51 protein-coding genes and 1 tRNA gene (2 of these 52 cut by a window edge) are annotated in these 56,897 nt (G+C 63.7%); 18 read left to right on the forward strand and 34 right to left on the reverse strand.

What is annotated here, in order from left to right:
- Positions 1-651 carry the 3' portion of a patatin-like phospholipase family protein gene (locus tag DQG18_RS04860; protein ID WP_116653104.1) on the forward strand. Its footprint begins 213 nt before the window's first position, so only the last 651 of its 864 coding nucleotides appear in the window; its start codon lies off the left edge, out of view; its stop codon occupies positions 649-651.
- Here DQG18_RS04860 and DQG18_RS04865 read toward each other — a convergent pair.
- The gene (locus tag DQG18_RS04865) at positions 623-1,069 is read right to left on the reverse strand and encodes a nucleoside deaminase (protein WP_116653105.1); all 447 of its coding nucleotides are present in this window, start codon (positions 1,067-1,069) and stop codon (positions 623-625) included. The two genes, DQG18_RS04860 and DQG18_RS04865, sit on opposite strands and share 29 nt — an antisense overlap.
- Positions 1,070-1,311: 242 nt before the next feature.
- Here DQG18_RS04865 and mutL point away from each other — a divergent pair, with 242 nt between their 5' ends.
- The 3 genes from mutL (at position 1,312) to DQG18_RS04885 (ending at position 4,626) form a co-directional block, all read left to right on the forward strand.
- Positions 1,312-3,111, forward strand: a complete 1,800-nt coding sequence (gene mutL / locus DQG18_RS04870; protein WP_116653106.1) for a DNA mismatch repair endonuclease MutL — start codon at positions 1,312-1,314, stop codon at positions 3,109-3,111.
- A 203-nt stretch (positions 3,112-3,314) separates the two neighbouring features.
- Positions 3,315-4,205 carry an NAD-dependent epimerase/dehydratase family protein gene (locus DQG18_RS04880; protein WP_116653107.1) on the forward strand — a complete coding sequence of 297 codons (891 nt, stop codon included), beginning with the start codon at positions 3,315-3,317 and terminating at the stop codon, positions 4,203-4,205.
- A 124-nt stretch (positions 4,206-4,329) separates the two neighbouring features.
- On the forward strand, positions 4,330-4,626 hold the full coding sequence (locus DQG18_RS04885; RefSeq protein WP_116653108.1) for a GIY-YIG nuclease family protein: 297 nt from the start codon (positions 4,330-4,332) through the stop codon (positions 4,624-4,626).
- 248 nt (positions 4,627-4,874) lie between these two features.
- Here DQG18_RS04885 and rsmD read toward each other — a convergent pair whose 3' ends face one another.
- From rsmD to DQG18_RS04930, 9 genes are all read right to left on the reverse strand, one after another.
- The gene (rsmD, locus tag DQG18_RS04890; protein ID WP_116653109.1) at positions 4,875-5,429 is read right to left on the reverse strand and encodes a 16S rRNA (guanine(966)-N(2))-methyltransferase RsmD; all 555 of its coding nucleotides are present in this window, start codon (positions 5,427-5,429) and stop codon (positions 4,875-4,877) included.
- Between the two features lie 3 nt (positions 5,430-5,432).
- Complete coding sequence (locus DQG18_RS04895) at positions 5,433-6,980, reverse strand: pseudouridine synthase (protein WP_116653110.1); 1,548 nt, start codon at positions 6,978-6,980, stop codon at positions 5,433-5,435.
- 215 nt (positions 6,981-7,195) lie between these two features.
- On the reverse strand, positions 7,196-7,810 hold the full coding sequence (locus tag DQG18_RS04900; RefSeq protein WP_157970003.1) for a hypothetical protein: 615 nt from the start codon (positions 7,808-7,810) through the stop codon (positions 7,196-7,198).
- 331 nt (positions 7,811-8,141) lie between these two features.
- A complete protein-coding gene (lspA, locus tag DQG18_RS04905) occupies positions 8,142-8,639 on the reverse strand; it encodes a signal peptidase II (protein WP_116653112.1) in 498 nt (165 codons plus the stop codon).
- The gene (ileS, locus tag DQG18_RS04910) at positions 8,636-11,572 is read right to left on the reverse strand and encodes an isoleucine--tRNA ligase (RefSeq protein ID WP_116653113.1); all 2,937 of its coding nucleotides are present in this window, start codon (positions 11,570-11,572) and stop codon (positions 8,636-8,638) included. Before ileS ends, lspA begins: the two co-directional genes overlap by 4 nt.
- Before the next feature lie 61 nt (positions 11,573-11,633).
- Positions 11,634-12,635, reverse strand: a complete 1,002-nt coding sequence (locus DQG18_RS04915; protein ID WP_116653114.1) for a bifunctional riboflavin kinase/FAD synthetase — start codon at positions 12,633-12,635, stop codon at positions 11,634-11,636.
- A gap of 274 nt (positions 12,636-12,909) precedes the next feature.
- Positions 12,910-13,533 carry a class I SAM-dependent methyltransferase gene (locus tag DQG18_RS04920; RefSeq protein WP_116653115.1) on the reverse strand — a complete coding sequence of 208 codons (624 nt, stop codon included), beginning with the start codon at positions 13,531-13,533 and terminating at the stop codon, positions 12,910-12,912.
- Positions 13,534-14,397 (reverse strand): TIGR01459 family HAD-type hydrolase, encoded by an 864-nt coding sequence (locus DQG18_RS04925; protein WP_157970004.1) that lies wholly within the window; start codon positions 14,395-14,397, stop codon positions 13,534-13,536.
- A gap of 20 nt (positions 14,398-14,417) precedes the next feature.
- Positions 14,418-15,638 carry an EAL domain-containing protein gene (locus tag DQG18_RS04930; RefSeq protein WP_116653117.1) on the reverse strand — a complete coding sequence of 407 codons (1,221 nt, stop codon included), beginning with the start codon at positions 15,636-15,638 and terminating at the stop codon, positions 14,418-14,420.
- 216 nt (positions 15,639-15,854) lie between these two features.
- Between DQG18_RS04930 and DQG18_RS04935 the strand changes: the two genes are divergently transcribed.
- Positions 15,855-17,240, forward strand: a complete 1,386-nt coding sequence (locus tag DQG18_RS04935) for a sigma-54-dependent transcriptional regulator (protein WP_116653118.1) — start codon at positions 15,855-15,857, stop codon at positions 17,238-17,240.
- 169 nt (positions 17,241-17,409) lie between these two features.
- On the opposite strand, the gene DQG18_RS04940 is transcribed toward DQG18_RS04935, so the two are convergent.
- Positions 17,410-18,933, reverse strand: coding sequence for an ArnT family glycosyltransferase (locus tag DQG18_RS04940; RefSeq protein ID WP_116653119.1), 1,524 nt, complete (start codon positions 18,931-18,933; stop codon positions 17,410-17,412).
- 304 nt (positions 18,934-19,237) lie between these two features.
- On the reverse strand, positions 19,238-20,380 hold the full coding sequence (locus tag DQG18_RS04945; protein ID WP_116653120.1) for a glycosyltransferase: 1,143 nt from the start codon (positions 20,378-20,380) through the stop codon (positions 19,238-19,240).
- Between the two features lie 193 nt (positions 20,381-20,573).
- Here DQG18_RS04945 and DQG18_RS04950 point away from each other — a divergent pair, with 193 nt between their 5' ends.
- Both DQG18_RS04950 and groL read left to right on the forward strand, forming a co-directional pair.
- Complete coding sequence (locus DQG18_RS04950) at positions 20,574-20,864, forward strand: co-chaperone GroES (protein ID WP_116653121.1); 291 nt, start codon at positions 20,574-20,576, stop codon at positions 20,862-20,864.
- A gap of 52 nt (positions 20,865-20,916) precedes the next feature.
- Entirely contained in the window at positions 20,917-22,557 is a 1,641-nt protein-coding gene (gene groL, locus DQG18_RS04955; protein ID WP_116653122.1) for a chaperonin GroEL, read from the forward strand.
- A gap of 250 nt (positions 22,558-22,807) precedes the next feature.
- Here the strand turns inward: groL and DQG18_RS04960 are convergent, their stop codons facing one another.
- The 4 genes from DQG18_RS04960 to hisS all read right to left on the reverse strand — a co-directional run bounded on the left by DQG18_RS04960 (position 22,808) and on the right by hisS (position 26,987).
- Positions 22,808-23,557, reverse strand: a complete 750-nt coding sequence (locus DQG18_RS04960) for a TSUP family transporter (protein WP_116653123.1) — start codon at positions 23,555-23,557, stop codon at positions 22,808-22,810.
- Positions 23,558-23,571: 14 nt separating this feature from the next.
- Complete coding sequence (hisG, locus tag DQG18_RS04965; protein WP_116653124.1) at positions 23,572-24,282, reverse strand: ATP phosphoribosyltransferase; 711 nt, start codon at positions 24,280-24,282, stop codon at positions 23,572-23,574.
- Positions 24,279-25,358 carry an ATP phosphoribosyltransferase regulatory subunit gene (locus tag DQG18_RS04970; RefSeq protein WP_116653125.1) on the reverse strand — a complete coding sequence of 360 codons (1,080 nt, stop codon included), beginning with the start codon at positions 25,356-25,358 and terminating at the stop codon, positions 24,279-24,281. Before DQG18_RS04970 ends, hisG begins: the two co-directional genes overlap by 4 nt.
- A 189-nt stretch (positions 25,359-25,547) precedes the next feature.
- Positions 25,548-26,987 (reverse strand): histidine--tRNA ligase, encoded by a 1,440-nt coding sequence (hisS, locus tag DQG18_RS04980; RefSeq protein WP_116653127.1) that lies wholly within the window; start codon positions 26,985-26,987, stop codon positions 25,548-25,550.
- Between the two features lie 462 nt (positions 26,988-27,449).
- On the opposite strand from hisS, the gene DQG18_RS04985 reads away from it, so the two are divergent.
- A complete protein-coding gene (locus tag DQG18_RS04985; RefSeq protein ID WP_116653128.1) occupies positions 27,450-27,683 on the forward strand; it encodes a hypothetical protein in 234 nt (77 codons plus the stop codon).
- Between the two features lie 169 nt (positions 27,684-27,852).
- Here the strand turns inward: DQG18_RS04985 and DQG18_RS04990 are convergent, their stop codons facing one another.
- Positions 27,853-28,458, reverse strand: a complete 606-nt coding sequence (locus tag DQG18_RS04990) for a DNA-3-methyladenine glycosylase I (protein WP_116653129.1) — start codon at positions 28,456-28,458, stop codon at positions 27,853-27,855.
- A gap of 166 nt (positions 28,459-28,624) precedes the next feature.
- On the opposite strand from DQG18_RS04990, the gene DQG18_RS04995 reads away from it, so the two are divergent.
- On the forward strand, positions 28,625-29,209 hold the full coding sequence (locus tag DQG18_RS04995; protein ID WP_425454214.1) for a L,D-transpeptidase: 585 nt from the start codon (positions 28,625-28,627) through the stop codon (positions 29,207-29,209).
- 20 nt (positions 29,210-29,229) lie between these two features.
- Here DQG18_RS04995 and DQG18_RS05000 read toward each other — a convergent pair.
- Positions 29,230-29,306, reverse strand: a tRNA-His gene (locus tag DQG18_RS05000).
- Positions 29,307-29,545: 239 nt separating this feature from the next.
- Here DQG18_RS05000 and DQG18_RS05005 point away from each other — a divergent pair.
- Positions 29,546-31,819, forward strand: a complete 2,274-nt coding sequence (locus DQG18_RS05005; RefSeq protein WP_157970005.1) for a sensor histidine kinase — start codon at positions 29,546-29,548, stop codon at positions 31,817-31,819.
- 67 nt (positions 31,820-31,886) lie between these two features.
- On the opposite strand, the gene DQG18_RS05010 is transcribed toward DQG18_RS05005, so the two are convergent.
- Complete coding sequence (locus DQG18_RS05010; protein WP_116653131.1) at positions 31,887-32,984, reverse strand: ABC transporter ATP-binding protein; 1,098 nt, start codon at positions 32,982-32,984, stop codon at positions 31,887-31,889.
- A gap of 93 nt (positions 32,985-33,077) precedes the next feature.
- Entirely contained in the window at positions 33,078-34,769 is a 1,692-nt protein-coding gene (gene bglA / locus DQG18_RS05015) for a beta-galactosidase BglA (RefSeq protein ID WP_116653132.1), read from the reverse strand.
- A gap of 467 nt (positions 34,770-35,236) precedes the next feature.
- On the opposite strand from bglA, the gene DQG18_RS05020 reads away from it, so the two are divergent.
- Positions 35,237-36,271, forward strand: coding sequence for a LacI family DNA-binding transcriptional regulator (locus DQG18_RS05020; RefSeq protein WP_198669662.1), 1,035 nt, complete (start codon positions 35,237-35,239; stop codon positions 36,269-36,271).
- Between the two features lie 120 nt (positions 36,272-36,391).
- On the opposite strand, the gene DQG18_RS05025 is transcribed toward DQG18_RS05020, so the two are convergent.
- The 8 genes from DQG18_RS05025 to DQG18_RS05060 form a co-directional block, all read right to left on the reverse strand.
- Positions 36,392-37,570: a carbohydrate ABC transporter permease gene (locus DQG18_RS05025; protein ID WP_116653380.1), complete on the reverse strand. Its 1,179-nt coding sequence runs from the start codon at positions 37,568-37,570 to the stop codon at positions 36,392-36,394.
- A 26-nt stretch (positions 37,571-37,596) separates the two neighbouring features.
- Positions 37,597-38,598 (reverse strand): carbohydrate ABC transporter permease, encoded by a 1,002-nt coding sequence (locus DQG18_RS05030; RefSeq protein ID WP_198669686.1) that lies wholly within the window; start codon positions 38,596-38,598, stop codon positions 37,597-37,599.
- 143 nt (positions 38,599-38,741) lie between these two features.
- Positions 38,742-40,106 carry an ABC transporter substrate-binding protein gene (locus DQG18_RS05035; RefSeq protein WP_116653135.1) on the reverse strand — a complete coding sequence of 455 codons (1,365 nt, stop codon included), beginning with the start codon at positions 40,104-40,106 and terminating at the stop codon, positions 38,742-38,744.
- A 367-nt stretch (positions 40,107-40,473) separates the two neighbouring features.
- Positions 40,474-41,805: a GH1 family beta-glucosidase gene (locus tag DQG18_RS05040; RefSeq protein WP_211199059.1), complete on the reverse strand. Its 1,332-nt coding sequence runs from the start codon at positions 41,803-41,805 to the stop codon at positions 40,474-40,476.
- Positions 41,806-41,896: 91 nt separating this feature from the next.
- Positions 41,897-42,973, reverse strand: coding sequence for an Mrp/NBP35 family ATP-binding protein (locus DQG18_RS05045; protein ID WP_116653136.1), 1,077 nt, complete (start codon positions 42,971-42,973; stop codon positions 41,897-41,899).
- 154 nt (positions 42,974-43,127) lie between these two features.
- The gene (fsa, locus tag DQG18_RS05050) at positions 43,128-43,784 is read right to left on the reverse strand and encodes a fructose-6-phosphate aldolase (RefSeq protein WP_116653137.1); all 657 of its coding nucleotides are present in this window, start codon (positions 43,782-43,784) and stop codon (positions 43,128-43,130) included.
- A gap of 96 nt (positions 43,785-43,880) precedes the next feature.
- Positions 43,881-45,065 (reverse strand): amino acid aminotransferase, encoded by a 1,185-nt coding sequence (locus DQG18_RS05055; protein WP_116653138.1) that lies wholly within the window; start codon positions 45,063-45,065, stop codon positions 43,881-43,883.
- A 153-nt stretch (positions 45,066-45,218) separates the two neighbouring features.
- A complete protein-coding gene (locus DQG18_RS05060) occupies positions 45,219-45,815 on the reverse strand; it encodes a class I SAM-dependent methyltransferase (protein ID WP_116653139.1) in 597 nt (198 codons plus the stop codon).
- 101 nt (positions 45,816-45,916) lie between these two features.
- Here DQG18_RS05060 and DQG18_RS05065 point away from each other — a divergent pair, with 101 nt between their 5' ends.
- Together DQG18_RS05065 and DQG18_RS05070 are read left to right on the forward strand one after the other, a co-directional pair.
- Entirely contained in the window at positions 45,917-47,086 is a 1,170-nt protein-coding gene (locus DQG18_RS05065) for a M20 aminoacylase family protein (protein ID WP_116653140.1), read from the forward strand.
- Positions 47,087-47,091: 5 nt separating this feature from the next.
- The gene (locus DQG18_RS05070; RefSeq protein ID WP_116653141.1) at positions 47,092-48,126 is read left to right on the forward strand and encodes an AbrB family transcriptional regulator; all 1,035 of its coding nucleotides are present in this window, start codon (positions 47,092-47,094) and stop codon (positions 48,124-48,126) included.
- Here the strand turns inward: DQG18_RS05070 and DQG18_RS05075 are convergent.
- The 4 genes from DQG18_RS05075 to DQG18_RS05090 all read right to left on the reverse strand — a co-directional run bounded on the left by DQG18_RS05075 (position 48,113) and on the right by DQG18_RS05090 (position 52,021).
- Entirely contained in the window at positions 48,113-49,765 is a 1,653-nt protein-coding gene (locus tag DQG18_RS05075; protein ID WP_116653142.1) for an alpha-glucosidase, read from the reverse strand. The genes DQG18_RS05070 and DQG18_RS05075 overlap by 14 nt on opposite strands.
- 64 nt (positions 49,766-49,829) lie before the next feature.
- Positions 49,830-50,762: an AEC family transporter gene (locus DQG18_RS05080; protein WP_116653143.1), complete on the reverse strand. Its 933-nt coding sequence runs from the start codon at positions 50,760-50,762 to the stop codon at positions 49,830-49,832.
- A gap of 68 nt (positions 50,763-50,830) precedes the next feature.
- Entirely contained in the window at positions 50,831-51,691 is an 861-nt protein-coding gene (locus DQG18_RS05085) for an aminoglycoside phosphotransferase family protein (RefSeq protein ID WP_157970007.1), read from the reverse strand.
- A gap of 120 nt (positions 51,692-51,811) precedes the next feature.
- Positions 51,812-52,021 (reverse strand): hypothetical protein, encoded by a 210-nt coding sequence (locus tag DQG18_RS05090; protein WP_116653145.1) that lies wholly within the window; start codon positions 52,019-52,021, stop codon positions 51,812-51,814.
- A 261-nt stretch (positions 52,022-52,282) separates the two neighbouring features.
- On the opposite strand from DQG18_RS05090, the gene DQG18_RS05095 reads away from it, so the two are divergent.
- From DQG18_RS05095 to DQG18_RS05115, 5 genes are all read left to right on the forward strand, one after another.
- Positions 52,283-52,660 (forward strand): response regulator, encoded by a 378-nt coding sequence (locus tag DQG18_RS05095; protein ID WP_157970008.1) that lies wholly within the window; start codon positions 52,283-52,285, stop codon positions 52,658-52,660.
- A 271-nt stretch (positions 52,661-52,931) separates the two neighbouring features.
- Positions 52,932-53,171, forward strand: coding sequence for a hypothetical protein (locus DQG18_RS05100; protein WP_116653147.1), 240 nt, complete (start codon positions 52,932-52,934; stop codon positions 53,169-53,171).
- A 79-nt stretch (positions 53,172-53,250) separates the two neighbouring features.
- A complete protein-coding gene (locus DQG18_RS05105) occupies positions 53,251-53,595 on the forward strand; it encodes a hypothetical protein (RefSeq protein WP_116653148.1) in 345 nt (114 codons plus the stop codon).
- A 105-nt stretch (positions 53,596-53,700) separates the two neighbouring features.
- Positions 53,701-54,045, forward strand: coding sequence for a hypothetical protein (locus DQG18_RS05110; protein ID WP_116653149.1), 345 nt, complete (start codon positions 53,701-53,703; stop codon positions 54,043-54,045).
- An 80-nt stretch (positions 54,046-54,125) separates the two neighbouring features.
- On the forward strand, positions 54,126-54,800 hold the full coding sequence (locus tag DQG18_RS05115) for a L,D-transpeptidase (protein WP_116653150.1): 675 nt from the start codon (positions 54,126-54,128) through the stop codon (positions 54,798-54,800).
- 33 nt (positions 54,801-54,833) lie between these two features.
- Here the strand turns inward: DQG18_RS05115 and DQG18_RS05120 are convergent, their stop codons facing one another.
- Together DQG18_RS05120 and DQG18_RS05125 are read right to left on the reverse strand one after the other, a co-directional pair.
- Complete coding sequence (locus tag DQG18_RS05120; RefSeq protein ID WP_198669663.1) at positions 54,834-56,453, reverse strand: EAL domain-containing protein; 1,620 nt, start codon at positions 56,451-56,453, stop codon at positions 54,834-54,836.
- Positions 56,454-56,833: 380 nt separating this feature from the next.
- Positions 56,834-56,897: the final stretch of a YiaD family glycine zipper/OmpA-like lipoprotein gene (locus DQG18_RS05125; protein ID WP_116653152.1), read on the reverse strand. Its footprint extends 605 nt past the window's final position; the window shows 64 of its 669 coding nt (coding positions 606-669); the start codon falls outside the window, past its right edge — the gene reads right to left on this strand; it ends in the stop codon at positions 56,834-56,836.

A 56,897-nucleotide genomic window follows, 5' to 3' on the forward strand; every position in this document is an offset into this window, starting at 1 on the left:
TCGGTCAACGGATTGTTCGGGCGGCTGTTTGCAACCCAGATGCGCTCGATCCGCCAAAGCCTGCGCACTGGGATTTCGATCCAGCTCGATCCTGAACAGATTTTCGACAGCTTCACCCCGCCCGACTTCCCGGCGAGTTTTTCCGCGCTCAAGATCCCCTTCACCTGCATCGCCACCGACTTCAACTCATGGCATCAGGTGGCATTCTATGAAGGGCCGCTGCGTCCCGCCGTTGCCGGTTCGCTCGCCGTGCCGAGCCTTTACCGTCCCGTACACCATCAGGACCGGCTGCTGGTCGATGGCGGGGTGACCAACCCCATGCCGCTCGATGCGGTCGCTTCGGACGCAGACATCCTCATCGGCATCGACGTCAATGGCGATCCGCAGGACTGGCCGGAAAACCGCATCCCCTCCCCGCTCGACATCGCGTTCGGCTCGGCCCAGATCATGGCCCATTCGCTGATCGCCAACATGATCGCCGCCTACCGGCCCGACCTTTATTTCCGCCCGCGCATCAGGGGTGTGGGTGCCTATGAATACTGGAAGGTGCGCGAGATCATCGCGGCGGGCGATGCCGACAAGGACCGGTTCAAGCGCGCGCTGACCGTCCGCATCGAGGATTTCATCGCCGGACGGCGAAGAATTTCCTGAGCATTTCGCCCGCCGCCCCCTCCCCCACGCCCCCGATCACCTCGGGCCGGTGATGGCAGGTGGGCTGATCGAAAAACCGCACGCCATTGTCCACCGCCCCGCCCTTGGGGTCCTCGGCGGCGTAATAAAGCCGCCTGATCCGCGCATGCGAAATCGCGCCCGCGCACATGGTGCACGGCTCGAGCGTCACATAAAGATCGCAGTCGGTGAGCCGATGCGCGCCAAGCGTTTCGATCGCTTCGCGGAGGGCGATCATTTCGGCGTGGGCGGTGGGATCGGCAAGCTCGCGCATCCGGTTGCGGGCCGAAGCAACGATCTCGCCATCACGCACGATGACGGCGCCGACCGGGACCTCTCCGGCAAGAGCGGCCTGCCCGGCGAGGGCGAGGGCGGTGTCCATGGGGGATTGGATGTGCATGGCGAGACCAACTGATCTTGAGACCTTGGCAAACATCGCAGCCCCCCTCGTCCGCCCCTTCGGGGCACCTTCTCCCACGAGGGGAGAAGGGGAACCGTGATGCAACCACACGAGCCCCCCTCTCCCCTCGTGGGAGAGGGGTTGGGGGTGAGGGGGCCAGCGATGCCGGCCAACTCCGCCACCCTATCCATTTTACCCCCGCCTGTCGCCGGGATATGCTCGCCCAAAGGAGAATCAGCCCCATGGCCATCCGCCAGCTTCCAGACGATCTGGTCAACAAGATTGCCGCCGGCGAAGTCGTCGAGCGGCCCGCCAGCGTCGTCAAGGAACTGGTGGAAAACGCGCTCGATGCCGGGGCGAGGCGCATCGCGATCACGACGGCCATGGGCGGGAAGAACCTTATCCGCATCGAGGATGACGGGTGCGGGATGGACGAGGCCGATCTGGTGCTCTCGCTCGAGCGCCACGCCACCTCCAAGCTCGCCGATGACGGACTCGACGACATCCGTACGCTCGGTTTTCGCGGCGAGGCGCTGGCCTCGATCGGCTCGGTCTCGGACCTTTCCATCGCCTCGCGCCCCGAAGGCGCGGAAAGCGGGCTCAAGGTTTCGATTGCGCGCGGGACAAGGGGCGGCCCGGTGCCCCATCCGATGAACCGGGGCACGGTGGTCGAGGTCAAAAACCTTTTCGCCGCTATTCCAGCCCGGCTCAAATTCCTCAAATCGGACCGCGCTGAAGCCAACGCCATCACCGATGTCATAAAGCGCCTCGCCATGGCGCACCGGGGCGTCCATTTCGTCCTCACCGGCGCGGATCGTTCCCCCGTCAACTGGCCCGCCCAGGAAGGGCCCGGCGCGGTCCATGCGCGGCTGGCGCAGATCATCGGCGCCGATTTTCCCGAAAATGCGCAGGAGATCGCCTTTTCGCGCGGGGGGATCGTCGTGGGCGGGCTGGCCGGGCTGCCGACCTATTCGCGCGCCAATACGCTCAACCAGTTCTATTTCGTCAATGGCCGCTCGGTGCGCGACAAGGTGCTGCTGGGCGCGGTGCGCGCGGCCTATGCCGATTTCCTGCACCGCGACCGGTTTCCGGTCCTTGCGCTTTTCATCGCCATCGACCCGGGCGAAGTCGATGTCAACGTCCACCCCGCCAAGGCCGAATTGCGCTTTCGCGATCCCGGTGCGGTGCGCGGCACGGTGATCCGGGCGATCGCCGAGGCGCTGGGCGCGGCGGGCTTCCGCGCCTCCTCGAGCGTTGCGGCATCGGCGCTCGAAAGTTTCAGGGCGCCCGAACCGGCAACCGGTTTTGCCGAGCCGGCAACCGCGCCGCTGCGCTACGAGCCCGCCGCGCCGCGCCACTGGCAGTCATCCTTTTCGCCAACCCTTGCCGCCGAAACCCGCCACTTCGATGCGCCCAGCGCGCGGGTGGAACCGGTGGCCGAAATGCCCGCCGAAACGCGGGATTTCCCGCTCGGCGTCGCCCGCGCGCAGGTGTTCGAGAACTATATCGTCGCCCAGAGCGGGGACGCCCTCGTGCTCATCGACCAGCACGCGGCCCATGAGCGGCTGGTCTACGAAAAGTTCCGCACGCAACTGCGCTCGGGGCCGGTGCCAAGCCAGCGGCAGTTGATCCCCGTGGTGATCGACTTGCCGGAAGAAGATTGCGGCCGACTCGAAGAGGCATCGCCGGTGCTCGAAAGGCTCGGGCTCTATCTCGATCGCTTCGGCCCCGGCGCCATCGCGGTCAACGAGACCCCTGCCCTTCTGGGCCAGACCGACGTCTCAAACCTCATCCGCGACCTCGCCGACGGGCTCGCCGAATGGGACAATGTGGCGGTGCTCGAAGAGCGCATGGACGCCATCATTGCCCGCATGGCCTGCCACGGCTCGGTCCGCTCTGGCCGAAGATTGCGCGGCGACGAAATGAACGCGCTTTTGCGCGAGATGGAGGCCACCCCCCATTCGGGCCAGTGCATCCACGGGCGGCCCACCTATATCGAACTGAAAAAGGGGGATCTGGAGCGGTTGTTCGGGCGGCGGTAGGGAATTTTGATATTCGGGGCCCGTGGCCGACACCGCAGCCCCCTCATCCGCCCCTTCGGGGCACCTTCTCCCACGAGGGGAGAAGGGGGTTTCGTGGATGTCTCGACTCTTAAGCCCCCCTCTCCCCCTGTGGGAGAGGGGCTGGGGGTGAGGGGGCAGCGGTGCCAGCCAAACGCACAAGAGCAACAATCGAGGAGACCACCATGTCCAAACGCATCGTATTCACCGGCGGCACCGGCAAGGCCGGGCGCCATGTCGTGCCATACCTTCTTGAGCGCGGCCATGAGGTGTTGAACGTCGATCTGGTTCCCCTCGATCACCCCGGCGTCAACACGCTCCGCGCCGATCTCACCGACAGCGGTTCGGTGTTCAACGCGCTTTCCATGCATTTCGGGTTCGAGGGGTTCGAGACGGGCGACGGCCCTGCCCCGGTCGATGCGGTGGTTCATTTCGCCGCCGTGCCGCGCGTGCTGCTGCGGCCCGACCATGAGACCTTCGCGGCCAACACCGTCTCGACCTACAACGTCATCGAGGCTGCCGCCAAGCTGGGCATCAAAAAGATCGTGATCGCGTCGAGCGAGACGGTCTATGGCGTCTGCTTTGCCGAAGGGGACAAGGATTACAAAGCCTTCCCGCTCGAGGAGGATTACGACGTCGATCCCATGGACAGCTACGGGCTCTCCAAGGTGGTCAACGAAAAGACCGCACGCGCCTTTGCCATGCGCTTCGGCATCGACATCTACGCCCTCAGGATCGGCAACGTCATCGAGCCGCACGAATATTCGATGTTCCCCGGTTTCCTCGCCAACCCGCCCTCGCGCAAGCGCAATGCCTGGAGCTATATCGACGCCCGCGATCTGGGGCAGATCGTCGATCTGTGTATCGCGAAGGACGGCCTTGGCTTTTCCGTCTTCAACGCGGTCAACGACACGATCACCGCCAGGGAGCCGACCGCCGAGTTTCTCGCCAAATGGGCCCCCAACACCCCGATCACCGGCCCCCTCGAAGGCTTTACCGCCCCACTCTCGAACCGCAAGGCGCGCGAGGTCCTTGGGTTCAAGGAGGAGCACGACTGGCGGCGATATGTTGGGTAAGAGCGCGACGTGGTCCCCGGCTTTCGCCCGCGAAGCGAGGGAGGAATAATCTGCTATCTTGCCTCTTGCTGCCCCGGCGAAAGCCGGGGTCCATGGCCCCACCCAAAGCTGATGGGACAAGAAGATGTACGAGGAGCGCCAATACTACGTCTATATTCTCACCAACAGACGGAATGGCACGCTCTATACGGGTATGACCAGCAATCTCGCACGCCGGGTATTCGAGCACCGCTCCAAGGCCGTTCCGGGCTTTACCAAGAAATACGACCTGACCCGTCTCGTCTGGTACGAAGTTCACGGTACGCTCGAAAGCGCCTATCAGCGGGAAAAGCGCATCAAGGAATGGAAGCGGGTGTGGAAGATCGAATTGATCGAGGCGCTCAATCCCGAGTGGCGCGATCTTACCGATATGTTGATATAGCGGCTGTCATCGCCATGGACCCCGACTTTCGTCGGGGTAGCGAATGGGGCGGATTGGAACCACCCCACAAATCGCTGTCCCGACGAAAGTCGGGCCCCATGCGTTCAACAATCCTCTGCGGCTGCGGTGACGCTATGATGCGGCATCGTCGGGCAAGATGGAGCACGCAAAATTGCTGCTTTCCAAATTCTCACTGAACGAATTGAACGGAAATCGTTTTCCCGTTCAATTATCGCTACGGAAAACCCCTATAGCGCCTCAAGCAGCGTCACCGCCGTGTCGCCATAGTCGCGCCGGTCGATGATTTCCGTGCCGTCCGGCGCGGTGATTTCGACGCTCTTGCGTTCCTCGAGGAGGATCAGCGCACCCTTTTCGATCCAGCCGCCCGCCAGCGCCGCCGCGATGGCTTTTTCGCCCAGCCCATCGCCATAGGGCGGGTCGACAAAGACCAGCGTCGCCGGTTTCAGCCGCTCGACCGGGCCCAGATCGGTGGCGTCGCGTTTCAAAAGCTTGGTCTGCCCGCCCACGCCGAAGCGCTCGATATGTCCCCGGATCAGCCCGCGCGCCTCGATCCCCGTATCCACGAAAACCGCCGTATCGGCGCCCCGCGACAACGCTTCGAGCCCCATTGCGCCGGTTCCGGCGAAAAGGTCGAGCACGCGGTGGCCGGAGAGGTCCGGACCCAGCCGCGAGCCGATAATCGAGAACAGCGCCTCGCGCACCCGGTCGGCGGTGGGGCGGATATCGTCCGATTTCGGCGCATCGAGCGGCTTGCCGCGAAACTTTCCGGCGACGATGCGCATGGGCTATTCGCCCCGCGGGCGGCGCGGCCCCTTGTTGAAGGGCTTGCCTCCGGACGGGCGCCCGCCATCCTTGCGCGGCCCACGACGATCGTCAGTGAATTTGCCGTCCTTGCCCGGCCCGGCGCGCCGCGCGGGCGGGCGATCATCGTCCTTGCGGCGCGGCGGGCGGTCGCCATAGGGGCGATCCTCGTTGTTGCGCGGGCGGAAACCTTCCCTGCGCTGAGGCCGCTCGCCATCGAACTCGCGGCGCGGCCCCTTGGCGAAGGGGCGGTCTCCGTCGCGGCGCGGCGGGCGATCGCCGTAGGGACGATCCTCATTATTGCGCGGACGAAAACCTTCCCTGCGCTGAGGCCGCTCGCCGTCAAACTCCCTGCGTGGCCCCTTGGCGAAGGGGCGATCTCCGTCGCGGCGCGGCGGACGATCGCCGAAGGCGCGCTTTTCGCCGCCCTCTTCACGCGCGCGAAAGCCGTCCTTGCGGAACGGCTTTTTGTCTCCGTCCTCGCGGGGGCGGGGCGGCCTGTCATCGAAGCGTTTTTTAAAGCCCTCGCCACGCGGGGGCCGGGCATCGCGTGCGCCATCTTCGTCGCGGCGCGACCTTGCCCTCGGCACGAAACTTTCCGAGGGGCGGCCATCGTCGAAATGGACGGTACGTGGCGCCGGTTCGGGCCGTTCCTCGCGCCGGTTGTCGGGGCGGCGGCGCAGGCCGGTGTAGCGGTCGCGCTCGGTCGTCGTCTTTTCGGGCGCGCGGCGACGCGGCTGGTTGCCCTCGTCGGGTTCGGGGGTCTCGAAATCGGCGCCGGCCGCTTCGGCCAGCCGCTTGCCGAGCTGGTCCTTGAGGATGCGCGTCTTGACCTTTTCGATATGACCCACGGGAAGATCGCCAAGCTGGAAGGGCCCATAGGAAATGCGGATCAGGCGGTTGACCTCGAGCCCGAGCCCGCCCAGCACGTTTCTCACCTCGCGGTTCTTGCCCTCGCGCAGCCCCATGGTGATCCACACATTGGCGCCCGCCGCCGAATCGAGTTCGGCATCGATGGGACCGTATTCGACGCCGTCAACGGTGATCCCGTCCTTGAGCGTGTCAAGCCTTTCCTGGGTGACCGACCCAAAGGCGCGCACGCGATAGCGGCGCACCCAGCCGGTTGAGGGCAATTCCAGCGTCCGCTTGAGCCCTCCGTCATTGGTGAGCAGCAGCAGTCCCTCGGTGTTGAAATCGAGCCGCCCCACGGTGAGGACGCGCGGCAGGCCGAAGCGCGAAAGCGCATCAAAAACCGTCGGGCGCCCCTCGGGGTCCTTTTCGGTGACCATCAGCCCGGCGGGTTTGTGGTACAGCCAGAGCTGGGTCGCCTGCCGGCGCGTGATCTGCTTGCCGTCGACGGCGATCGTATCGGCCTCGATAACGTTGAAGGCAGGAGTCTTGACCACGCTGCCATTGACCGCGACGCGGCCGGCGGTGATCCAGGTTTCGGCGTCGCGTCGCGAGCAGATTCCGGCGCGAGCAATGGCTTTGGCGAGGCGCTCGCCGGGCTGGGGGGCGGGTTTATCGCTCATGGGAGCGTTTTCTCTTTCTTTTTAAACAAGGCAAGGCCATCTGGCCCGCCATATAAAGGCTAAAGCGTTTCAGAGTCTCATTGAAGCCGCCTTCTCCCTCGTTCGCTTCCCCGGCCTTGAGCCGGGGTCCATGCCTCGGCATCCACGAGAGGGGATGGCCCGTTATGGGTCCCAGCGTTCGCCGGGACAGCGGTGGGAGAGATGAACGGCGTGCCTCAGCGGTTGGCCAGCGCCGCGCGGACGTCGGGCGGGCAGCGCGGGTCCTGGAGCGAGACCAGATCGCCATTGGAGGCCTGGCAGATGAGGTTCTGGCCGCCGACCCGGTTGAAATACTCCTCGGGCGGCAGATAGATGTTGCGCTCCTCGGCGCCCTGCGCGCGGCGATGGGCGGCGATGCGCGCGGCAAGCTGGCGGGTTTCCGCGTCGGTCAGCGGACGACCGGTGATCGAGCCGGACCCGATGACGCGACCCTGCCGCAGCATTTCGAGATCGGCGGTGGTCAACCCCGAAGCATCGATCGTCACCCGGTCGCTGTCCTCGGGGATCGCGGCAACCGACTCGCTGGGCGGCGGAGGCGTCGCCCCGGCGGCGGGCATGACGAGCGGCCCGCGCTCGACGACCACCGGCTGCTTGGTTTCCTGATCGATGACACCGACACCGGCCAGCGTCGTGCGCAGCACTTCGCGCTCGAAGGTCATGGGGTCGGTCAGCGCGTTGGTGCCCTCGATGGTCGTGCAGGCCGAAAGGGCAAGCGCCGCACCGATACCGGCAAGCGCAAGGCGCAAGGATCGGCGCATTGCAACGCCCGTGCTCTTTACTGCGATACTCATCAAGTCCTCGACTACCCTGCACTCGTGCCGCCCGATCGCGGCGTTATAACCCAACATCGGGCCTAATGCCAGAATTTGACTTAAATCGGGTTTCCGGCATCCCCGCCCCTCGAGGAGAGAGGCTATCGCAGATAAATCCGCGCTTGTAGCTTCACCCCACCCCAGCCCTCCCCATCAAGGGGAGGGTGCTTCCTTTGCTTGGCTGTCCCTATGCGCACAAGGTGAGCACCTCCCTCCTTGTGGGGGACTTTCAAGCGGTTCCGGCATCGCCGGAACGCAAGGGTCCAGTGGACCCTTGCGAGTGCAGAAAGGGGAGGGGGGGTACTCCCCATCAGGGCGATGCGGGTTTTTCTCCCCCTGCCTTCGGCCGCAACACGTCCCAGATCAGCAGTACGACGCCGAGGCTGATTGCGACGTCCGCAATGTTGAAGACGTACCAGGAAAAATCGCCCCAATAAAAATGGAAGAAGTCGGCGACCGCGCCATAGATCACCCGGTCGATGGCGTTGGACAGCGCGCCGCCGATGGCGAGCGCGATGCCGAGCCGCGTGAGGAGGGACTCGTCCTTCCACCACCAGACGGCCAGCGCCACCATCGCCAGCACCATCACGGCCAGCAGCATCTGCGGGGTCAGCCCGCCGAGCAGCCCATAGGAAATGCCCGTGTTCCAGACCAGCACGTAGTCAAAGAACGGCGCGATGTTGATCACCTCGCCGCCCCGCCAGCCGAAATGGTCGATCTGGATCAGCTTGTGCAACCGGTCAAGGATCAGCACGTCGATCCCAAGGACGAGACTCCAGAGGATCGACGGCTTGAGGACTCCGATCATGAGCCCAACCCGGCGGCGGCCCGTTCCCGCATCGCTTTCGCATCGCGGGCGGAGAGGTCGGGATAAGCGGGGTCGGACCCCACATCGCCCGTCACCTTCCAGGAGCGCGCGCAGCGGGTACCCTCGGCGGGCTGGTAGACCACCGCGACCCCCGACACGTCCTCAATGGTAAAGGCATCGTCGGGTGCTGCGCCCATCTCGATCGCGATGGCCGAGGTGATGCAGATTTCGGCCATGTCCTGCCCGCCGATCGCCTGGGCAAGAGCGTCGTCGGTCACGAACACTTTTGGCGCGGCCTCGAGCGAGGAGCCGATCACCTTGTTCTTGCGCTCGATCTCCAGCGCGCCCGTGACAACGCGGCGGACGGCACGGATTTTCTGCCATTTGTCAGCCAGCGCATCGTTCTTCCAGCCAGCAGGGATTTCAGGAAACACCCGCGCATGGACCGAGGAGTCCGCCCCCGGATTGCGCTCGAGCCACACCTCTTCCATCGTGAAGACGAGGATGGGAGCCAGCCACGCCGTCAGGCAGGAATAAAGGTGATCGAGCACGGTCAGCGCCGCGCGGCGCGTGGCCGAGGAGATGGGATCGCAATAAAGCGCGTCCTTGCGGATATCGAAATAGAACGCCGACAATTCCAGATTCATGAAATTGCCGACCGCCGCCGCCACGCGCTTGTAATCGTAATTGTCGTAGGCCGCGCGCACCTGCCCGTCGAGCACGGCGAGCCGATGCAGGATCAGTCGTTCAAGCTCGGGCATGTCCCCGGGATCGACCGCTTCCTCGGGCTTGAAGTGGGCGAGGTTGCCCAAAAGCCAGCGCAGGGTGTTGCGGATCTTGCGGTAGCTTTCGACCGTGTTGGCAATGATCTCGTCGCCGATGCGGTGGTCTTCGGAGTAGTCGACGGTTGCGGCCCACAGGCGAAGGATGTCGGCGCCGAACTTCTTGATGATGTCCTGCGGGGCGATGGTATTGCCCACGGACTTGCTCATCTTGAAGCCGTTCTTGTCCATGGTGAAACCGTGGGTAAGCACGGATTCATAGGGTGCATGACCGTTGGTGACGCAGCTTTCCAGCAGCGAGGAATGGAACCAGCCGCGATGCTGGTCCGAGCCTTCCAGATACATGGAGGCCGGGAACTTGAGGTGCGGCCACTTTTCCTTGTTGCGCAGGACGAAAGCGTGGGTCGAACCGCTGTCGAACCACACGTCGAGAATGTCGCGCACCTGCTCGTAATCATCGGCCGCGTAGGCGCCACCGAGGAAGCGCTGCGCCGCCCCTTCCGCGTACCATGCGTCCGCGCCTTCCGCCTCGAAGGCATCCGCGATGCGCTCGTTGACCGCCTCGTCCTTGAGGACTTCGCCGGTCTCCTTATGGACGAACACGGTGATCGGCACGCCCCAGGCGCGCTGGCGCGAGAGCACCCAGTCGGGCCGCTCGGCAATCATCGAGCGCAGGCGGTTCTGCCCGCTGGCGGGGTAGAATTTCGTCTCATCGATAGCGGTCAGCGCGCGGGTGCGCAGCGTATCGTCAGCCGCGCCGAACGGCTTGTCCATATAGACGAACCATTGCGGGGTGTTGCGGAAGATGATCGGCTTTTTCGAGCGCCAGGAGTGGGGATACTGGTGCTTGAACCGGCGCTGCCAGAAAAAGAGATTGCCCGCAGCCATCAGCGCGCGGATCACTTTTTCGTTGGCGTCGCCCTTCTTGCCCTCATCATCGATGACGCGAGCCGGACCGCCCTCGGCATCCGGGCCGAAGGCGGGGACGTCGCGGGTATAAAAGCCCGCATCGTCCACGGCGAAGGGGATTTTGGTATCGATGCCGCGCTCCGCGAGCATGCGCCCGTTCGCCATCCACACCTCGAAGTCGTCCGCGCCGTGCCCGGGGGCGGTGTGCACGAACCCCGTACCCGCATCGTCGGTCACGTGATCGCCGTCGAGCAGCGGCACTGGGAAATCATAGCCGATTTCATGGAGCGGGTGGCGGCAGGTGATCGCTCCAAGCTCTTTTGCCGTTACATCCGCAACGCGCTTGAAGGTCAGCTTGGCGCGCACCGCCGCTTCGTCGGCCAGCTTATCGGCAAAGATAAGCTTTTCGCCCGGCTGGGGCCCGAACTCATTGGCCGCTTCGGCCACCTCATAAAGCCCGTAATCGATGCGCGAGGAATAGGAGATGGCGCGGTTGCCGGGGATGGTCCATGGCGTCGTCGTCCAGATGACGACGAATGTGCCCTCTTGGCCCGCCACCGGGAATTTCACCCAGATCGCGTCGCTCTCATAGTCGTGATATTCGATCTCGGCCTCGGCCAACGCGGTGCGTTCCACCACCGACCACATCACGGGCTTGGACCCGCGATAAAGCTGGCCGAGCATCGAGACCTTCATCAACTCGCGCGCGATCTGGGCTTCGGCGTCATAGCTCATGGTGAGGTATGGGTTTTCCCAGTCGCCCATCACGCCCAGCCGCTTGAATTCCTCGCGCTGCACGTCCACCCAGTGCTCGGCAAAGGTTCGGCATTCGGCGCGGAATTCGTTGATCGGCACCTCGTCCTTGTTCTTGCCCTTGTCGCGATACTGCTCCTCGATCTTCCATTCGATGGGCAGGCCATGGCAGTCCCAGCCCGGCACATAGGCCGCGTTGTAGCCCAGCATCTGCTTGGAGCGCGATACGAGGTCCTTTAAGATCTTGTTGAGCGCATGGCCGATATGGATGTTGCCGTTGGCGTAGGGAGGGCCGTCGTGCAGCGTGAATTTCTCGCGCTCGCGGCTCTGCTCGCGGAGCTTTTCATAAAGGTCCATCTTTTCCCAATGGGCCAGCCATTCCGGCTCGCGGGCGGGGAGTCCGGCGCGCATCGGAAAATCGGTCTGGGGCAGGAACAGGGTTGCGGAATAGTCGCGCTCGGTGGTCGCGCCCGTCGTCGTCTCGGTCATATAAATCTCGCTGGGATTGCTTGAAATCGGCCTGCTGGCGGACCCTAACAGCGGGTGCCGCTCAATCCAATGGCTTTTCGCCATCGATCATGCCCAACGCGGCGTCCAGCCTGGAGAGCGGAGCCGCGCGGGCGATCATAATTCGGGCCTCGACCGTGTCCTTCTTCATCTGCGCGATGAGCCCGTCGAGGCTATCGAACGTCATCTGCCCGCGTATGAAGCCGATGAGCGCGACCTCCAGCGTTTCGCCATAGATGTCGGCATCGAAATCGAAAAGGAACGTCTCGAAGGGCGGGCGCGTGTTGTCGAACATCGGCTTGCCGTAAGCCGCTACCCCGCCAAAAACCCCGCCGCCGATCCGGGCCTTTACAGCGTAGACGCCCTGGGCGAGCTGGCAGGTTCCGGGCAGCGCGAAATTGGCCGTCGGGAACCCCAGCTCCCGCCCGCGCCTGTCGCCTTCGATGACCGTGCCGGAAAAAAAATGATGGTAGCCCAGCAACGCGTTGGCCGCTTCGACCTCTCCGGCGGCCAGCGCCTCGCGGATGCGAGATGACGAAACCGGCGCCTCGCCTTCATCGAGCATGTCCATGACGCGCACCGCAAACCCGCGCCGCTTGCCCTCGGCTCTGAGGAAATCGGGCGTGCCCCTGCGCTGCTTGCCGAAATGGAAATCGGCGCCGACCACGACGCCCGACGCGCCCAGCGCCTCGACGATATGGCGCGAAACGAAATCCTCGGCCTCGACCCCGCTCAATTCGCGCGAAAAGGGCATGATCGCGATGCCATCGAACCCCAGCGCCTCGACCAGCGCGGCCTTGGCGTCGGCGGGCGTCAGCCGGTAGAGGAAGGGTTCGGGCGCAAAGACATCGCGCGGATGCGGCTCAAAGGTCAGTACCACCGCCGGCACACCCCTCTCGCGCGCCATTTCGAGGGTGGCGGCAAAGACATGCTGGTGCCCGCGATGGCACCCGTCGAAATTCCCGATGGCAACAACGCCGCCGCGCAGCGTTTCGGGAACGCTGTCGAGACCATCGAGGCGGGTGAAAGCTGTGCCGGAAGTCATCGGATAAAGGAGAGGCCCTTGGGAAATATCGCGGCGGAAAATGCCCGTTTGTGATGGAGATTGCAAGGGTGGAGGGTGGTGCCGTTCGCATAAGCGGATTTGGCCGGCACCGCTACACCCCTCATCCGACCTTTCGCTTCGCGAAAGCCCACCTTCTCCCACAAGGGGAGAAGGGGAACCCTGCAAATGCGTCGGCTCTTGAGCCCCCCTCTCCCCTTGCGGGAGAGGGGTTGGGGGTGAGGGGTGCAGCGGTGACAGCAGATTTGGGCGGTGCTCAACCCAACCCAAAAACCCCCGCCATCCGCTCGCCCGCCCCTTCTCCGAACTCCGATACCGGATAGGCCGCCAGTTCCACCAGATCCTCCCTCGGCAGATCCGCGCGCCCGATATCGCCGATCAGCACGTCGATCCCCGCCTCCCTGCACCGCACCAGGAACAGCAGGACGGCGCGGGCCAGTCCGGCATCGTAGAAAAGGTCGCCGACAAGAATGGTCTGGACCTCCGGCGGCGGGCCGGCCAGCAGGTCGGCGTTGAGCGTTTCGATGCTGACGTTGTTGAGTTCGGCATTGAGCGAAGCTGCGACAAGGGCGGTGGGATCGGTGTCGCAGGCGATGATCCGGCTGGCCCCGCACAGTGCCGCCCCGATGGCGACGAGGCCGGAGCCGGCGCCCAGATCGAGGATCACCCGGCCCGCGACAAGACCCGGATTTGCCGCCAGATGCCGGGCCAACGCCAGCCCGCCCGGCCATGTCCACGCCCAATAGGGCGGAATATCGTTCCGCGCGAGGCGCCAGACACCGCTTTGGGGCACGGCGAGGTGAAGCCGGATATGGTCAAGATGGGGGACAGCCCGGACCGGCAGGTGCTTTTTGATATAAGCGGCCGCGTCGCGTGCCATTCACCACGCCAGCCGGGGCATGTAGCCGTTCATATCGGCGCGCGAGACCGAGACGAAATCGTGCACCCGCTTGGGCGGAGGATCGTTGAAGGCGTCCAGTTCTTCGGCGTGGATCGAACCGGTTATAAAGAGCAGCGGAATACCGAATTGGGCCGCGCCCACTGCATCGGTGCGCACCGAATCCCCGATGGCCAGCACCCGTTCATGGGAAACGCGCCGCCCGGCGGCCTTGTCGAGCAGAGCCTTGGCCTCCTGGTAGATCGGGTTGAAGGGCTTGCCCGCCATCATCACGCGTCCGCCCCGGTCCTCATAGGCATCGGCAAGTGCGCCGCCGCAATAGATGATCCGGTCGCCCTCCTCCACCACCTTGTCGGGGTTGGCGCAGATCAGCGGCAGGCCGCGCGCCAGCCATTGCTTCATGCGATCGCTGTAATCGGCGGGGGTATCGTCATCGGTATCGAGATCGGTGACCGCGATGGCCGATGCTTCTTCGACCCCGCCCAGCGTGATGTCCAGCCCCTCGAACAGCACATCGTCCTGGGGCGGGCCGACGCGGTGCACGGTCTTGCCCCTGAAGCCTTCGAGCAAGCTGCGTGTCGCATCGCCCGAGGTGACGATGCCGTCATAGGCTTGGCGGGTCACTCCGATCCGGTCGAGCTGGGCGATGATCGGGCCGCGCGGGCGCGGGGCGTTGGTGATCAGGATCACCCTCCCGCCGTTTTCCCGATATCTGACCAGCGCATCGACGGCGGAGACGTGCGGCTCGATGCCGTTATGCACCACGCCCCAGACATCGGAGAGGATACCGTCGAATTTGCCGGCAATGTCGGATAGGCCCGTCAGGGCGGCGTCGGGTCTGGTCATCATGGACGTCCTGGAAGCGTTCAGTTGGCGGCGGTACGGCGCATTTCATCATCGCCGTCGTCTTCGCGCAGATCGTGCCGCATCGGGCCGAGCGGGGCAATGGCATCGCCCTGCGCCAGCCTGATACCGTCATCGAGCAGCGAAAGCACCTGCTGTTCGTCGGCAATGCCGGTCACGACGAGGTTGATGCCGAAGCGGGCGACATAGTCGTTGATGTCCGAAGCGTGGAAATCGGAATAGCGCGTGGGGTATTTAAGGAAGCCCTCGGCGTCCACCCCGATATAGCGCACGCCGCGCTGGGCGAGGCTGGCAAAATCGAGCCGCAGGGAGGTGCAGTTGCTCAGCCCGACCGACGCGCCTTGCTGCACAAGGCGATGGAGCATGTCGGTCTCGAGTTGGTCCATGTCGCCGAAATCGGTATTGTCGAGCATGAAGCACAAATCTGGATTGACCGCGCGGTTGGCGGCGAGGACACCGACAAGCTGGTCCACCGCGACCTTATCGGAAAGCGTTGCCAGCGACAGCCGGGTCAGGATGCGCACCGGCTTATCGGCCAGCCGCGCGCGCCTCACGATCCTTATCGCCTCGTCGGCAAGGATGCGCTCGATGCGGCGCAGCACGACATCGCCTTGCGAATTGCGCACGGGCATGTAGTCGGGCGGATCGCAGATGGTGCCCTTGCCCAGCATCAGGCGCAGCGCCAGCTCATAGGCGTGCACCTTGCGCTGGGGGAGGGTGACGATAGGCTGGACGTGATGGAGCAGCCGGCCATCGTCGAGCGCGCTGCGCACGGCGGGGAGCGGCACAGAAGGCAGGTGACGGACGGTCCCATCCGACCGATCCTCGGCAGACGTGCGAGGTGCCGCGGTGGTCTGGGCGGTCTCGAGTTCGGACACCGCTTCGGCGACCTGACGCACCACGGTGCCCAGAACGCTCATATCGGCTTCCATAACCTCAAGCCGGGGCCCAAGATCGAGATCGGTGAGGGCGTTGACGCGCTGGCTCAGGACCTGGCCCGCCTGTGCGTCGGTGCTCAGCAAACGCCCAAGCTCCTCGATGCCCTTTTCGAGCCGCCTTTCGGAGCGGCGGCGCAGCCGGTGTTCGTGGACGACCACGGCGGCGAGCGTTGCCAGGATCGCCAGCATGGCGGCTTCCGCAGGGGTGAGCGCGAGCAGGTAGTAGCCCGCGACGCCGATCGCGAAACCGCACAGCCCCATGAACAGATAGACCAGACCCAGCACGCTTTTGCCCCTTTGGGGAATCGCGATCGGATTCCCGCTCCGATCCTTACCACTGCGGCCCGCGCGGCAAAAGCGCCGAGGGGGCGTTATGTGCACTTGCCAACTGTTTGTTTACCCTAACCGAATGATACTGGCGGGCATAGACAAGTGTCTTTACTTCCTCAGGCAAGGAGCCGCCTGCCCATGCGATCCGGAATTGCTTCCGCCGCAGACGTCATGTTCTTGCTCATCGATGCCGCGCCCCAGAGCGCGCGGGCAACGATGGCAGCAATTGCGGAACATTGGGGCGATGCCGCCCGCATCACGCTTTGCGCCGATGGCCGCCGCGCCTCGCAATATCTGGCATCGGGCGCCTTCGACGTCGTTCTGGCGGACATGGCCTCGCTTTCGGGGCTCGGCAACGGCCATGAGGATGCGTTCGCGGCGCTGTCGCAGGCGGCCAGCGGCGCGCTGGTCATCGCGCTTTCCGACAGCGGTTCGGTGTCCTCGGCGGTCGCCGCGATGCAGGCGGGCGCCCACGATTTCCTGACCCGGCCCCTCAATGGCCGCCTGCTGGCGCTGCGGCTCGAAGAGCTGGGCCAGCGTCACGGCAAGGCCCGCGCAGTAGCCTGCGAACAGTCCAAGGGCAGTGACACCGATTTCGAGGGGTTCGTTGGATCGTCCCCCCAGATGCGGGCGATCTACGATCAGATCGTGCGCATCGCACCCTCGGCCGCCCCCGTGTTCATCACCGGGGAAAGCGGCACGGGCAAGGAGTTGAGCGCCGAGGCGCTGCACCGGCGCAGCCCGCGCGCCAAGGGGCCGTTCATCGCCATCAACGCCAGCGCGATCCCGCGCGAATTGATGGAAAGCGAATTGTTCGGGGTGGTGCGCGGCGCCTATACGGGCGCCAATGAGGACCGCATGGGTGCGGTGGCCATGGCCGATGGGGGCACGCTGTTTCTCGATGAAATCGGCGAGATGGATCTGTCGCTGCAATCAAAGCTCCTGCGCTTCCTGCAGACCGGCACCATCACCCGGGTGGGCGATGCGCGGGTCCATCAGGTCGATGTGCGCGTCGTGTGCGCGACCAACCGCAATCCCATGCAACTCGTTACCGAAAAGAAATTCCGCGAGGACCTTTTCTATCGCCTGCATGTGCTGCCAATCCACCTGCCCCCGCTGCGCCAGCGGCCCGCCGACATCGTGCCGCTCGCCCGCAATTTCCTGCTGCGGTTCGCGCAGGAGGAAAACAAGCGCTTCGAGGGACTGACGCCCGAGGCCGCCGATCTTTTCATCGCGCGCGAATGGCCGGGCAATGTGCGCCAGCTCCAGAATCTCCTGCGCCGCATCGTCGTGATGTTCGACGGGGGCATGGTTTCGGCTGAAATGGCGATGGCCGCCGATATCGAATCGCGGACGGCCCAGCCGGTGGTGCCGATGAATGGCAATGCTCCCGGACCGGGGCAGCGCATCCTGCCCATGTGGCAACAGGAGCAAAGGATCATCGAGGAAGCGCTGGACGCCTTTGGCGGCAACATCGCCCGCGCCGCCGCCGCCCTTGAAATCAGCCCCTCCACCATCTACCGCAAGAAAACCAACTGGGATCGCGGCGCGGCCTAGGGCTTTGCCTGTTTTGACGGGATCAGCCTCAAGCCTCTTTGCTTCTCCGGCGAACGCCGGAGTCCATGCTGCAAAGTTCACCGTGTTGGATGGTTCGCTGTGGATCCCGGGTCGAGCCCGGGATAACGACGGAGACACGCTGATCGTTTCAATCAAAATCTGAAACGATCTAGGGCCGGAAACCCGTCGCCCTATAGAGCTGGATGTTGCGCAACTCCACGACACCATGCCGTTCGATATCGAGCGTTCCGGCGTGTTCGATCGTCTCGAACCTGTCCTGAAGCCTGTTGATGACCGCCTCGATATTTCCGGTCTGCGCGACGACATAGGCATCCCAACCCGCGTGGTCTGCCGCATCGAAATTATAGGCGAGGTTGCGGGGGTCCGGACCGATGCAGGCGAGCGGGGTGCGGCCTGCCACCTGGGTGTCGATATAGCCGCAATCGATCCAGTTGGTTCCGGCAACGAACACGTTTTCGCGCGCGAACGCTCCCTCGTCCGCCAGCGCATCGCCCAGTTCGGTCCATGGCAATTGGAGCGCAGTGGGGTCTTCCCAATCTCCCGGGATCACCGCGCGCATCCATCCCGTCGCCGCGTGCGAGACGACGAGGGTGAGAATGACAAGCGTTGCCGCCGCCGAGCCCCAGAGCCACAGCCCCAACCCTTGCGTATTTTTTCCCGCCGCCCACGCGCCCATCAGGATGAACAGCATCAAATAGCCCGGCGCCTGCCAGTGGAAGTGGAACTGGGTGTCCGACCAGAGCGCGACGGCGGTGAAAAAGATGATCGGCGGCCAGCCGATATAGGCAAAGAGCGCCGCCGCGCCCGGCACCGCACCGGTCGGGAACTGGCCGCGCGGACCCGCCAAAACGGCGCGGATGCCGACATAAAGGGCCGGTAGCGCCAGCCACGGCGTCATATAGAGAAGCTGGCCCCAGACCATGCGCACCAGCCCGTCCCAGCGCAGGCCCGAATCCGCCAGCGCCCGCCCGCCCTGAAAGCCGAACGAGACCCAGTCGTTCTGCGCGTTCCAGACGATGACCGGGGAAAAGACCGCCAGCGCGATGACGAGCGCCAGCCACGGCGCCTTGTGGCGCAGCCAGTGGCGCTGGGTGGAATTGAAGAGCATGAACAGGCCGGTGCCCGCCACGAGGAACACCGCGTGATATTTGGAAAGGAAGGTCAGTCCCAGCATCAGTCCGGCGAGCGCCCAGAGCGCATGGGGCCGTCGCACCCCGTTCCCGAAAAAGATGTCCAGCAGCACTCGGACCGTTGCCAGCCAGAACAGCACCATCGGGGCGTCGGGCTGCGTCCACGAGCCGATCGAGAGGGAAAAAAGGACGGACGCGTTGACGATCAGCGCGGCGTAAAAGCCGGCCAGCGGCGAATGGATACGCCTTGCGATGTCGAACACCAGCCAGGTGGACACCGCGAACATGACGATGAAAGGCAGACGGATGACCAGCACGTTCTCGGAACCTGTCAGCTCCATGGTCGTCCAGATCACCCAAAGCGAAAGCGGGGGCTGGTCGAAATAGGACAGATGGAACTGGCGTGCCGACGAAAGGTAATACGCCTCCCCCGTCCCCCAGCCAATCGCCCACGCACCGATGGCGCGCAGGATGAAGGTGGCCGCGATGAGGAGAAGAGTCGCCTGCGCGGGCGTGAAGGGGCCGATGCGGGAGGGTGTCATTGTCCGGTCTTGCCCTCGCTGAAACAGTCCTCCTCCTTTTGAGTTCGGCTAATGCCGAATCCCCCCTCCCCTTTCTGCACTCGCAAGGGTCCACTGGACCCTTGCGTTCCGGCGATGCCGGAACCGCTTGAAAGTCCCCCACAAGGGGGGAGGTGCTGGCCTTGTGCGCATAGGGACAGCCAAGCAAAGGAAGCACCCTCCCCTTGATGGGGAGGGCTGGGGTGGGGTGAAACCACAAGCGCAGATCTATATGTGACAGTCCTGCCCTTGAGGGGGGTGAAGCCGGATGTCTCAGCCATCCTCGTCACCGCCACGTAAACATGCGCGTCACCGCGTAGTTGAACACCACGCTCATCACCGCTCCCGCGATACCGGCGATCAGGAAATTGGCGGCGTTGGTTTCGTAAAGCACCGAGGCGACCGAGACGTTGGCGAGGGTGCCGAAGCTGCATACGATGTAAAAGCTCAGGAGCCCCGTCCAGAACCGCCGCCCGCGCAGCTTCTTATCGGCATAGGTCAACTCGTTGTTGAGGATGTAGTTGGTGGTCATGGCGACGAGGGTCGCCAGAAGCTGGCTGTTGGCGAAGTTGAAGCCCAGCACCTCGAAGGCGAGGGTCAGGACGCCCAGATGGACCACGACGCCCGAGGCTCCCACCAGTGAAAAGAGCAGGAAGCTGGTCGGCAGTATGCCGCGCGAGATCTGCGAGACGATCAGACCCAGAAATTGCGCGACGACCAGCGCGCTCATCTTGCTTTCGCCGGCAAAACGCCGACGGAAGCTGTAGGGCACCTCGGCGATCACCAGCTTGCCACCACGGCGGCGGTTGGCCGAAACGATGATGTCGAGCAGGATCTTGAACCCTTCGCGCGAAAGCCCTGGCGCAACCTCGTTGAAAAGAGCACGCGGCATCAGGAAAAAACCGCTCATGGGGTCCGAGAGCGTCTTGCCGGTCAAAATGCCGGAGAGCTTTGTCGCCAGCGTCGACCCGGCCTGGCGGCTTTTGGAAAAGCCTTCCGTCGAACTGCCCTCCCCATTATAGCGCGAGCCTACCGCTATATCGGCGCCCGCCTCCACCCGCCGCAGCATTTCAGGCAGGATCGTTTCGTCGTGCTGGTGATCGGCATCGATCACCGCGACATATTCGGCGGAGGACGAGGCCATCCCCTCGATACAGGCCGAGGAAAGGCCCCGCCGCCCGACGCGATGGATGCAGCGCACATGGCCCTTCTGCCGCGCCAGGTCCTTGGCCAGTTCGGCGGTGCCGTCGGGGCTGTTGTCGTCGACGACGATCACCTCGAAATCAATCCCGGCCAGCGCGGCCTCGAGCTTTTCAACGAGCGGCGCGATGTTGTCGCGCTCATTGAAGGTGGGCACGACGACCGAGAGTTTGGGCGGGGTCCAGGTTTGGGTTTCCGGCCGTTCGGCGCTGGCTGTCATCGAGATCATCTTGTTGTTCTGTAACGCTGGTCTGGAGCCCGCATAGCAAGCGCCGTCCGAGGATGCAAAATTTTTCGGCCCGCCTCGCTTGACTCCGCCATGCCCCCACCCTATCTCCCTCGCCATGCTGTTGGCACTCTACCTCATCGAGTGCTAACAGCGGAGGAAATTGCATTTCAACCTTACGTTCCAAGGAGCGACCATGAGCTTCCGTCCCCTGCATGACCGTGTTGTGGTCCGGCGCGTCGACAGCGAGGAAAAGACCGCTGGCGGCATCATCATCCCCGACACTGCCAAGGAAAAGCCTTCCGAGGGCGTGATCGTTTCCGTGGGCCCGGGCGCCCGTGACGATTCCGGCAAGGTTGCCGCGCTCGACGTCAAGGCCGGCGACCGCGTGCTTTTCGGCAAGTGGAGCGGCACCGAAGTCAAGATCGACGGTGAAGACCTGCTGATCATGAAGGAATCCGACATCATGGGCGTGATCGAGGGCTGATCCGCCCTTTTTCGCACCTTCCCGTCAATCAAGAAATTCGGAGCAGACCTCAATGTCCGCAAAAGAAGTAAAGTTCTCGACCGATGCGCGCGACAAGATGCTGCGCGGCGTCAACGTCCTTGCCAACGCCGTCAAGGTGACCCTGGGTCCCAAGGGCCGCAACGTCGTCATCGACAAGTCGTTCGGTGCACCGCGCATCACCAAGGACGGTGTGTCGGTCGCCAAGGAAATCGAGCTTGAGGACAAGTTCGAGAACATGGGCGCACAGATGCTGCGCGCCGTGGCCTCCAAGACCAACGACATCGCCGGTGACGGCACCACCACCGCGACCGTTCTTGCCCAGTCCATCGTCGTCGAAGGCGTCAAGGCCGTCGCCGCCGGCATGAACCCGATGGATCTGAAGCGCGGTATCGACCTCGCTGTCGGCGAAGTCGTTTCCAATCTTGCCTCCAAGGCCGTCAAGATCACCTCTTCGGGTGAAGTGGCCCAGGTCGGCACCATTTCGGCCAATGGCGAAAAGGAAATCGGCGAGATGATCGCCAACGCCATGCAGAAGGTCGGCAATGAAGGCGTCATCACCGTCGAGGAAGCCAAGACCGCCGAGACCGAACTCGATGTCGTCGAAGGCATGCAGTTCGACCGCGGCTATCTCTCGCCGTATTTCGTGACCAACACCGAAAAGATGATCGCGACCCTCGAAGACCCGTTCATCCTGCTGCACGAAAAGAAGCTCTCGAACCTGCAGGCGCTCCTGCCGGTGCTTGAGGCTGTCGTCCAGAGCCAGCGTCCGCTGCTCATCGTTGCCGAGGACGTGGAAGGCGAAGCGCTCGCAACCCTCGTCGTCAACCGCCTGCGCGCCGGCCTAAAGGTCGCTGCCGTCAAGGCTCCGGGCTTCGGCGATCGCCGCAAGGCCATGCTCGAGGACATCGCGATCCTCACCGGCGGCCAGGTGATCTCGGAAGACCTCGGCATCAAGCTCGAAAACGTCACCCTCGACATGCTGGGCACCGCCAAGCGCGTCGAAATTTCCAAGGAAAACACCACCATCGTCGATGGCGCGGGCTCCAAGGAAGACATCGAGGGCCGTGTCGGCCAGATCAAGGCGCAGATCGAGGAAACCACCTCGGACTACGACCGCGAGAAGCTCCAGGAGCGTCTTGCCAAGCTGGCTGGCGGCGTTGCCGTGATCAAGGTCGGCGGCTCGACCGAAATCGAGGTCAAGGAGCGCAAGGACCGCGTCGATGACGCGCTCAACGCAACCCGCGCTGCCGTCGAAGAAGGCATCGTTCCGGGCGGCGGCGTCGCTCTCCTGCGCGCTTCGGCCCAGCTCTCCGCCAAGGGTGAAAACCGCGATCAGGAAGCCGGCATCGCCATCGTCAAGCGCGCGCTGCAGGAGCCTGTCCGCCAGATCGCCAACAATGCGGGCGACGAAGGCTCGATCGTCGTGGGCAAGATCATCGAGACCAACGCCGACACCTTCGGCTATGACGCCCAGACCGGCGAATATGGCGACATGATCAAGATGGGCATCATCGACCCGGTCAAGGTCGTGCGCACCGCCCTTCAGGACGCCGCCTCGGTCGCTGGCCTGCTGGTCACCACCGAAGCCATGATCGCCGAACTGCCCAAGGACGACGCACCGGCAATGCCCGGTGGCGGCGGCATGGGCGGAATGGGCGGTATGGACTTCTAAGGTCCATAAAAGCTCAGACCTCTCCAGGTCTCGAACGGGAAGGGCGGCTCTTGGGAGCTGCCCTTTTCGTTTGTCTCGCCACGTCCTCGTTCGCTTCTCCGGCGAAAGCCGGAGTCCATTGATGCCGGCCACATTCGCCGTTGTTGCCGTGGATCCCGGCTTTCGCCGGGATAGCGAAGGGAGAGGGCCTGGCTATTCAGAGTGCCGCTGCTGCTAGAGCTTCTGTTTTGATGGAATCAAAACAGAAGCTCTAGGGAAAGAACAACAGCTTCACCGCCAGCGCGATCGAGACCACGATCACCAGCGGCCGGATGACTTTGGCGCCGTATTTGATCCCCGTCAGCGCGCCGAGATAGCCGCCGATCAATTGCCCGATGGCCATGACGATGGCGACGGGCCAGAGCACGTCGCCCGCCGGGATGAACAGGGCCAGCGCGGCAAGGTTGGAGGTGACGTTGAGCACCTTTGTGTGCGCGGAGGCGCGGGTTGCCGAGAGTCCGAACAGGGCAACGAAGCACAGCATGAAGAACGAGCCGGTGCCGGGTCCGAACAGCCCATCGTAAAAGCCGATGACGAAACCGATGGCCGGCACGAAGATCGAAAATTTGAGCCGTGCCGTACGGTCTACGTCCTTGATCGAGGGCGAAAGGGTAAAATAGAGCGCTACTGCAATGATCGCGGCGGGCACCGCGACAGCAAGCGCGGAGGTATCGATGGCCTTGACGACTGCCGCGCCGATATAGGACCCGACAAACGTTGCGACAATGCCCGGAACCAGCGTCCTGATCGCCACGTAACCGCTGCGCCAGAAAGTGAAAGCGGCGGTGACGGTGCCGACCACCGATTGCGCCTTGTTGGTTGCCAGCGCTGCGACGGGGGAAAGCCCGGCACTGAGAAGAGCGGGCAGCGCGATCAGCCCGCCGCCGCCGGCGACCGCATCGACAAATCCCGCAACAACGCCTACGCCGCCAAGGGCGAAAAGAACCCAAAGATCGAGCACTGAACCGATTTCCCTTAAAGGATGAACGCCGCCGCGCCGAGTTTTTCCAACAGCGCATCGAGCGTCCTGCGCCGGTTCCCGGCCCAGTCGGCGTTGCGCGAGACCATCAGCACGGCCTCGCTTTCGAGCATCACGCCATCGGTGAGGATGCGCAGGCCATTGGCCTGAAGGGTCGAGCCGGTGGAGGTGATATCGACGATGAGGTCCGCCGCGCCGGACGCGGGAGCGGCCTCCGTCGCGCCGAGGCTTTCAACGATCCGGTATTCGGCGATTCCCGCTTGCGCGAAATGGCGGCGGGTGAGGTTGACGTATTTGGTCGCGACCTTGAGCCAGCGGCCGTGCCGCGCGCGGAAATCGGCGGCGACATCCGACAGATCGTCCATTGCGGTGACGTCGATCCACGCATCGGGCACCGCGACCACCACATCGGCGCGCCCGAACCCCAGTCTTTTGACGATCTCGACCTGCATCGGCCCGGTTTCGGCCGTTTCGTGGATCAGATCCTCGCCGGTGATACCGAGGTCGATTGTCCCCCGGATCAGCTCGCGCGCGATTTCGGAGGCCGAGAGGAACCGCACGGTCACATCCGGCATCGCCGTCATCTCGCCCAGATAGGACCGCGCTCCGCCGGGCCGCGCGATGGTCAGCCCCGAACCGGCGAACAGGTCCATCGCCTCTTCCTGCAACCGCCCCTTGGAGGGCAGGGCCAGCATGATATTGCTCATCGCACCGCCTCCGCTTCGAGCCGCTCGACCCAGAGAGCGCACCCGACTGAGGGCACGTCGCCATCGGCGCCAAGGCGGCGCAGCAGGCGGTCATACTGGCCGCCCGAAACCAGAACCGATCCCCCTTGCCCGGTCATCTCGAAGGTGATGCCGGTATAATAGTCGAGGCGCGGGCTGAAGGCGGCGTCGAAGACGAGTCCGTTATTTCCATTGCCGTTGCGCAGTTGGCGGGCGTGCTGACGGGCGGTTTCAAGCGCGCCATCGAGCGCGATGCCGCCTGTTGCCGCCAGCGCCTCGATCCTGTCGAGGGCCGCGTCCGCTTCCCCGGAGATCGCGAGATATTCGCGCAGCAGTGCAATGGTGGCCTGGGGGACCTGTGCGGCTTCAAGCGCCTGTTTTTCAAGATACCGCGCCGCGATCTCCTCGGGGCCGCGGCTTTCGGTAAGGCTCAACCCATTGGTGAGCATCAGTTCGCTCACCCAGTCGGCAATGTCGCCCACCGGCATGCCTTTTGGTCCCGCTTCAGACTTGTGCGGGCCGGCAAGCCGGGTCAGCAGCCGGCTCATGGCCTGCCGGTGCCCGAACCGCGCGCGGATACGCGGGCGCCAGACCTCGGGCATGTCGCTCCGGGCCAGCAAGGTTTCGAAAAGACCGATGCTGCCGACGCGGATGGCGGGGCGGGCAATCCCGTAAACATCGAGCGCGGCCCGCGCGAAGGCGATCACCTGATCGAGCGCGGCGCCCGCATCGGGCGAGGCGAGCAGTTCGAGCCCGGCCTGATCGAACTCGGCCGGCCCATCGGCGCGCTGGCGGAAGATGGGCCCCAGATACCCATAGGCGGCAGGCGTTGCCGCGCCGCTTTCCAGGTGCTCGATGGCAATGGGCAGGGTGAAATCGGGGCGCAGACAGAACTCGGCGCCATCCGCCCCCGTTGTGAGGATCAGCCGCGCACCAAACTCCTCGCCCGCCAGATCGAAATAGGGCGCGGGGGGGATAAGGATGGGCGTGGTGATGAAGTTGACGCCCTCGCCGGAAACGAGAGCCTTGAGGGCTTCGCGGCGGGTTTCAGCGGGCATCGAAAAACACCCCCCTCCCAACCTCCCCCACAAGGGGGGAGGTGCTGGCCTTGTGCGTAGGGAGACAGCCAAGAAAGAGAAACACCCTCCCCTTGATGGGGAGGGCTGGGGTGGGGTGAAGCCACGCGCTCAACATCTGCCCTTTTCCGCCGGGGGTGAGGGGGCTGCGATCTATCGATGCCGCACCCATCACCCGTTCGCCTTCGTCCATGCGGCAACCGCCGGAATCCGCTTCACGAACTCGGCCATCTCCCCGCGCGGCACGGAATATTGCCCGGGCCGTTCCATTTTCCATGCCGCGTTATCGGTGATCGAAGCCGCCGCCTCCGCGCCTTCGGCCAGATCCTTGATCTGGACGATCCCCTCTTCGCGCTCGTTGGACCCCTGAATGACGACCGCAGGCGCGTTGCGCTTGTCGGCATATTTCATCTGCTTGCCCATTTGCCTTGAGGACCCAAGAAACAGTTCGGCCCGGATACCCGCATTGCGCAACTCGGCGACCATCTGCTGGTAATCGGCAATCCGGTCCTTTTCCATAACGGTAACCACCACCGGGCCGGTTACGGGCTCGGACGTCAGATTGCCGGTGAGCTTCAATGCCGAGGCGAGTCGCGAAACGCCGATGGAAAAACCGGTCGCGGGGGTTTCCTCGTTGCGGAAGCGCGAAACCAGCCCGTCATAGCGCCCGCCGCCGCCGACCGAGCCGAACACCACATCCTGCCCCTTCTCGTTCTGGACCTTGAAGGTCAATTCGATCTCGAAGACCGGGCCGGTGTAGTATTCGAGGCCACGGACCACGGAGGGGTCGATCCTGATACGGTCGGGGCCATAGCCTGCCGAGGTAAAAAGCGCCTGCATCGCATCGAGCTCGGCAACGCCTTCATTGTCGCCCGGTTTGGCGCCCTTCACATAATCGACGATCGCTTCAGCCTGTTCGACGTCAAGCTTGGCCCCTTCTGTAAAATCCCCGCTCTCATCCTTGCGCCCTTCACCAAGCAGCAGGCGCACACCCTCGGGGCCGAACTTGTCGAGCTTGTCGATGGCCCGCAATACCGTGAGCTTCTGGCCCTCATCGGTGACGCCAACCGCCTGCATCACCCCATCGAGCACCTTGCGGTTGTTCACCCGCACCACGTACTGGCCAGCCAGCCCTAGCGCGTCCATCGTATCGGCCATCATCATGCACATTTCGGCGTCGGCCTCGGGCCCCGCAGCGCCGACCGTATCGGCGTCGAACTGCATGAACTGGCGAAAGCGCCCCGGTCCCGGCTTTTCGTTGCGGAACACCCAGCCCTGCCGGTAGGAGCGGAAGGGTTTTGGCAGGTCCTGATAGTTCTGGGCGAAATAGCGGGCGAGCGGGGCGGTGAGATCGTAGCGCAGGCTCATCCATTGTTCGTCATCGTCCTGCACCGAGAACACCCCGGCATTGGGCCGGTCGGTGTCGGGCAGGAACTTGCCGAGCGTTTCGGTGTACTCAAGGAACGGGGTCTGGATATGGTCGAAACCGTACCGCTCATAAACCTTGCGGATTCTGGCGACCATCTGTTCGATGGCGGCGAGATCGGCGGGTTCTGAATCGATGAAACCGCGCGGCAGGCGCGGTTCGATGAGCGTGGTGTTCTTTGCCATTGACCTATAAATCCCTTGCCCCGGACAGCGGGCGGAAGTGCCGGGGTTTCCTAACGCATCGGCCCAACTGAAACAAGGCAAAGGCCGCTGTTGCCAATCCGCCACAATGCGCGACCAAGTGCGACAACCTGCCACATGCGGGGTTGGCGACTCCCGGGCATGGGCGTAAAAAGCGCCACCTTCGACACCAGCTTCTCAAGGAGGCGTGACATGACAGCATTCGCACAGCGCCTCACCCATGGTGTCAAAGGCTCCGGCTGGCGCATGGCCCGCCGATTCACCCGCCGCTCATAAGCCGCGCGTGAAATCCGGGTCGCTTCTTCTGGCCCGCACCTTCAAGACACACCCTATCGCAATGCGGTTCTGACGTTGGGCCTGTCGTGCCCTCCGACAGCACCCTCGCTCTTTCATCACGAAAATATTTGGAGCCAGCCCTGCCATTCGGCTGGCTGGAGGACGAAGATGTCGAATATTCATGCACACCGCGATTCCGCGATTTTGCGGGTTTCGGTGGATACGCTCGTTAACGAACATGGCCGCTGGCGCGTGGCACTGGCTGCCCTCGCGGCGGCCATCCGCGCCCGCAAGCGGCGCCTGCCGCAACCGGTTCCACGGCTCGACAACCGCCTGCGCGCCGATATCGGCATGCCGCCGGTCGTCGACCCGCCGGGGATGTACTGGAAGGCGCGGTGGTAAAACAAGCCTCAGTCGCAAGATTTGCGGTTGGGGCTTCACCCCCTCCCAACCTCCCCCATCAAGGGGGAGGTGCTAGCCTTGAGCGTTTGGGAGCAACCGCGCAAAGGAAACACCCTCCCCTTAATGGGGAGGGGTGCGCGATGCCAGCGAGAAATGCCAGCTTTTATATCTAAGGCCGCACAAACCCCGCCCTCAACCCTTCGATCTCCGCCCGGCAGGGACAGGTCTCGATATGGTCGTTGACCATGCCCATGGCCTGCATGAACGCATAGCAGGTGGTGGGACCGACGAACGACCAGCCCCGCCTTTTCAAGTCTTTAGACAGGGCTTTCGATGCCTCGGTCCAGGCGATCGCGCGCAGGCTTTCCCATGAAAAATCGCTGGGCCGCGTTTGGGGGTGCGGCTCGAAGCTCCAGACATATTTGGCCAGCGATCCGAATTCATCGCGCAGGACGAGGGCGCGGCGTGCATTGTTGATGGCGGATTCGATCTTGCCGCGATGGCGCACGATCCCCGCATCGCCCAGCAGCCGGGCCACGTCGTCCTCATCGAACGCGGCGAGCTTTTCGATGTCGAACCCTGCGAATGCGGCGCGGAAATTCTCGCGCTTGCGCAGAATGGTGATCCAGGAGAGCCCCGACTGGAAGCCTTCGAGGCACAGCTTTTCAAACAGGCGCGTGTCGTCGGTGACCGGACGACCCCATTCGGTATCGTGATAGGCGATATAGAGCGGGTCGGTGCCCGCCCAGGGGCAGGATGGTCCAGCGGCGGTCATCGGCAGGGTCCGGAATCAGGCGTTGGGGTATTGTCAACCATAACGCGTGAGGGAGCTTTAACCATCTCATTTGACTCAATATTTCCGCTCCGCCCTTAGGCTGTCCATCTTTGCGACCGCCAAGACGAGTTGGACCGGACCCATGCGTATTGTTGCCGTCCTTGCGATGCTGGCCATGCTGGCCACCCCTGCATCCGCCGCCTCCAAACGCGGCTTTCTCGACGCGATGTTCGGCCCCCCGGCGGGACTGGAACTGACGCGCGCCGCCCCCGCGCACCAGTTGCAGTACCAGACGCAATATGTGCGCCACCCGATGTTCCTGCGCCAGGTCGTCAACTATCAGACCCGTGAGACGGCAGGCACGCTGGTGGTCGATACGCGGCGGCATTTCCTCTATCTGGTCCTGCCGGGCGGCAAGGCGATGCGGTACGGGATCGGGGTGGCGCGGACCGGATTCGAGTGGAACGGCACGCACCGGATCACCGCCAAGCGCGAATGGCCGAGCTGGACCCCACCCGCCGAAATGCACGTCCGTCAGCCTGGCCTGCCCGCCTTCATGCCCGGCGGCCCCAACAACCCGATGGGCGCCCGCGCGCTCTATCTCGGCTCAACCCTTTACCGCATCCACGGCACCAACGAACCCTGGAGCATCGGCCAATCGGTCTCCTCGGGCTGCATCCGCATGACCAATGAAGACGTGATCGACCTTTACCGCCGCGTGCCGGTGGGCGCGAAAGTGGTGGTGATCTGATCCAATCTTCCAGGAAAAGATGGTACCGCCTCCCCGGATTGAACGGGGGACCTCCAGATCCACAATCTGGCGCTCTAACCAACTGAGCTAAGGCGGCACGGGGGTTGCGGCGGGCTAAGCCCTGTCCCGGAACGGGGCGGACCATAGGGCGAGCCGATGCGGATGACAAGTGCCGTTTGCCCCTATTAATGCGGTTTTTGCCTTTAACCATTATACCGTTTGGCAATCGCCCCGCGCCATTGGCCGATGGACCGGAGGCGGCGCGCACTATATTTAATAAATGATGAACCCGTGCGCCGACGGCGCGCCTACAACGAACGGAGCGAACGCCATTTCATGAGTGAAGCGTGGACCAGCCAGCCCCAGGCGGCGCGCGTATTGGCGCTCGCAACGGATTTGCGGCCGGCCTGGCTCTGGTCAGGGGACGGCACCCGTCTCGTCTGGCACAATCACGCAGCGACGCTGTTCGGCGCAAGGCTCAAGAACGGCACCTTGCGGCGCTGCGACAAACCCGTGCCGGTCAAGGGCCAGATTTCCCGCATCCTGCGGCTCGGGATTCTGGGCTATCCGATGCTGTCGCGCATGCAGTTCATCGCCGGGCGCAAGCCGCTTTCGGCCACTTGCGCCTGCACGCCGCTCGCGCTGGGCGAAGACCAGCCCATGCTGCTGGTGGTTGGATCAGACCCAATTACCGCCGATATTCTTGCCCACGATCCCGTTCCCCAAAACGGTACTTCGACAACAGAGGACACGCCGCAGGCGCAGGGCGAAACGCAAAGCCTTGGCGAACTCGTCGACCGGCTGGCCAGGGACGAGCGGCTGTTCGCACCGCTCGGAGAAGAGGACGAGGACGAAGCACCCGACGCGCCGCTCCCCGATGTGACCGGAACCGGAGACGCGTCCGACGACCTCGCCCCGCCTATCCGTGACAGCGACTGGGATCATGACGACCCGCTCGCCAGCGAGGAACAGGCTTTCACCGATGACTCCGCTGCCGACAGCACATCGGGCCGGAGAGGGCTCTGGCAGTTGACAGGGCGCGGGTTGACGACCGTTGCGGCAGGCCAGCCCGAGCCTCCTGCTCCCGAGCCGGACACCGAAGCGCTCGAACGGGTTTCACGCTACAATTTCGAGGAACTGGCGCGCATCCTCAACGACAAGATCGGGCAAAACGGCGAAGGTGATATCGAAGAGACCGAGCCAGCGCCTTCCTCTCCGGCACCCGCCAGCAATCTGGTTTCGCTCAGCGACGAGACGCTGGTGCTCAACCGCCTGCCTCTCGGCATCCTCATTTTCCGCGATCAGGACATCCTGTTCGCCAACCGGGCGCTGGTCGAGTTGACCGGCTATGGCAATGCCGCAACGCTGAGGACCGTGGGACTTGCAGCGGTCATCCCCACGACCGAAGGGGGCGAGCCGGCGGGTCCGGTCAATCAGCTCGTGCGGCACGATGGCTCGCGCGTTACCGTTTCGGCCCGGCTCAACACCATAAGCTGGCAGGGACGCAGCGCCATGATGCTCTCGGCCCGCGCCATCGATGGCGATGCGGGGCGCGAGGGCGAGATCCGCCGCTTTGCCGCCGATCTCGCCGCGCTGGGCGGCATCGGCTATATCGAGGCCGACAGGATCGGGCTGGTCACCGCCATTTCGGGCAACCGCGACATCCTGCCTGCCGGGGCGGAAAAAGGGGCCCGGATTTCCGATTTCGTCGCCCATGGCGAGCAGCAGGCGCTGGCGCGGTTCCTCGCCCTGCCCGCGCGGTTCTCGGAAACCTCGCGGCCAGCCATCGCGCTCAAGGGGCGGGTGCCCGGCATGGTGCTCAAACTTTTTGCACTGGGGCGTGCAGGAATCGTTTCGGGCTATGCACTCCTTGTCGAGCGGCAGACGCACCCAGCCGAGACGACCGGGTCGGTTTCCGCGGTCTTGCTGGCCCGGATCGGGCGAGAGCTGCGCCGCCCGCTCAACACCATCGTAGGCTTTTCAGAGTTGATCGCCTCGGAAAGTTTCGGACCGCTCTCCAATACCCGCTACCTCGAATATGCGCGCGACATCAACGCCGCCGGGACGGTGATTACCGACCTTGCCGACGAGATCGACGACTATGCGCGCATCGCCGAAGGCAAGCTCGAATTGACGCCGGACAATGTGGATCTATCGGCCCTTCTTGCCGACTGCCTCGTTCGCGTGCGCGGACAGGCGGGCATCGAGCGGGTCCTGCTGCGCAGCGCCATTTCCGAGCGGCTGCCGCTGGTGCGGGTGGATGCGGCCACCTTGCGGCAGGCCGTGCTCAACATGCTGGCCAGCGCCATCACCGATGCAGGCGAAGGCAACAAGGTGGTGCTGTCTGCCCAGCCGGAAGATGATGGGGCCGTCAACATCCATGTGCGCGATGCGGCGCGCGCGCCGGGAATTCTGGCCGACCAGTTCGTCGTCTTCCGCGACGGACTGGCCCGCGACGGCACTGCAAGGCAGCCGGTACGCTCGAGCATCGGGCTCACGCTCACCCGCACGCTGGTCGCGGTCAACGCATGCACGCTGGCGCTCGATCCAGCCAGCGAAACGGGCACGCTGATGACATTGACCATCCCCGCAACGCTCGTCGTGCGCTGACCGGCACGCCAGGCTGAACGCGCCCGATTTGTCCGGGAGAACCAGCCGGGCGCGTCCGAAAAGCCGTTCAGGCTTGGGGCTTTTCCGCTGTCTTGCGCGCCGTAGCCTTGGGGGCGGAGCGTTTCGCCGGAGCCCTGGAGGGCGTTGCGACGCCGTCCGTCACGGGCTCCCCCTCGGCGTCGAACCGGTGCACCAGCAGGTCGCCCTGGGGACCGAAGCTGATGGTCTGGCCGGCGTGGTAGGAGGCCTTGCCCTCCTGCCGCACGATCGCCGGCTCCTCGCCCCCGATATCGACATAGACGTAGCTGTCCGAACCCAGATTTTCCGAATAGATGACCTTGCCGCTCCACGCGCCTTTGCCCTCGAGTCGGATCTCAAGGTGCTCGGGGCGCACGCCCACGGTTGCCGCACCATATTTGGCGGCATCCTCGCCGGTGAGGAAATTCATCTTCGGGCTGCCGATGAAACCGGCGACGAACAGGGATTGCGGATGGTCGTAAAGCTCCATGGGCGAGCCCACCTGCATTACCCTGCCTTCGTTGAGCACCACGATACGGTCGGCCAGCGTCATGGCTTCGACCTGATCGTGGGTCACATAGACCATGGTGGTCTGGGGAAGCGATTCCTTGAGCTTGGCGATCTCCATGCGGGTGGCGACGCGCAGCGCGGCGTCGAGGTTGGAGAGCGGCTCATCGAACAGGAAAACCTCAGGGTTGCGCACGATGGCCCGGCCGATCGCGACGCGCTGGCGCTGGCCGCCCGAGAGCGCCTTGGGCAGACGTTCGAGATAGGGGCGAAGCTGGAGCATATCGGCGGCGGCCTCGACCTTTTCCCTCATCTCGGCGGCGGGCGTGCGCTGGAGTTTCAGCGAATAGGCCATGTTGTCGAAGACCGTCATATGCGGATAGAGCGCATAGGACTGGAAGACCATGGCGATGCCGCGCTTGGAGGGAGCGACGTCGTTGACCACCCTGCCCCCGATTTCGATGGTGCCCGAGGTAATCGTTTCGAGACCGGAAATGGTGCGCAGCAGGGTGGACTTGCCGCAGCCCGAGGGACCGACAAAGACAATGAACTCGCCCGACCGGATTTCGAGATTGATGTCCTTTAGAACCTCCACATTGCCGTAGCGCTTGTAGAGGCTGGTAATCCTGAGGTCAGACATGGTCCCTCCCTTGGGCCTTAGAGTGCCTAACAGAACCAGAGACATCCAAACCCCATAGTGGCCATCTCTGGTTTTGTTAGGCGCTCTTATTGTTCAGTTGCCTCGTTTGATCCGGCCAATATACGTGCCGAACGGCCCGAAGCTCAACCGCCCGTCTTCCAGCGCGGTATTGGTGCAGGGTGCGCCCGCTTCTTCGAGAAACAGCCCCGCCTGGGGCGTATACTGGACCGCTTCGGCGCTCATGTTGAACGCACAGAACAGCTCGTCCCCTTTAAGCGACCGGCGAAAGGCAAGGACTCCTTCGGGGGTATCGTCCAGCACATTGATCGCGCCGTCATGCAGAACGCGATTCTCGCGGCGGAAGCGCACCATGGCACGATAGACATGCAACATGGAGTTGGCGGCTTCCTCCTGCTGGTCGACGGCAAGCTGAAGATGCTGGGCGGGAACCGGCAGCCAGGTTCGGTTGGCCGCGGAAAAGCCGCCCTGATGGACATGGGCCTGCCAGACCATGGGCGTGCGGCACCCGTCGCGGCCCTTGAACTCGGGCCAGAATTCGATGCCATAGGGATCGGCCAGGTCCTCATAGGCCAGTTCGGCCTCGGTGAGCCCCAGTTCCTCGCCCTGATAGATGCAGACCGAGCCGCGCATGGTGAGCAAAAGCGCGATCGCCTGCCGTCCCAGCATGTCCTCGAACCCGTGCGGGGCCCAGCGGGTGATGTGGCGCACCACGTCATGGTTGGAAAAGGCAAGGCATATCCAGCCATCGGGGGCGGATTCGGCAACCGCGCGGATGGCGCGGGCAAAATGGTCCACCGAATATTCCCCGCCAAGAAAGTCGAACGTATAGCACATGTGCAACATGTCATCGCCCGATGTATATTGGGCCATGATCTCAAGTTGGTGCTGCGCATCGCCGATCTCGCCGACGCTGGTTGTCCCCGGATACTCGTCGAGCAGCGCCCGGACGCGCTTGAGGAACGCGATATTTTCGGGCTGACTCTTGTCGTAGCGATGATCCTGGAGGTTGTAGGGGTTCACCGCCGGGGCGGTCGAGGTGTTGAACTCCTCGGGCCGGACAGGGGGATTGGGTTCGAGCCCTTGCGAATGGAAATAGAAATTGACCGTATCGAGCCGAAAACCATCGACGCCGCGTTCGAGCCAGAAGCGCATCTCGGTCAGAAGCGCATCCTGCACCGCCGGGTTGTGGAAGTTGAGGTCGGGCTGGGCGGCAAGAAAGTTGTGCAGGTAATACTGCATGCGGCGGCCATCCCATTGCCAGGCCGAGCCGCCAAAGATCGAGAGCCAGTTGTTGGGCGGGGTACCGTCGGGCTTGGGGTCGGCCCAGACATACCAGTCCGCCTTTCCGTTGGTGCGCGAGATCCGGCTTTCCGAGAACCACGGGTGGCGATCCGAAGAGTGCGAGATCACCTGATCGATGATGACCTTGAGCCCGAGCGCGTGCGCTTTTTCGACCAGCCGATCGAAATCCTCGAGGGTGCCGAACAGCGGGTCGATGTCGCGATAGTTCGAGACGTCGTAGCCGAAATCCTTCATGGGAGACGTAAAGACCGGCGACAGCCAGACGGCATCGACGCCGAGGTCGGCGACATATTCGAGCCGGGAGGTGATCCCGACGAGATCGCCGATCCCGTCCCCGTTCTGGTCCTGAAACGAGCGGGGGTAGATCTGGTAGATGACGGCGCCCCGCCACCAGTTCGCATCGGCATCGGACCGGTCGGCCGGGTGCTGGGTCTGCATGGATTCGAGTGAAAAATAGCTCATGCCGCTACGGGACTCTCCAAAAAAGAAAATCGGCTTGATCGTTTCAGGCTTTATTGAAAACAGCGCGCTCCGGTGATTGTGGCAGGACCCGGCACCTGTTCCCGGGAGCCATCATCGGCAACCGCTGTGTGAGACTTGTCCCTCTCCCCCTTGAAAACGCCTGGCCGGGCGCATCCCTGCCCGCTCCCCAAAACGTTTTGGCAGTCCGATTGATACGCGTCCGCTTCCCTTTTCGTCAATGGGATTTGTGACCTCCGCGCGCTTGCTTTATCGAAAGGCTGTATGTATCGGCTAAAGCGTTTCCAGAACAAGTGGATACCACTTATTCTGGAAACGCTCTTGGAGGGTAACTCGCGAGGGGCGAGGAAGGAGCGGGTTTTGCTAACCCAGCATCATGAGAACAGCCGGGCGTTGGCGTGATGGTGCCGCAACCGCCCAGGCGCGCATCGCCGCGCGGGATGCGCAAGGTGACGATCAAGGATCTGGCCGCCGAGCTCGGCCTCTCGATCACCACCATCTCGCGCGCGCTCAACGGCTATTCCGATGTCGGCGAAGAGACGCGCAAGCGGGTCGTGGAAGCGGCGCGGCGCCTCGGCTACACCCCCAACCGCAACGCCCAGCGGCTGGTGACCAAGCGCAGCCATTCGATCGCCTGGGTCCAGTCCGATGACGACAACAAGTTCGTCGACCCCCATTTCGTCGAGGTGATGGCCGGGGTGCTGCGCGAAGCGCGGCTGAGCCATTACGACATCGTCATGACCAGCGAAACCCCCGAGCGCCAGATGGCGGCCTATGAGCGCTATGTCAGCGATGGCAGTGTCGACGGATTCATCGTCGATCTTCCCCAGCCCGGCGACCCGCGTATCGATTTCCTGCTCGATGCGGGCGTGCCCTTCGTCGTTCACGGCCGCGAGGGCTCGCAGGACCGCTATGGCTGGGTCGATGTCGACAATTACGGCAATTTCTACAATCTCACGCGGCTGATCGTTTCCAACGGTCACAAGCGTTTCGCCTTCATCAATGGCGACGAACGCTTTCTTTATGCGCTCACGCGGCGCCGGGCGGTGGAGGACGCGCTGCGCGACTTGGATCTGCCGCACGACACCTGTCTTTACCTGCGCGGTTCGCACCCCATGTTCGAGGCGGGCTATCAATTGACCGAACTGGCGCTGGGCGAGCCCGATATCACGGCCTTTCTTTATTCCTCGGTGCTTCTGGCCGTCGAGGGCCACTCGGCGCTCGGCCGCGCGGGCCGCGAGCCGGGGCGCGACGTGATGATCGCGGCGATGAACGACGAGCTGCAATATTTGCACCTGCCCAATGATGGGGAAAACATGACCTTCGTGCGCTCCTCGCTGCGCGCGGCGGGACGCGCGCTGGTCGCCGAAGTGATCCGCCAGTGCGAGCGCAAGAAGCGCAGCGGCACGCTGATCCCTTCCCTGTTCGATCTCGCGGAGGGGGTCGACCCCGCGGCCATCGGCGACAAGGTGCTGTTCGCCTGACATTTTCTCCTTCGCTTCCCCGGCGAAAGCCGGGACAGCGAAGGGAGGGGCAAAAAAGGCCGCCCCCAGGAGGGGCGGCCCTTCCCTTGGAGGAGGGAGGACTTTTTTTGTTCGTTCGGGTCAGCCGCCCTTGACCGAACCGGCGAGCAGGCCGCGCACGAAGTAGCGTTGCAGCGAGAAGAAGACGACCAGCGGCACGATCATGGAAATGAACGCCCCGGCGGTCAGCAGTTCCCAGTTGTTGCCGCGCGTACCGATGAGGTTGATCAGCCGTCCGGTGAGGACGAGTTGGCTGTCCTGCGAGCCAAGAAAAATCAGCGCCACCAGAAGATCGTTCCAGACCCAAAGGAACTGGAAGATGGCAAATGACGCCAGCGCGGGAAAGCTCAGGGGAAGCACCATGGTGGTGAAGATCTGGAAGTGGGTCGCCCCGTCCATGCGGGCGCTTTCCATGATCTCGCGCGGCAGGCCGACCATGTAGTTGCGCAACAGGAACACCGCGAGCGGCAGCCCGAAGGCGGTATGGGCCAGCCATACCCCCAGATAGCCCTGCGCCTGCCCGCCGAAGGGAGCGGCGATGCCGTTGTAGAGCCGCAGGATGGGGATGAGCGACATCTGGAGCGGCACGACCATCAGGCCCACGATCAGCGCCACGAGCCACCCCCGCCCCGGAAAGCTCATCCATGCCAGCGCGTAGGCGGCAAAGGCCGCGATCAGGATCGGCACGAGGGTCGCCGGGATCGCCACCGTCATCGAGTTGACGAAGGACTGGCCCACCCCGTCAGTGGTCAGCACGGTCACGTAGTTATCGAGCGTGAAGACGGGCGGTTCGCTTGCCACATAATAAACGCGCGGGGCGCCCGAGAACTCGAAGGCCACCGGCGAGGTCCAGCGGTAGGCCCCATCCTCGGACACCACCAGTTCGCCGCCCTGCGGCATCTCGATGACATCGCCCACGGCAAAGCCGCCGGGCTCGCGGCTGGTGATGCCTACCGCCTGCAGCGCCAGGGCGTCGTCGGTGAAAATATCGCCGGAGATGACGTAAAGCCCGCCTTCCTCGGCTTGTGTCGAAGCGGCGCCCAGACGCGAGGCGCCCTGGCTCTGGGAGGTTGTGAGCGCGGTCCACCACCCCGAAACGGCAAGCTGGTCGGCGTCGCGCACCGAGGAAATGAGCAGGCCTACCGTGGGAAACGTCCAGATCGCGACGATCAGGAGGAGCGCGAGATTGGCGATGATGCGCCCGATCCTGAGCCGGGCGAAAAAGCCCGGACGGTCTTGGGAGGTGGCGGCAGCCGCCATGGGCGCGGAGGTCGTGACGGTGCTCATCAGCGCGTCCCCTCTTCACGGTTGGCGTTGCGCACGTTCCAGATCATGATCGGCAGCACGGCCAGCATCAGGATGACCGCGATGGTCGATCCCCGGCCGAAATCGCCGCTGCGGAACATCCACGAATACATGAGATTGGCCAGAACCTCGGTCTGGAACTGCCCCCCGGTCATCGCAAAGACGATGTCGAACACCTTGAGCACGGTAATGGTGATGGTGGTCCAGACGACGGTGAGCGTCGGCACGATCTGCGGGATCATGATGGTGAAGAAGATCTGGACCTCGTTGGCCCCGTCGATGCGCGCCGCCTCGACGGTTTCCTCGGGGATGCCGCGCAGCGCCGCCGACAGGATCACCATGGCAAAACCGGTCTGGATCCAGATGAGGATGACCATGAGGAACAGCGAGTTCCACGGCACCATGGTGATCCAGTTCTGCGGCGGCAGGCCGAAGCCGGTGACGATGGCGTTGAGCACGCCGATCTGCTCCTGATCGGGCCCGCGATAGGCATAGACGAACCGCCAGATGATCGACGCCCCGACAAAGGAAATCGCCATGGGCATGAAGATCAGCGATTTGGCGATATTGCCCCACCACACGCGGTCGGCCAGCACGGCGATGACGAGGCCGAAGGCGGTCGACAGGGCCGGAACGATCAGCAGCCAGAGGAAATTGTTGATCAGCGACTGGCGGAACTGCCCGTCGCCGAACGCCCACCAGTAGTTGGAAAGCCCCACGAACCGGGAGCCGTTGGAATTGAAAAGGCTCAGCCTCACCGTCTCGAAAACGGGATAGACGAGATAGATGGTAAGAAACAAAAGAGCCGGGAACAGGAACAGCCAGGGCCGTACCGCCGTGCGGCGCTTGTCGGCCTCCGCCGATTCCGCAGCGTTATCGGATTTGAGGAATTTGTCGAGCAGCCAGTTGGTGCCCCAGAAATACGCCAGCGCGGCCGCAAGAGCGATCAGCACCGCCAGAATGGCGTTGAGAACCTGCACCACCATCGACCTCTCGCTCCCCTGCGGCGTGTTCCGCCAGCCACGTCGTTCATGAGATGGTTTTTTTCTAAAACCCCATGGCAGGCGGACAGCCCGCCACGGGAGAAAGTGTATCACACCCCTTTCGGGATGGGCAGCGTTGCCGCTCAGTCGATGGTGTCCCAGGCCGCCTGGATCTGGTCGGCGGCTTCCTGTGCCGAAAGGCCGTTGACGAAATCGACCATGCCGCTCCAGAACGCGCCGGCGCCGATCGCACCGGGCATCATGTCCGAACCGTCAAACCGGAAGGTCGTCGCTTCGAGCAGGATTTCACCCTGCTGGCGCAGCGCGTCGCTCGAATAGACATCCAGGTTCACACCCGAATGGGCCGAGAGAAACGCGGAATTGTCCTGGGCCATCCAGATTTCGTGCGCGAGCGGGGTCTTGAGATACTCGATGAACGCACGGGCGGCATCGGAATCGCGCGTGATGGACACGAGCGTACCCGAGCCGAGGACCGGACGGCCGAGTTCGGCGTGGGCCTCATAGGGCGGCAGATAGAAGAAATCGTAATCGACGCCCGCCTGCGTGTCCGCCGGGAACGAGGCGGCGATGAACGATGCCTGCTTGTGAAGGTAGCACTGAGGCGGAATGGTGAAGAGGCCCGCAGGGCTGTCACCAAAAGCGGTGGTCGCGACCGAGGCGGTGCCGCCGGCGACGTTGGCGTCGTCCTTCACGATATCGCCGAACACGTCGAGCGCGGCGACAACCTTGGGATCGTTGAACTTGAGTTCGTTGGTGACCCACGCGTCATAGTCTTCGGGCGCATTGATGCGAAGCATGATGTCTTCGATCCAGTCGGTCGCCGGCCAGCCGGTCGCCCCGCCCGATTCGATACCAATGCACCAGGGGGTGCCGCCATCGGCCTTGATCTGGTCCTGAAGGGCCAGCAGGTCCTCGAACGTCTCGGGCACTTCATACCCGGCCTCGGCGAAGTTGTCGGGCGAATACCAGACCAGCGATTTGACTTCCTGCTTGAAGGGGAAGGCATACTGGCGGACTTCGCCGTCCTGCCCCTCGAACTGGCCAAGCTCGGCCCAGGATTCGCCGGCGGCGTAGTTCTCGGCCAGCCAGTCGGTGGAGTCGGCACCCAGTTCGACCAGAGCGCCCTGGGAAGCGAAATCGGCCAGAAGGCCGGGCTGGGGAAGAATGGTGATGTCGGCGGGCGAACCGGCGGCAATGTCGATGCGGGCCTGCTCTTCGTAGTTGGGCGAGGAACCCAGTTCCACCGAAACGCCGGTCGTTTCCTCGAAATAGGACACGACGGCCGCCCACTGCGCGGATTCTTCAGGGCTGTTCCACGGGGTCCAGAACTTCAGCGATCCGGAAACATCGCCATATTCGGCCTCGAAGGCATCGAGCGAGTCCCAGCTGAAATCGCCCTCTCCGCGCGCGATGTCCTGAGCGAACACCGACGTGGCAGCCAGAGAAAGCACCAGAGCGGAGGCCCCGGTCAGTAGAGTTTTGTGCATGTAGTCCTCCCATGACACATGTAAGGCGCCGCATGAAGCGCCGAGAATGCCGCTTACGACTTCCAAAACGTTTTGGCAACCAAAACGTTTTCGCTGCAATTTGGAGCAACGCACTCGTCGTTTGACGGCAGACAGAAAGGTTACACAATCCCGTGTCGTTGCCAAGACAGTATCGCGCGGGCGGTTTGTTCCGTCTGGCGCGTGGCGATTGGCGTTGCTTGGGATTCCGGGAAACGCCGCCATTCTCTCCCCTCTCGCTGCCCCGGTGAAAGCCGGGACCCACAACGAACCCTCCATCCCGGCGGATATCGAGGCATGGCCCCGGCTCAAGGCCCGGGGTAGCGAAGGGACAGAGTTCGTTGAACCCTCACGCCACCTGACGGTTGGCGCCGGTGAGCAGTTCCTGGAACGCCCGGTATGAGGTCTTGGGGGTGCGCTTCTGGGTCTGATAGTCCACGTGGACCAATCCGAAACGCTTGGCATAGCCTTCGGCCCATTCGTAATTGTCGAGCAGTGACCAGCCGAAATAGCCGCGCACGTCGGCGCCCCGGCGCCGGGCGGCAAGGACCGCGCCCAAATGCGCGTCGTAATAGGCAACGCGGCGTGGATCGTCGACGCCTTCAACCTCCGCCATGCCGTTTTCGGTGACATAGAGGGGGATGGAGGTATAATCGGCGGAAATGCGGGTCAGGATGTCTTCAAGGCCCTGCGGGAAGATTTCCCAGCCGATATCGGTCTTTTCCAGCGGCCCCTCGATCTTGCGGATCGGGAAGGCGCCCCGCTCCGGATCGTGCTCGTAAAGGCCGCGCGTATAGTAGTTGACGCCCAGCCAGTCGATGGGGGTTGCAACCGTTTCCATGTCCCTTGCGAAAGCGTCGGGCATGTGCGGGGTGAAATGGGCCAGCACATCGGCGGGATATTTGCCCCGGAAGATGCCATCGAGATACCAGCGGTTGAAAATGCCGTCCCAGAGGCGAGCCGCCGCCATATCCTGGGGCTTGTTGGTCGCGCCATGCGCGATCTCGAAATTGAGCACGATGCCGAGATTTTTGCCGCCCACAGCGCGCATGGCTTCGATGGCCGTACCGTGAGCAAGCAGCACGTGATGGGAGGCGCGCGCCGTGGCGCGCACGTCGCGGTGTCCGGGGGCATGGATGCCGAGCATGTGCGAAAGAAAGGCAACGCACCACGGCTCGTTGATCGTCGCGGTGGAGGCAAGCCGATCCCCGAACCGCCGGGAGATCAGCACCGCATAGTCGGCGAACCAGCCGGCGATGTCTCGGTTCAGCCATCCGCCCCGGTCCTGGAGCGCGCTGGGAAGATCCCAGTGGTAGAGTGTACCGAACGGTTTGAGGTTACGTTCGAGCATGGCATCGATCAGCCGGTCGTAGAAATCGAGGCCGCGCTGGTTCACCTCACCCTTGCCCTGGGGCAGAATGCGCGGCCAGGCGAAGGAAAAGCGATAGGCATCGAACCCGCCATCGGCGAGAAGGTCGAGGTCTTCGGCATAGCGGTTATAGTGGTCGCAGGCATATTTGCCGCTGTCGCCATTGTGGACATTGCCGGGCGTGGCGGCGAACGTATCCCAGATGGACGAGCCCCTGCCCTCGGTCTGGCCGCCCTCGATCTGGTAGGCGGCGGTGGCCGCGCCGAACAGGAACCCTTCGCCGAAATCGGCGCGCTTGTGACTGAGCAGCATGGCGTGGAACTCCGCCCAAATTGTAATCGATTACAGCAAAAAATAGCAGACTCGCGGGTTTCTGTCACCATCCGGAATCCAGGAGGCGAAGTCAGGCTGCGGGGACTCTTTCCAGCATCGGCTGCAACGCGCGCGCGATATCGAGGAAGGCGCGGGCTTCCGGCCCCTCGGGAGCTGTGGCAACGGCGGGGCGCCCGGCGTCCGAGCCTTCCCTTATAGCCATGACGAGCGGGATCTGCCCAAGGAAGGGCAGGCCGAGTTCCCGTGCCGCCCGTTCGGCACCGCCATGGCCGAATATGTCGTAACGCGCGCCGGTGTCGGGGGCGATGAAATAGCTCATGTTCTCGACGATCCCGGCGATGGGGACGCCGGTGCGGGCCAGCATGTCGATGGCCTTTTTCGCATCGATCAGCGCCATGTCCTGCGGGGTCGAGACGATTACGGCTCCGGCCAGTTCCACCTGCTGGACCAGCGAGATATGGATATCGCCGGTGCCGGGAGGCAGGTCGACGACGAGCACGTCGAGTTCGCCCCAATCGGTTTCGCGCAGCAATTGCCGCAGCCCCGAGGTCGCCATCGGGCCGCGCCAGACCACGGCCTGATTGCCTGCCAGCATCGGCCCGATCGACATGGCCTTGAGGCCATGGACCTCGAAGGGGCGGAAGATACCGTCATCGCGCAGGGCGGGCTCGCCCTCGATGCCGAGCAGCTTGGGGATCGAGGGGCCGTAAAGGTCCGCATCGAGGATGCCGGTGCGCAGCCCCAGCGCCGACAGCGCCAGTGCGATATTGACCGAACAGGTGGATTTGCCCACCCCGCCCTTGCCCGAGCCGACCGCCAGAATATTGCGGATGCCGGGAACGGGCGTTTTGGGCGGCGGGCCGGGGCGCCTTCCACCGGCCGCGGCCTGGGCGGGCGGCTTGTCGCCGGTCAGCGACACCATCACCTTGCGCCCTTCCGCAATCGCTGAGATCGCCTGCTCGGCCGCCGTGCGCGCCGGGGCGAAAGCGGCTTCCATGCCCGGCGTCACCGAGATGGCAAAGGCGACCGCGCCCTTGGTGACGATGATGTCGGAAAGGCCGGGGAACTCGGCGAGCGAAGCGCCTCCGGGCACCTCGATGGCACCCAACGCCTTCATGATTTCAGCCTTTACGGCATCGTCCGCCATTCTCGACTTTTAGCCTTCCTTGCGGGATCGTGCTGGATTCCGGGAATAAATCCCGGAAGGACAATAGTGGTTTTGGCTGTATCCACCCCAACTTCTATGTCACCCCGGTATTTATTACCGGGGTCCAGGAGGATGCCCGCCACAAACGTCAGGATCAGATAATCGACTGCCCCGTGGACTTCCAATCCTTGACGAAGGCGTCGAGGCCCTTGTCCGTCAGCGGGTGGTCGGCCAGCTTCTTGAGCACCGCAGGCGGGATCGTTGCAACGTCCGCGCCGGCGAGCGCGGCATCGGACACGTGGTTGGCCGAGCGGATCGAGGCAGCGAGAATCTGGGTGTTGAAGCCGTAATTGTCGTAAATCTGGCGAATGTCCTCGATGAGCTGCATGCCGTCGAGATTGATGTCGTCGAGACGGCCAAGGAAGGGCGAGATATAGGTCGCCCCGACCTTTGCGGCGAGCAGTGCCTGGTTGGCCGAAAAGCACAGCGTCACATTGGTCTTGGTGCCCTTGTCGGTCAGCGCCTTGCAGGCCTTGAGGCCGGCGAGCGTCAGGGGCAGTTTCACAACGACGTTGTCGGCGATTTTCGAGAGCACGCCGGCTTCGGCCATCATGCCGTCATAGTCGGTCGCGGCCACTTCCGCCGAAACCGGCAGGCCGGGCAGAAGTTCGCAGATTTCCTTGACCACCTCCTTGAAATCGCGCCCGGATTTGGCAACGAGCGAGGGATTGGTGGTCACGCCATCGAGCAGGCCGATCTCGTGAAGTTCACGGATTTCGTTCACTTCGGCTGTATCGACAAAGAACTTCATTTTTTCTCCCCTTCCGGGATCATACTTTAGTCTAACGACCAAGATGGGTCATGGGCCGGTCGACTGCAAGGCGGTGGACCGGAATTTTGTCCTAAATCAGCGGGTCGCGCCGACAATGGCATCCGCGAGCCGCTGGATGCGCTCGTCGGCCAGCCCGGCGATGTTGATGCGGCTGTCATCGAGCATATAGACCGCGTTCTGCGCTTTCAGTTCGTTGACCGTCTCGACCCCGAGACCGAGCAGCGAGAACATGCCGCGATGCTCAGCCACGAAATCGAAATCGGAGCTATTGGAACGCGCGCGGATCGCGTCGGCCAGCGCCTGGCGGTTGGCAACCATCCGCTGGCGCATGGCTTCGAGTTCGGCCTGCCATTCGGCGCGCAATTCCTTGTCTTCAAGGATCGTCCGAACGATTTCCGCGCCGTGGTCGGGCGGTTGAGAATAGGCGCCGCGCACAATGTTGAGCATCTGGGAATTGGCAATGTCGGCTGCCGTCGCATTCTTGCCCGCGACGATCGCGCAGCCGGCCCGCTCGCGGTAGATGCCGAAATTTTTCGAGCAGCTCGTCGCCAGCACGAATTCGGGGATCGCCCTTGCGACGGCGCGCGCGCCATAGGCGTCTTCCTCCAGCCCGTCGCCGAACCCCTGATAGGCCAGATCGACCAGCGGGAAGGCGCCGGTCCGGGAGAGCGAGGCGACAACCTCGTCCCATTGGGCGGGCGTGAGGTTCGCGCCGGTCGGGTTGTGGCAGCAGCCATGGAGCAGCACGATATCGTCGGGCCCGAGCGTATCGAGCTTTGCGAGCATCTGCTCGAACCGCACGCTGCGGGTCGCGGGGTCAAAATAGGGATAGGCCTCGACCCTGAATCCGGCCTGTTCGGCCATGGGCTTGTGGTTGGGCCAGGAGGGATCGGAAATCCACACCGTCGCGTCGGGCCTGGCGCGCTTCAAAAGCGTCAGCACGATCCAGAGCGCACCGGTACCGCCCGGCGCCTGCACGGCACGCACCCGGTCGGCAGGCGCCGCGCCGGCCAGCGCCAGATCGACCATGGCGTTGCAGAACGCCTTGTTGCCGGCGACACCGATATAGGTCTTGGTCCTTGCCGTCGCGAGCATCCGCTCCTCGGCTTTTTTGACCGCCGACATGACGGGGGTGTCGCCCTCGTCGTCCTTATAGACGCCGACGCCCAGATCGATCTTGCCGGGCCGGTCGTCGGCGGCAATTTCGGCCATGAGCGCGAAAATCTTGTCCTGGGGTGCTTTGGTCAGGGTTTCGAACATTTGCTCTCTCGGGAAAAGACGGATAGGCGCGGGGCCTTTATAGTCCGTGCGGCCCGGTTTGCAATGCAATCATACGCGAAAACGAGCGCGATGTCGGGCGACCTCGAATTGAATACAGCGCTTCAAATCGTATCCCTGCGATGCTACCCGCTTTCAAACCATGAACACGTCATAACGCGTGGTCTTGCCCGCAATCTGGTGGCTGGGCCTGCGCAGGCCCTCGGGCGAGGCGGCGCGCAGGGGCCATTTTAGGACCACCCGCTGGCGCGCCGATTGGAGGGCGGCATCGATCAACTCCCGCTGGTCCGGATCATCGCCCACCAGCCCGCGCAGGACGCGCATTTCCTTTTTGACCAGCGCCGATTTTCCGCGCGGCGGGTGCATGGGGTCGACTAGAACGACCTCGGGGTTCAACCCGGCCAGAAGTGTGCGGGAATCGCCGTGGAGCAGCGTCATGCGCGAAATGATCGCGGCAAGTTCGGGGGAAGAATCCCCCGCGCGCGCCATCGCCTCGGCCAGCGCATCATGCACCGCACGGTTGCGCTCGATCAAGGTGACGTTTGCGCCCAGCGAAGCGAGCAGGAACGCATCGCGTCCCATGCCCGCCGTCGCATCGACGATGGAAGGCGTTGCCCCCTTGGCCATGCCCACCGCCCTGGGCAGCGCCTGTCCTCGCCCCTCCCCCCGGCGCAGCCGATAGCCGACGGTGCCGCCGATGAAGTCTATGGTGAGGGGAGCATCGGATGGCATGGTTCTCAAACCCGGGTCGACAATTTGCCTTCTGCCCATTGACGCGCCATACGCGGGGGCCGAAACTATGTCCTTACTGAACTATCCCTCCAGGATTTTCCATGCCCATCATCAATCGCATCGCCGATTTCCAGGCCGACATCGCCGCCTGGCGGCGCGACCTGCATGCCCATCCCGAATTGCTGTTCGAGGTGCACCGCACCGCGGCGTTCGTTGCCGAAAAGCTCAGATCCTTCGGCGTGGACGAGGTGGTGACCGGGCTTGGCCGCACGGGCATCGTGGGCATCATCCGGGGCAACACCAACCAGAGCGGCAGGTCGGTGGGCCTGCGCGCCGACATGGACGCGCTGCCGATCACCGAGGCGAGCGGCAAGCCCTATGCCTCGACCAATCAGGGCCTGATGCACGCCTGCGGGCATGACGGGCACACTGCCATGCTGCTGGGCGCGGCGCGCTATCTCGCCGAAACGCGCAATTTCGATGGCGCGGTGGCGGTGATCTTCCAGCCCGCCGAAGAAGGCGGCGGCGGCGGACGCGAGATGGTCGAGGACGGCATCATGGAGCGGTTCGGGATTTCCGAGGTTTTCGGCATGCACAACATGCCGGGGGTTCCGCTTGGCCGGTTCGCCATCCGCGAGGGCGGGATCATGGCGGGGACCGACGAATTCATCATCGACATCGAAGGCCATGGCGGGCACGCGGCCATGCCGCATCTGGCGATCGACCCGGTGATCGTTTCGGCCCATATCATCACCGGGCTCCAGACGCTGGTGTCGCGCAACGTCAACCCGATCCGGCAGGCGGTGCTTTCAGTCACCACCGTCAATGCGGGCACCGCGCACAACGTCATCCCGCGCACCGCCCAATTGAAGGGTACAGTGCGCACACTCGACGAGAGTGTGCGCCGCCAGATGGAAGAGGGCATGAAGCGTCTCGCGCCCCAGCTTGCCGAGGCGTTCGGCGCCAGTGCGACGGTCACCTACCGGCACGGCTATCCGATAACGGTCAACGAACCGGCCCAGACCGCCTTTGCCGCCTCGGTCGCAAGCGAGATCGTGGGAGAGGACAACGTCGATACCAACATCGATCCGATGATGGGCGGGGAGGATTTCGCCTATATGCTCAACGCCCGGCCCGGCGCCTATATCTTTGTGGGAAACGGGGAGAGTTCGGACCTTCATACCGACGCCTATGATTTCAACGACGAGGCGATTCCCTATGGGGTGAGCTTCTGGGTGCGGGTCGCGGAACGCCTCCTGCCTGCCGCATAGCCTCCATGCCGCTCGCCGTCCGCACGCTCCTTACCCTGGCGATTTCCACCATCGGCGCCATCGCCATGGGGTTCACCGGTATTGGCGGGGCCATGCTGATGGGCGGCGCGATCGCGGTGACGATCGCGGTCGCGGCAGGGTTCAAGGCTGTGGTGCCCAATGGCGCGCGCAACGTGCTGTTCGTGGGGGTGGGGCTGTCGATGGGGGCGAGCGTTGCCCCGGACACGCTCCAGCTTATCGGACAATGGCCCATTACCCTTCTGGCGCTGGTCATCGAGCTCATCCTGATCGTCATGGCCTGCGGGCTGTTCCTGACCTGGGTCTTCCGGCTCGACAAACCCACCGCCTATCTGAGCTCCTTTCCGGGGCATCTGTCCTTCATCGTCGCGCTCGCGACGGCGGGGACCGGCGATTCGCGCCAGATCGTCGTTATCCAGACAATCCGCGTTGCCTTGCTGACGCTTTTTGCGCCCATCGGTGCGCTGTTCCTGCCGGTCGGGGATTTCAGCGCGGGCGCGGGCGCCGAGCCCATGGCAATGGAAACCCTCGCCATGGCGGCGCTGGCCTGCACCTTTTCCGGCTGGGTCTTTAACCGCATGGGCATTCCCGCCGGCTACGTGCTCGGCTCGATGGCGACCGCGACCGTCCTCAAGCTCGCCGGCCTTTTTCCCGGCCAACTGCCGCAATTGCTGATCGATGCCACCTTTATCGGCATGGGCGCACTGATCGGCTCGCGGTTCGCGGGGATTTCACGCAAGGACATGGCAAACGCGCTGGCGGGCGGAATCGGATCGACGGCCATTGCTGTGGCCATCGTTACGCTCACCGCTCTCATCACCGCGCAATTCGTCGACATGCCGGTCGGCCAGATCTGGCTGGGGCTTTCTCCGGGCGGGCTCGAAAGCATGGGGGCGCTGGGGATCGCGCTGGGCTATGACACCGCCTTCATTGCCGCGCACCACGTCTTCCGGCTCCTGCTCCTCACCTTTGCCATTCCCGTGGTAGCCATGATGCTACGGAATACGGCTAAAGCGACCTGACCGGGAGCGCCCGCGAGGCCGGGCCCGACCTCTCGCCACATGCGATATAGGCAAAGCCATTGCCTTCGAGCGTCAGGGTTCCACCCGCCAGCGCCGCTCCGTTCGAGACGGCGGCGAGCCCGGCCTCCGAGGGGAAATCACCGAGCGCGACAGCGTGCGGCATTGCGGAAAGGTTGAAGACGCACAGATGGCTGCGCCCTTCTCCCTTACGCGTAAAGGCCAGGATCGGTGCGCCGGTCTCGAGAAAGTCGATATCCCCATCGACGAGCGCGCGGTTCGCTTTCCGATAGGCGAGGATTTCACGATAATAGTGGAGCAGCGAGCCCGGCTCGCCTTCCAGCGCCGATACATTGCGCTGGAGATGGGGTGGCTTGACCGGCAGCCAGGGCTTGCCCTCGGAAAAGCCGCCATTGGCTTCCCCGGTCCAGGGCATGGGCGTACGGGAACCGTCGCGGCCCTTCTTGTCGGGCCAGAAGCGAATACCGGGGGGATCGGTTAGTTCCTCATATTCGAGTTCGGCCTGGGGCAGCCCGAGTTCCTCGCCCTGATAGATGCAGACCGAGCCCTTGAGCGACAGCAGCAGGCCGACCGTGAGCCGCGCGAAAGATTGAGGGGTGACGGCGTGCGATTCCCAGCGGCTGACGTGGCGCTCGACGTCGTGGTTTGAAAAGCTCCAGCATGGCCAGCCATCCGGCGCCCCGGCAAAAAACTTTTCGACGCGCGAGCGGAAATGGGCCGGGCTGAACTGCCGCCCGAGCATGGCGAAGGAATAGCACATGTGCAAAAGATCGTCGCCCGAGGTGTAGGCCGCCATGATCTCGATCGGCCGATGCGCCTCGCCCACTTCCCCCACTGTGGTCGTGCCCGGATACTGATCGAGCAGCGCGCGGACACGCCGTAAAAACGCGATGTTTTCAGGCCGATTCTTGGAATAGAGGTGGTACTGCATCCCGTAGGGGTCGATCTCGAGGGGCGTTTCCTCTTCCTCGGGCGCGGGCGGGTTGGAGCGCAGTTCGGCGTCGTGGAAATAGTAGTTGACGGTATCGAAGCGAAAGCCGTCGACGCCCCGGTCAAGCCAGAAGCGCATGGCATCGAGAATGGCCTCCTGGACTTCGGGATTGTGGAAGTTGAGGTCCGGCTGCTCGATGAGGAAATTGTGCAGGTAATACTGCCGGCGCGCGCCGTTCCATTCCCAAGCGGGGCCGCCGAACACCGAGGGCCAGTTGTTGGGCGGGGTGCCGTCGTCATTGGGATCGGCCCAGACGTACCAGTCGGCGCGCGGATTGGTGCGCGAGCTTTTCGATTCCCTGAACCACGGATGCTGGTCGGAGGTGTGGCTCGCAACCTGATCGATGATCACCTTGAGGCCAAGTTCGTGCGCCTTTTCAATCAGCGCGTCGAAATCGGCCAGCGTACCGAACAGGGGGTCGATATCGGTATAGTCGGCCACGTCATAGCCCATGTCGGCCATGGGCGAGGGGAAGATGGGCGAGAGCCAAATGGCATCGACGCCGAGACTCGCGACGTGTTCGAGCCGAGAGAGGATGCCGCGCAGATCGCCCACGCCGTCGCCATTGCTGTCCTGAAACGAACGGGGATAGATCTGGTAGATCACCCCGCCGCGCCACCACTGGGTCATCGGACTCTCCTTTACATCGCCACCAGTTCAAGACGCGCGAGGCGTCCTGTCAACCGCTCCCCGGTTATCCCAGCACCAGAAGCCAGGTGGTGATCGTTATCACCGACAGCGTTGTCGTGAGCAGTATGGTGTTGGCCGCCACGTCCACCGCGCGGTGGTAGTAGGTGGCAAAGATATAGATGTTGATCCCTGCCGGCATGGCGGCAAGCAGGACGCCGTAGCGGGCGATGGCGGGGTCGACGCCGAGCACAGGCACCATCAGCACCCAGGCGATCAGCGGGTGGACGATGAGCTTGAGGACCGTCATCGTCAGCGCCTGCCCCCAGGTCTCGGCAAGGTGATACTGGTTGAGCGCCCCGCCCAGCCCGAAAAGGGCGACCGGCATCACGGTCGAGGCGAACAGCAAGGTCACGTCATCGACGACGCCACCCAGTTCGAGCCCGGCGAAATTGCCTGCCAGTCCCGCCGCGATACCGATCAGGATTGGGTTGGTCACGGCCTTGCTGACCCCCTGCCAGAGCGCGGCGGAAATCTTGCCGCCATCGCGCCGCGCCAGTTCCATCACCAGCGTGCCGAGGGTCAGCAGCATCGGTGCGTGCAGGCCGATGATCGAATAGACGATCGGCATGGCCGCATCGCCATAAGCGCGATGCATCACGGGGATACCCACCAGAACGGTGTTGGAAAACGTCGCCGAATACCCCACCGATACCGCTTCCCCCGGCGGTCGCCCGAACAGCGCGCGGGCCATCAGCCATCCAACGGCAAGGACGGCAAGCGCGCCGATATAGAATGGTCCGATCACGGCGGGATTGAACGCGGCCCCCAGATCGACCTCGATCATGGCGCGAAACAAAAGGCAGGGGGTGGCGAAATTGTTCACATAAACGATCAGCCCGCCAACGCCGCTGGCAGGATAGAACCGCAGCCTTACGGCGAGATAGCCGATGCCGATAAGGGTAAAGACGGGGGCGACGACGTTGAGAATGGAGAGCATGGACTGGCCGTGATGGTCGGATGCCCAAATGACACTCCCCCGCCCGAAAGGTCAATCGCGCGGCACAGTCAGGCGGCGCCGTACACCGCCAGCAGATTGGGCAGGACGGCAAGCTGCCAGTTGATCGATCCGCCCTCGGCCAGCGCGCGGCACGCCGAGTCGGCGGCATAGATCGCGGCAAAGGCCAGGATACGCTTGCGTTGCAGGCCCAGCTTCGCGGCAAACGCGTCAGCCATGGCGTTGATGCGCACCGGGTCGGCCCCGAGCTTCACCTTGCCCCAGGGGTGGAGGAAACTGGGGGCAACATCCCAGGCCGGGTCGCCCAGAAGCCCCAGTGGCGTACGTGCAACCCAGCCGCGTTCGGCCAGCACGATGCGGTCGTGGTGGATATTGCCGTGGAGGGGGATTTCCGCCGCGGGCTTGTCAAATACGCCATAGGCGATGCCCACCGAGCGGGCATAAAGATCGCGGGCGGTGTCGGGCCAGAGCCGAACATCAGCGGCCTGGAAATCGGCCAGATGCTCGCGCAGCGGCAAGAGGTTTTCGGGTGGTGCGGGGCGAGTGACGTGGAGCATGCCGACGAGATTGGCGATCGCACCGGTCGCCTGATCGTCCTTGCCGTCATTGGCCGGCTCGGACAGCAGCTTTCCCTCGCACCACTCGGTGAGAATACATTGCTCGGAGGTGCCGTAATGGCGAATGGCGCCGTCGCCGCGATACCAGTCGAGCAAGGCGCCGACCTGCTCGGCTTTTCCGGTATGGCCGGGCTTGAAGATGCGCAGCGCGGCGGGCCCGTCATCTTCGCGCTCGGCACGGTATGTCCACGCCTCGCCCGTTTCGGCGACCGGCGCGAACTTGGACAGGCCCCAGCGGATCGCGGCCTTGTTGAGAATCGTATCGGTGGGTGCGGTCGAGGGTCTTGTCCCCATCGGCTCCATCGCTTTGATCTTTATCGTGCGGAATCAGTGGCGTTCGGGAACAGTCTTCCCCTTTTACCCAACTTTGTCGATGCGGGCCGGGTTCCAGGGTGGACTGGCCGGGAATCGAGATCAGCCAAGCCACGGCATCAAGGCGTGGTTATGGCGGGTGCCGTCCGGTTTCGGGGCAAGGCCGGTGACCGCAAGGTCGTCGAGTTCGCCAAGACGCCGGATCGTCAATGTGAGCAGGTGGTCCGCTTCGGCATCGTAGATGGCGTCGGCCGAGAGCGCGGCGCGCACCTGCTCGAGCTTGTCTTTTGCCAGCATGTAGACGGATGCCATGATCGAGATACCAACGAATCGAATTGCCGATATCCAATGTTACGCCCCAACCGGGTTCGATCCGTGGCAGGCGTTGCCATAATTGGCCAAAGCGCACACCGGGCTGGGTTCACGCTAAACGGCTGCTTAATCGCGCCGGAAACATTTGTGTAAAACTGTTCCGACTCGATGAATCGCGCCGATTAAGGTTGCGGCAACGTCCTGGGGTGCACACTGTCAGGGTTTAATCGTACATGCCGACGGAACGACGGGAATTGGCCGGTGAGCAGATCGACCCTGGCAGGATGCCGAGTTTTGCTCGTGGAGGATGAATTCCTCATCGCGCTCGAACTCGCCGACGCACTGGAAAATGCCGGCGCGGAAGTGTCGGGGCCCCACGTCACGCTGGCCGCTGCGCAACAGGCCGCTCTGCAAGAGCCCGCCGATCTGGCCATTCTCGATATCGATCTTCGGGGCGAAGAGGTGTTTCCCGCCGCCGAACAGTTGCGCCAGCGCGGCATTCCGTTCCTCTTTTACACAGGCCAGCCCGAGCGCGAAACGCTGCGCGACGTCTTCCCCGAAGTGCCCGTGTGCGTCAAACCCTGCCTGCCCGCCAAGCTGATCGGCGAGCTCTCCCGGCTTCTCCCGATGGCCGCGTAAGGGCCGTTCCGGCCAGACCGTTTCAGTTTTTGATGGAAACGACATGCCCGGATGGTTGGGCTGGGATCACTGGACCCCGGTAATAAATACCGGGGTGACATCGAAGGGGGAGGCTGGCCCGCAGCCAACCACAAACTCCTGCGTCACCCCGGTATTTATTACCGGGGTCCAGCGCAAAGCCTCCGCCACGCCGATGATTCTCCCGAACTGCCCTAGTTATCAGCATCATTGTTGGTTACATTTCGCCGGTTTTGAGAGGAACGGGATAATCATGAGACTCTATGCAATCGGGATTTCCGCGCTCGTGGCCATCGCGCTCAGCGCCTGCGGGCCGCGCTGCCAGACGGTTTCCCAGGAGGTCGCCTATCTCGACGAGAATGGCCAAGTCGCCGTTCGCACGGTCGAGCGCGAGATCTGTCCGACAACAGCGAAGATGACGGCCAGCGACAACCCGGTTCATTCGGGCAGCGGCTCGATGACCGGCGGGACGATGATGGGGATCGACGATTGATCGCTCGCCGTTCGCCGCCCATGGAACCGGTCTCCTTCACGCCCGTTGTTTTGGCACGACAGGCACAAGGAGTTCGAGCATGGCGCAGCATAATATTGCCGAGGATGCGCGGGAAGCCGTCGAAGACCAGATCGCGCAGTTGCGCGATCAGCTTCACGCGATAACGCAGTCATTGCACGATCACGGCATCGGGATCGAGGAATTTCGCGAAGAGGCCCAGGAACTGGCCGACGGCGCGGCCAGGAACGTGCGGCGCGCCGCCGATTTCGCCCAGGATGAAGCCAAGGCTGTGGCGCGGGTGGCACGGCGCAATCCCGCAGGGGCTGGCACCGCGCTGACACTTGCCGCCGCCATCGGGTTCGGGATCGGTTATGCGGTGTGCCAGCTCCAGTACGAGAACGCCCATAGCCGGCACTGGTGGTAGAGTGTTGCCATACTGCCACACCAAGGGTTAGGAAAGCGGTGCTGACTTATTTGTGACCAGCACCGGCCATGATTGCGCCCGGTTCGATCTGCTAACCAGCGGGCCATGAACAAAATTCTTCCGATTGCCCTTTTTGCCCTGGGGCTGATTCTGGCGTTTACCGTGCTGGCCGCGGCCAAGACGCCGGATAGCCCCAAGGGTGGCATCTGCATCGAAGAGACGATTTCCACTCCGGTGGCCGAAACAGGCCACGCGGAGCCCAAAGCCATGCGCTGCTGGAAAAAGCTGAGGACCGGCCTTGCGGTAACCTCTTGCGGGCCGGAACCCGTTCTGGGAACCCAGGCGCCGCTCCCAGCGACGCCCCCGGCGGTGGAGGTGTTTTCCGGCGCGACTTTCTCTCCCACCCAATGCGACGGCCCCGAACTCGACCTGCCGCCGCCACGCGCCTGACCCTCCCGCTACCGATTTTTCCCCCGCGCGCCTTAGTCCATGGCAGGCGGCGACCTTTTCAATTTCACGAGAACAGACAGATGATCCAGTCAACGACCCTTTCGCGACGCGGTTTCCTTGCGGGCGCGTCGAGCCTTCTGGCCGTTACCGCCGCGGGCTGTACCACCACATCCTCCGGCACGCGTGCCACCGCCAATCTGCCGCCGCCGATCCCGCCCGAGGTCACGATGATGTATCGCGCCTTGCCGGAAGAAGAATTTCCGATTTCCGCGGTCGACCTGCACTACCTCAAGCCGCAATTCTACCGCCAGCGGGTCGCCTACCCCACGACGGAACGGCCCGGCACGGTCGTCGTCGATACGGCGGCGTTCTATCTCTATCATATCGAGGAAGACGGCATGGCGATGCGCTACGGCGCGGGGCTGGGACGCGCCGGGTTCGAGTGGTCAGGGCGCGGGCATATCGCCTATGCGCGCGAATGGCCCGTCTGGACGCCACCCGCCGAGATGATCCAGCGCCAGCCCGAACTCGAGCAATGGCGCCATGGCCAGCCGCCGGGGATCGACAACCCGCTGGGCGCGCGGGCGCTCTATATCCATCAGGGCAACCGCGACACTCTTTATCGTATCCATGGGACCGAAGAGGTCTGGACCATCGGCCTTGCGGTCTCCTCGGGCTGCGTGCGGCTGCTCAACCACGATATCATCGACCTTGCCAGCCGCGTCAGGTTCGGCTCGACGCTGGTCGTCGTCTAAGTCCATTGCCCGGCCCGGTCCGGGCAATCGGCCCTAACCGGCTTTCCTGCGCCTGCTGGCGGGCTTTTCCTTCGGGGGCCCGCCGAACGGCGTCCAGGCCGCGAGAAACGTGCGGAAGGCGTCGATGGTCAGGGGCCGCGCGATATAATAGCCCTGCGCGATATCGACGAGCGGGTTGGCGCGCAACATTTCAAGCCGCTCGCGCGTTTCCACGCCCTCGACCACAATGGCCCGGCCCGAAGCATGGGACATTTCGATGGCGAGGCCAAGGATGCGCGCCATGATCGAATTGTCCGGCGCCATGGCGAACGAGCGGTCGATCTTGACGCCCTCGACATCGAGCAGGGCGAGGGTGTGCATATTGGAATAGCCGACGCCAAAATCGTCGATATAGGTGGCGATGCCCCGCTCGCGGAGCCTTGCAATCGCGGTCTGCACCGGCTCGACCGGCAGGCTTTCGGTCTCGACGATTTCGGCCACGATCCGCATCCCGTCGGGAACCGGAGCGCCGGGCGGAAAGATGGTCGCAAGCGTTTCCACCGAGAAATCGCGCGGCGAGATGTTGAAATTGATCTGGAAATCCTTGCGCCCGATACCGCTCGAAAGCTCCCTGAGCGCGGTGCGCACCACCGCCAGCGTCAGCGGCAGGGTCAGGTTGGCCTTTTCGGCCACCGGCAGGAAGACGTTGGGATAAACGATCGTGCCGTCCAGATCGCGCCAGCGCGCCAGCACCTCGCACCCCACGATCTCGCCGGTCCGGGTGGACATCAGCGGCTGGTAGGCACAGACCACGCCCTCTTCGACATGGCGGCGGAAACGCGCATCGAACGACCAATGCTGCCGGATGCGCCCATGGATGATGACCGCTGCCATCGCGGCAAAGATCGCGGTGCCGAGCAGGACGATCGCCGTCCCCAGCACCCCTGCGTTGAAAATGCCCGAAAAGGGAATGCGCGAGGTGACGCAATGGAGCCCCACCGGATCGCAGCCGGTGTGGAAATAGCTGCCCCGATGCGGGAAGGGCCCGGAAGGCGCATCGAGCGCGGTGGCATAAAGCCCCGGCGTACCGGACCGGTGCCACCAGTCCCCCTCGCTCTGGACCACCACCTCCTGATCGAGCCAGCCGGGCAGGCCGGACGGCGGGGGCTGCATGGGCACCACCATCATATGCGGCCCGCGCACGACGATCGTCGCGGTCAGCCCCTCGAGCGCCAGAAACGCCAGATCGCGATCGAGCCAGAAGGACACCGCGAACGGGTTCTCCCCCGATATGTCGGGGGGCCCGAGCGGCACGGGTTGGGCCAGTGTCCCGGCATTGCCCGAACAGATCACCGCGCCGTCGCGCACGTGACCGAACTCGTTGATCCCGTCGGGCAGGAAGGCGACGCGGCGCAACTGGACCATATATTCGGGGGAACAGGGAATGGCGGTCAGCCACTCGTCCATGCGGTCGAAGGTCGAGAGCACATTGGTGCGCAGCCTTATGTATTCGGCCAGCGACTTGTCCGTCTCGGTGCGCAGGGAGTCGCGCATATTGGCCGCTGAAATGATGAGCACCACGGCCATGCAGAGCACGAAGACAACCAGCCAGATCAGCGCGATCAACGGCTTCTGATAGCGTTCCGAGACAAGGAAACGCGCCAATCCGGCCATATGCCCTCCCCCGCCGCCCGTTCCGGAAAGGCGACGCATACGGGAAAGTATGGATGAAAATCATCCACTTGGCGATAGCGGGGGAAAAGGGATTGCGGCCCGACCGGTATCGAAGTCCCTCCCTTCGAGGGACAGAGCTATCGCAGATGGATCCGCGTGTGTGGCCTTCACCCCTCCCTAGCCCTCTTCATCAAGGGGAGGGTGTTTCCTTTGCTTGGCTGCCCCTACGCACAAGGCCAGCATCTCCCCCCTTGTGGGGGACTTTCAAGCGGTTCCCGCACCGCCGGAACGCAAGGGTCCAGTGGACCCTTGCAAACGCAGAAAGGGGAGAGGGGAGCGCCAACCGCAGGGCTCTCTAACCCCGGGGACAAAGAAACCGGCTAGCTGGTGCGCAGAGGGATGATTTGGATTTCCACGCGCCGGTTCTGCGAGCGGCCCTGCTCG

Source organism: Pelagibacterium sediminicola (assembly GCF_003390885.1).
GTDB classification, from domain to species: Bacteria; Pseudomonadota; Alphaproteobacteria; order Rhizobiales; family Devosiaceae; genus Pelagibacterium; species Pelagibacterium sediminicola.

Excerpts from the sequence above, each read along its gene's own strand:
- DQG18_RS04865 (WP_116653105.1), bottom strand. The coding sequence starts at position 1,069 with ATGCACATCCAATCCCCCATGGACACCGCCCTCGCCCTCGCCGGGCAG.
- mutL (WP_116653106.1), top strand. The coding sequence starts at position 1,312 with ATGGCCATCCGCCAGCTTCCAGACGATCTGGTCAACAAGATTGCCGCC.
- DQG18_RS04880 (WP_116653107.1), top strand. The coding sequence starts at position 3,315 with ATGTCCAAACGCATCGTATTCACCGGCGGCACCGGCAAGGCCGGGCGC.
- DQG18_RS04885 (WP_116653108.1), top strand. The coding sequence starts at position 4,330 with ATGTACGAGGAGCGCCAATACTACGTCTATATTCTCACCAACAGACGG.
- rsmD (WP_116653109.1), bottom strand. The coding sequence starts at position 5,429 with ATGCGCATCGTCGCCGGAAAGTTTCGCGGCAAGCCGCTCGATGCGCCG.
- DQG18_RS04895 (WP_116653110.1), bottom strand. The coding sequence starts at position 6,980 with ATGAGCGATAAACCCGCCCCCCAGCCCGGCGAGCGCCTCGCCAAAGCC.
- DQG18_RS04900 (WP_157970003.1), bottom strand. The coding sequence starts at position 7,810 with ATGAGTATCGCAGTAAAGAGCACGGGCGTTGCAATGCGCCGATCCTTG.
- lspA (WP_116653112.1), bottom strand. The coding sequence starts at position 8,639 with ATGATCGGAGTCCTCAAGCCGTCGATCCTCTGGAGTCTCGTCCTTGGG.
- ileS (WP_116653113.1), bottom strand. The coding sequence starts at position 11,572 with ATGACCGAGACGACGACGGGCGCGACCACCGAGCGCGACTATTCCGCA.
- DQG18_RS04915 (WP_116653114.1), bottom strand. The coding sequence starts at position 12,635 with ATGACTTCCGGCACAGCTTTCACCCGCCTCGATGGTCTCGACAGCGTT.
- DQG18_RS04920 (WP_116653115.1), bottom strand. The coding sequence starts at position 13,533 with ATGGCACGCGACGCGGCCGCTTATATCAAAAAGCACCTGCCGGTCCGG.
- DQG18_RS04925 (WP_157970004.1), bottom strand. The coding sequence starts at position 14,397 with ATGACCAGACCCGACGCCGCCCTGACGGGCCTATCCGACATTGCCGGC.
- DQG18_RS04935 (WP_116653118.1), top strand. The coding sequence starts at position 15,855 with ATGTTCTTGCTCATCGATGCCGCGCCCCAGAGCGCGCGGGCAACGATG.
- DQG18_RS04940 (WP_116653119.1), bottom strand. The coding sequence starts at position 18,933 with ATGACACCCTCCCGCATCGGCCCCTTCACGCCCGCGCAGGCGACTCTT.
- DQG18_RS04945 (WP_116653120.1), bottom strand. The coding sequence starts at position 20,380 with ATGATCTCGATGACAGCCAGCGCCGAACGGCCGGAAACCCAAACCTGG.
- DQG18_RS04950 (WP_116653121.1), top strand. The coding sequence starts at position 20,574 with ATGAGCTTCCGTCCCCTGCATGACCGTGTTGTGGTCCGGCGCGTCGAC.
- groL (WP_116653122.1), top strand. The coding sequence starts at position 20,917 with ATGTCCGCAAAAGAAGTAAAGTTCTCGACCGATGCGCGCGACAAGATG.
- hisG (WP_116653124.1), bottom strand. The coding sequence starts at position 24,282 with ATGAGCAATATCATGCTGGCCCTGCCCTCCAAGGGGCGGTTGCAGGAA.
- DQG18_RS04970 (WP_116653125.1), bottom strand. The coding sequence starts at position 25,358 with ATGCCCGCTGAAACCCGCCGCGAAGCCCTCAAGGCTCTCGTTTCCGGC.
- hisS (WP_116653127.1), bottom strand. The coding sequence starts at position 26,987 with ATGGCAAAGAACACCACGCTCATCGAACCGCGCCTGCCGCGCGGTTTC.
- DQG18_RS04985 (WP_116653128.1), top strand. The coding sequence starts at position 27,450 with ATGTCGAATATTCATGCACACCGCGATTCCGCGATTTTGCGGGTTTCG.
- DQG18_RS04990 (WP_116653129.1), bottom strand. The coding sequence starts at position 28,458 with ATGACCGCCGCTGGACCATCCTGCCCCTGGGCGGGCACCGACCCGCTC.
- DQG18_RS04995 (WP_425454214.1), top strand. The coding sequence starts at position 28,625 with ATGCTGGCCATGCTGGCCACCCCTGCATCCGCCGCCTCCAAACGCGGC.
- DQG18_RS05005 (WP_157970005.1), top strand. The coding sequence starts at position 29,546 with ATGAGTGAAGCGTGGACCAGCCAGCCCCAGGCGGCGCGCGTATTGGCG.
- DQG18_RS05010 (WP_116653131.1), bottom strand. The coding sequence starts at position 32,984 with ATGTCTGACCTCAGGATTACCAGCCTCTACAAGCGCTACGGCAATGTG.
- bglA (WP_116653132.1), bottom strand. The coding sequence starts at position 34,769 with ATGAGCTATTTTTCACTCGAATCCATGCAGACCCAGCACCCGGCCGAC.
- DQG18_RS05025 (WP_116653380.1), bottom strand. The coding sequence starts at position 37,570 with ATGGCGGCTGCCGCCACCTCCCAAGACCGTCCGGGCTTTTTCGCCCGG.
- DQG18_RS05035 (WP_116653135.1), bottom strand. The coding sequence starts at position 40,106 with ATGCACAAAACTCTACTGACCGGGGCCTCCGCTCTGGTGCTTTCTCTG.
- DQG18_RS05040 (WP_211199059.1), bottom strand. The coding sequence starts at position 41,805 with ATGCTGCTCAGTCACAAGCGCGCCGATTTCGGCGAAGGGTTCCTGTTC.
- DQG18_RS05045 (WP_116653136.1), bottom strand. The coding sequence starts at position 42,973 with ATGGCGGACGATGCCGTAAAGGCTGAAATCATGAAGGCGTTGGGTGCC.
- fsa (WP_116653137.1), bottom strand. The coding sequence starts at position 43,784 with ATGAAGTTCTTTGTCGATACAGCCGAAGTGAACGAAATCCGTGAACTT.
- DQG18_RS05055 (WP_116653138.1), bottom strand. The coding sequence starts at position 45,065 with ATGTTCGAAACCCTGACCAAAGCACCCCAGGACAAGATTTTCGCGCTC.
- DQG18_RS05060 (WP_116653139.1), bottom strand. The coding sequence starts at position 45,815 with ATGCCATCCGATGCTCCCCTCACCATAGACTTCATCGGCGGCACCGTC.
- DQG18_RS05065 (WP_116653140.1), top strand. The coding sequence starts at position 45,917 with ATGCCCATCATCAATCGCATCGCCGATTTCCAGGCCGACATCGCCGCC.
- DQG18_RS05070 (WP_116653141.1), top strand. The coding sequence starts at position 47,092 with ATGCCGCTCGCCGTCCGCACGCTCCTTACCCTGGCGATTTCCACCATC.
- DQG18_RS05075 (WP_116653142.1), bottom strand. The coding sequence starts at position 49,765 with ATGACCCAGTGGTGGCGCGGCGGGGTGATCTACCAGATCTATCCCCGT.
- DQG18_RS05080 (WP_116653143.1), bottom strand. The coding sequence starts at position 50,762 with ATGCTCTCCATTCTCAACGTCGTCGCCCCCGTCTTTACCCTTATCGGC.
- DQG18_RS05085 (WP_157970007.1), bottom strand. The coding sequence starts at position 51,691 with ATGGGGACAAGACCCTCGACCGCACCCACCGATACGATTCTCAACAAG.
- DQG18_RS05090 (WP_116653145.1), bottom strand. The coding sequence starts at position 52,021 with ATGGCATCCGTCTACATGCTGGCAAAAGACAAGCTCGAGCAGGTGCGC.
- DQG18_RS05100 (WP_116653147.1), top strand. The coding sequence starts at position 52,932 with ATGAGACTCTATGCAATCGGGATTTCCGCGCTCGTGGCCATCGCGCTC.
- DQG18_RS05105 (WP_116653148.1), top strand. The coding sequence starts at position 53,251 with ATGGCGCAGCATAATATTGCCGAGGATGCGCGGGAAGCCGTCGAAGAC.
- DQG18_RS05110 (WP_116653149.1), top strand. The coding sequence starts at position 53,701 with ATGAACAAAATTCTTCCGATTGCCCTTTTTGCCCTGGGGCTGATTCTG.
- DQG18_RS05115 (WP_116653150.1), top strand. The coding sequence starts at position 54,126 with ATGATCCAGTCAACGACCCTTTCGCGACGCGGTTTCCTTGCGGGCGCG.
- DQG18_RS05120 (WP_198669663.1), bottom strand. The coding sequence starts at position 56,453 with ATGGCCGGATTGGCGCGTTTCCTTGTCTCGGAACGCTATCAGAAGCCG.